Source organism: Microbacterium esteraromaticum (assembly GCF_900163815.1).
GTDB lineage: Bacteria > Actinomycetota > Actinomycetes > Actinomycetales > Microbacteriaceae > Microbacterium > Microbacterium esteraromaticum_B.
Genome location: NZ_FUKO01000017.1, coordinates 1 through 54,275 on the forward strand (window position 1 = coordinate 1; position 54,275 = coordinate 54,275).

At 66.1% G+C, this 54,275-nt stretch carries 66 protein-coding genes (1 of these 66 running past the window's edge); 55 read left to right on the plus strand and 11 right to left on the minus strand.

What is annotated here, in order from left to right; translation table 11 throughout:
- Positions 1 to 70: 70 nt before the first annotated feature.
- From FM104_RS05000 to FM104_RS05010, 3 genes are read right to left on the minus strand one after another with little or no spacing between them, the layout of a single operon-like run.
- Complete coding sequence (locus FM104_RS05000) at positions 71 to 1,138, minus strand: threonine aldolase family protein (RefSeq protein WP_087130368.1); 1,068 nt, start codon at positions 1,136 to 1,138, stop codon at positions 71 to 73.
- Positions 1,135 to 1,794, minus strand: coding sequence for an SDR family NAD(P)-dependent oxidoreductase (locus tag FM104_RS05005; RefSeq protein ID WP_087130369.1), 660 nt, complete (start codon positions 1,792 to 1,794; stop codon positions 1,135 to 1,137). The genes FM104_RS05000 and FM104_RS05005 overlap by 4 nt, the downstream gene beginning before the upstream one ends.
- Before the next feature lie 43 nt (positions 1,795 to 1,837).
- Positions 1,838 to 3,268 carry a DUF6421 family protein gene (locus FM104_RS05010; protein ID WP_087130370.1) on the minus strand — a complete coding sequence of 477 codons (1,431 nt, stop codon included), beginning with the start codon at positions 3,266 to 3,268 and terminating at the stop codon, positions 1,838 to 1,840.
- A 72-nt stretch (positions 3,269 to 3,340) separates the two neighbouring features.
- Here FM104_RS05010 and FM104_RS05015 point away from each other — a divergent pair, with 72 nt between their 5' ends.
- On the plus strand, positions 3,341 to 3,781 hold the full coding sequence (locus tag FM104_RS05015; protein ID WP_087130371.1) for an Lrp/AsnC family transcriptional regulator: 441 nt from the start codon (positions 3,341 to 3,343) through the stop codon (positions 3,779 to 3,781).
- Positions 3,782 to 3,796: 15 nt separating this feature from the next.
- Here FM104_RS05015 and FM104_RS05020 read toward each other — a convergent pair whose 3' ends face one another.
- Together FM104_RS05020 and FM104_RS05025 are read right to left on the minus strand one after the other, a co-directional pair.
- Positions 3,797 to 4,600: a PfkB family carbohydrate kinase gene (locus tag FM104_RS05020; protein ID WP_087130372.1), complete on the minus strand. Its 804-nt coding sequence runs from the start codon at positions 4,598 to 4,600 to the stop codon at positions 3,797 to 3,799.
- The gene (locus tag FM104_RS05025) at positions 4,597 to 5,364 is read right to left on the minus strand and encodes a YggS family pyridoxal phosphate-dependent enzyme (protein WP_256971527.1); all 768 of its coding nucleotides are present in this window, start codon (positions 5,362 to 5,364) and stop codon (positions 4,597 to 4,599) included. The genes FM104_RS05020 and FM104_RS05025 overlap by 4 nt, the downstream gene beginning before the upstream one ends.
- Positions 5,365 to 5,507: 143 nt before the next feature.
- Between FM104_RS05025 and FM104_RS05030 the strand changes: the two genes are divergently transcribed.
- Complete coding sequence (locus FM104_RS05030; RefSeq protein ID WP_373407835.1) at positions 5,508 to 6,452, plus strand: 1,4-dihydroxy-2-naphthoate polyprenyltransferase; 945 nt, start codon at positions 5,508 to 5,510, stop codon at positions 6,450 to 6,452.
- A 16-nt stretch (positions 6,453 to 6,468) separates the two neighbouring features.
- Here FM104_RS05030 and FM104_RS05035 read toward each other — a convergent pair whose 3' ends face one another.
- Complete coding sequence (locus FM104_RS05035) at positions 6,469 to 6,738, minus strand: DUF4229 domain-containing protein (RefSeq protein WP_087130374.1); 270 nt, start codon at positions 6,736 to 6,738, stop codon at positions 6,469 to 6,471.
- A gap of 98 nt (positions 6,739 to 6,836) precedes the next feature.
- On the opposite strand from FM104_RS05035, the gene FM104_RS05040 reads away from it, so the two are divergent.
- Together FM104_RS05040 and menD are read left to right on the plus strand one after the other, a co-directional pair.
- Entirely contained in the window at positions 6,837 to 7,178 is a 342-nt protein-coding gene (locus FM104_RS05040) for a PLD nuclease N-terminal domain-containing protein (protein ID WP_087130375.1), read from the plus strand.
- Complete coding sequence (menD, locus tag FM104_RS05045; RefSeq protein WP_087130376.1) at positions 7,175 to 8,863, plus strand: 2-succinyl-5-enolpyruvyl-6-hydroxy-3-cyclohexene-1-carboxylic-acid synthase; 1,689 nt, start codon at positions 7,175 to 7,177, stop codon at positions 8,861 to 8,863. The genes FM104_RS05040 and menD overlap by 4 nt, the downstream gene beginning before the upstream one ends.
- A 42-nt stretch (positions 8,864 to 8,905) precedes the next feature.
- Here menD and rmuC read toward each other — a convergent pair whose 3' ends face one another.
- Positions 8,906 to 10,456: a DNA recombination protein RmuC gene (gene rmuC / locus FM104_RS05050; protein WP_087130377.1), complete on the minus strand. Its 1,551-nt coding sequence runs from the start codon at positions 10,454 to 10,456 to the stop codon at positions 8,906 to 8,908.
- Between the two features lie 56 nt (positions 10,457 to 10,512).
- On the opposite strand from rmuC, the gene FM104_RS05055 reads away from it, so the two are divergent.
- Complete coding sequence (locus tag FM104_RS05055) at positions 10,513 to 11,367, plus strand: PPK2 family polyphosphate kinase (RefSeq protein WP_087130443.1); 855 nt, start codon at positions 10,513 to 10,515, stop codon at positions 11,365 to 11,367.
- A 3-nt stretch (positions 11,368 to 11,370) separates the two neighbouring features.
- On the opposite strand, the gene ubiE is transcribed toward FM104_RS05055, so the two are convergent.
- Positions 11,371 to 12,090 carry a bifunctional demethylmenaquinone methyltransferase/2-methoxy-6-polyprenyl-1,4-benzoquinol methylase UbiE gene (gene ubiE, locus FM104_RS05060; RefSeq protein WP_087130378.1) on the minus strand — a complete coding sequence of 240 codons (720 nt, stop codon included), beginning with the start codon at positions 12,088 to 12,090 and terminating at the stop codon, positions 11,371 to 11,373.
- A 79-nt stretch (positions 12,091 to 12,169) separates the two neighbouring features.
- Between ubiE and FM104_RS05065 the strand changes: the two genes are divergently transcribed.
- The 4 genes from FM104_RS05065 to FM104_RS05080 all read left to right on the plus strand — a co-directional run bounded on the left by FM104_RS05065 (position 12,170) and on the right by FM104_RS05080 (position 16,994).
- Complete coding sequence (locus FM104_RS05065) at positions 12,170 to 13,435, plus strand: isochorismate synthase (protein ID WP_087130379.1); 1,266 nt, start codon at positions 12,170 to 12,172, stop codon at positions 13,433 to 13,435.
- A 90-nt stretch (positions 13,436 to 13,525) separates the two neighbouring features.
- Positions 13,526 to 14,587 (plus strand): polyprenyl synthetase family protein, encoded by a 1,062-nt coding sequence (locus FM104_RS05070; RefSeq protein ID WP_087130380.1) that lies wholly within the window; start codon positions 13,526 to 13,528, stop codon positions 14,585 to 14,587.
- A 13-nt stretch (positions 14,588 to 14,600) separates the two neighbouring features.
- Positions 14,601 to 15,974: an FAD-dependent oxidoreductase gene (locus tag FM104_RS05075; RefSeq protein ID WP_087130381.1), complete on the plus strand. Its 1,374-nt coding sequence runs from the start codon at positions 14,601 to 14,603 to the stop codon at positions 15,972 to 15,974.
- Positions 15,975 to 16,007: 33 nt separating this feature from the next.
- The gene (locus FM104_RS05080) at positions 16,008 to 16,994 is read left to right on the plus strand and encodes an alpha/beta hydrolase (RefSeq protein ID WP_087130382.1); all 987 of its coding nucleotides are present in this window, start codon (positions 16,008 to 16,010) and stop codon (positions 16,992 to 16,994) included.
- 15 nt (positions 16,995 to 17,009) lie between these two features.
- Here the strand turns inward: FM104_RS05080 and FM104_RS05085 are convergent, their stop codons facing one another.
- Positions 17,010 to 17,783 (minus strand): alpha/beta fold hydrolase, encoded by a 774-nt coding sequence (locus FM104_RS05085; RefSeq protein WP_087130383.1) that lies wholly within the window; start codon positions 17,781 to 17,783, stop codon positions 17,010 to 17,012.
- Between the two features lie 102 nt (positions 17,784 to 17,885).
- Positions 17,886 to 18,374, minus strand: coding sequence for a YajQ family cyclic di-GMP-binding protein (locus FM104_RS05090; RefSeq protein ID WP_087130384.1), 489 nt, complete (start codon positions 18,372 to 18,374; stop codon positions 17,886 to 17,888).
- Positions 18,375 to 18,550: 176 nt separating this feature from the next.
- Between FM104_RS05090 and FM104_RS05095 the strand changes: the two genes are divergently transcribed.
- The 46 genes from FM104_RS05095 (at position 18,551) to rplQ (ending at position 54,115) form a co-directional block, all read left to right on the plus strand.
- The gene (locus FM104_RS05095) at positions 18,551 to 19,798 is read left to right on the plus strand and encodes a sugar ABC transporter substrate-binding protein (protein WP_087130385.1); all 1,248 of its coding nucleotides are present in this window, start codon (positions 18,551 to 18,553) and stop codon (positions 19,796 to 19,798) included.
- A 90-nt stretch (positions 19,799 to 19,888) separates the two neighbouring features.
- Positions 19,889 to 21,505, plus strand: coding sequence for an ABC transporter permease subunit (locus FM104_RS05100; protein ID WP_087130386.1), 1,617 nt, complete (start codon positions 19,889 to 19,891; stop codon positions 21,503 to 21,505).
- Between the two features lies 1 nt (position 21,506).
- Entirely contained in the window at positions 21,507 to 22,457 is a 951-nt protein-coding gene (locus FM104_RS05105; RefSeq protein WP_087130387.1) for a sugar ABC transporter permease, read from the plus strand.
- A gap of 40 nt (positions 22,458 to 22,497) precedes the next feature.
- Positions 22,498 to 24,387: a glycoside hydrolase family 13 protein gene (locus tag FM104_RS05110; protein WP_087130388.1), complete on the plus strand. Its 1,890-nt coding sequence runs from the start codon at positions 22,498 to 22,500 to the stop codon at positions 24,385 to 24,387.
- 187 nt (positions 24,388 to 24,574) lie between these two features.
- On the plus strand, positions 24,575 to 24,733 hold the full coding sequence (locus FM104_RS16465; protein ID WP_179206678.1) for a hypothetical protein: 159 nt from the start codon (positions 24,575 to 24,577) through the stop codon (positions 24,731 to 24,733).
- Between the two features lie 126 nt (positions 24,734 to 24,859).
- Positions 24,860 to 25,999, plus strand: a complete 1,140-nt coding sequence (locus tag FM104_RS05115; protein ID WP_087130389.1) for a hypothetical protein — start codon at positions 24,860 to 24,862, stop codon at positions 25,997 to 25,999.
- A gap of 4 nt (positions 26,000 to 26,003) precedes the next feature.
- Positions 26,004 to 26,495, plus strand: coding sequence for a hypothetical protein (locus FM104_RS05120; protein WP_143738259.1), 492 nt, complete (start codon positions 26,004 to 26,006; stop codon positions 26,493 to 26,495).
- Between the two features lie 56 nt (positions 26,496 to 26,551).
- Complete coding sequence (locus tag FM104_RS05125) at positions 26,552 to 27,199, plus strand: spermidine/putrescine ABC transporter substrate-binding protein (RefSeq protein WP_179206679.1); 648 nt, start codon at positions 26,552 to 26,554, stop codon at positions 27,197 to 27,199.
- A 132-nt stretch (positions 27,200 to 27,331) separates the two neighbouring features.
- Entirely contained in the window at positions 27,332 to 27,808 is a 477-nt protein-coding gene (locus FM104_RS05130) for a DUF2975 domain-containing protein (protein WP_087130391.1), read from the plus strand.
- On the plus strand, positions 27,808 to 28,023 hold the full coding sequence (locus tag FM104_RS05135; RefSeq protein WP_087130392.1) for a helix-turn-helix domain-containing protein: 216 nt from the start codon (positions 27,808 to 27,810) through the stop codon (positions 28,021 to 28,023). Before FM104_RS05130 ends, FM104_RS05135 begins: the two co-directional genes overlap by 1 nt.
- The gene (locus tag FM104_RS05140) at positions 28,020 to 31,877 is read left to right on the plus strand and encodes an SCO7613 C-terminal domain-containing membrane protein (RefSeq protein ID WP_087130393.1); all 3,858 of its coding nucleotides are present in this window, start codon (positions 28,020 to 28,022) and stop codon (positions 31,875 to 31,877) included. The genes FM104_RS05135 and FM104_RS05140 overlap by 4 nt, the downstream gene beginning before the upstream one ends.
- A gap of 208 nt (positions 31,878 to 32,085) precedes the next feature.
- Complete coding sequence (gene rpsL / locus FM104_RS05145) at positions 32,086 to 32,454, plus strand: 30S ribosomal protein S12 (RefSeq protein WP_087130394.1); 369 nt, start codon at positions 32,086 to 32,088, stop codon at positions 32,452 to 32,454.
- Positions 32,455 to 32,459: 5 nt separating this feature from the next.
- Positions 32,460 to 32,930 carry a 30S ribosomal protein S7 gene (rpsG, locus tag FM104_RS05150; RefSeq protein ID WP_017201608.1) on the plus strand — a complete coding sequence of 157 codons (471 nt, stop codon included), beginning with the start codon at positions 32,460 to 32,462 and terminating at the stop codon, positions 32,928 to 32,930.
- A gap of 98 nt (positions 32,931 to 33,028) precedes the next feature.
- Entirely contained in the window at positions 33,029 to 35,143 is a 2,115-nt protein-coding gene (fusA, locus tag FM104_RS05155; RefSeq protein WP_087130395.1) for an elongation factor G, read from the plus strand.
- Positions 35,144 to 35,324: 181 nt separating this feature from the next.
- Entirely contained in the window at positions 35,325 to 36,518 is a 1,194-nt protein-coding gene (tuf, locus tag FM104_RS05160) for an elongation factor Tu (RefSeq protein WP_087130396.1), read from the plus strand.
- Positions 36,519 to 36,712: 194 nt separating this feature from the next.
- A complete protein-coding gene (locus tag FM104_RS05165; protein ID WP_087130397.1) occupies positions 36,713 to 36,925 on the plus strand; it encodes a hypothetical protein in 213 nt (70 codons plus the stop codon).
- A 538-nt stretch (positions 36,926 to 37,463) separates the two neighbouring features.
- On the plus strand, positions 37,464 to 37,772 hold the full coding sequence (rpsJ, locus tag FM104_RS05170; protein WP_017201594.1) for a 30S ribosomal protein S10: 309 nt from the start codon (positions 37,464 to 37,466) through the stop codon (positions 37,770 to 37,772).
- 8 nt (positions 37,773 to 37,780) lie between these two features.
- Positions 37,781 to 38,440 (plus strand): 50S ribosomal protein L3, encoded by a 660-nt coding sequence (gene rplC / locus FM104_RS05175; protein WP_087130398.1) that lies wholly within the window; start codon positions 37,781 to 37,783, stop codon positions 38,438 to 38,440.
- Between the two features lie 4 nt (positions 38,441 to 38,444).
- Positions 38,445 to 39,107, plus strand: a complete 663-nt coding sequence (gene rplD / locus FM104_RS05180) for a 50S ribosomal protein L4 (protein WP_087130399.1) — start codon at positions 38,445 to 38,447, stop codon at positions 39,105 to 39,107.
- Entirely contained in the window at positions 39,104 to 39,424 is a 321-nt protein-coding gene (rplW, locus tag FM104_RS05185) for a 50S ribosomal protein L23 (protein WP_087130400.1), read from the plus strand. Before rplD ends, rplW begins: the two co-directional genes overlap by 4 nt.
- A gap of 20 nt (positions 39,425 to 39,444) precedes the next feature.
- Positions 39,445 to 40,284 (plus strand): 50S ribosomal protein L2, encoded by an 840-nt coding sequence (rplB, locus tag FM104_RS05190; protein ID WP_087130401.1) that lies wholly within the window; start codon positions 39,445 to 39,447, stop codon positions 40,282 to 40,284.
- 12 nt (positions 40,285 to 40,296) lie between these two features.
- Positions 40,297 to 40,578, plus strand: coding sequence for a 30S ribosomal protein S19 (rpsS, locus tag FM104_RS05195; RefSeq protein ID WP_087130402.1), 282 nt, complete (start codon positions 40,297 to 40,299; stop codon positions 40,576 to 40,578).
- A 25-nt stretch (positions 40,579 to 40,603) separates the two neighbouring features.
- A complete protein-coding gene (gene rplV, locus FM104_RS05200; RefSeq protein ID WP_087130403.1) occupies positions 40,604 to 41,005 on the plus strand; it encodes a 50S ribosomal protein L22 in 402 nt (133 codons plus the stop codon).
- Entirely contained in the window at positions 41,005 to 41,754 is a 750-nt protein-coding gene (gene rpsC / locus FM104_RS05205) for a 30S ribosomal protein S3 (RefSeq protein WP_087130404.1), read from the plus strand. The genes rplV and rpsC overlap by 1 nt, the downstream gene beginning before the upstream one ends.
- Positions 41,754 to 42,173 carry a 50S ribosomal protein L16 gene (gene rplP / locus FM104_RS05210; RefSeq protein ID WP_087130405.1) on the plus strand — a complete coding sequence of 140 codons (420 nt, stop codon included), beginning with the start codon at positions 41,754 to 41,756 and terminating at the stop codon, positions 42,171 to 42,173. Before rpsC ends, rplP begins: the two co-directional genes overlap by 1 nt.
- Complete coding sequence (gene rpmC, locus FM104_RS05215) at positions 42,173 to 42,487, plus strand: 50S ribosomal protein L29 (RefSeq protein WP_087130406.1); 315 nt, start codon at positions 42,173 to 42,175, stop codon at positions 42,485 to 42,487. The genes rplP and rpmC overlap by 1 nt, the downstream gene beginning before the upstream one ends.
- Positions 42,487 to 42,792: a 30S ribosomal protein S17 gene (rpsQ, locus tag FM104_RS05220; protein ID WP_087130407.1), complete on the plus strand. Its 306-nt coding sequence runs from the start codon at positions 42,487 to 42,489 to the stop codon at positions 42,790 to 42,792. The genes rpmC and rpsQ overlap by 1 nt, the downstream gene beginning before the upstream one ends.
- The gene (gene rplN, locus FM104_RS05225) at positions 42,789 to 43,157 is read left to right on the plus strand and encodes a 50S ribosomal protein L14 (RefSeq protein ID WP_087130408.1); all 369 of its coding nucleotides are present in this window, start codon (positions 42,789 to 42,791) and stop codon (positions 43,155 to 43,157) included. The genes rpsQ and rplN overlap by 4 nt, the downstream gene beginning before the upstream one ends.
- Positions 43,158 to 43,159: 2 nt before the next feature.
- A complete protein-coding gene (gene rplX / locus FM104_RS05230) occupies positions 43,160 to 43,519 on the plus strand; it encodes a 50S ribosomal protein L24 (protein ID WP_087130409.1) in 360 nt (119 codons plus the stop codon).
- Positions 43,519 to 44,109, plus strand: coding sequence for a 50S ribosomal protein L5 (gene rplE, locus FM104_RS05235; RefSeq protein ID WP_087130410.1), 591 nt, complete (start codon positions 43,519 to 43,521; stop codon positions 44,107 to 44,109). Before rplX ends, rplE begins: the two co-directional genes overlap by 1 nt.
- 135 nt (positions 44,110 to 44,244) lie before the next feature.
- A complete protein-coding gene (gene rpsH, locus FM104_RS05240) occupies positions 44,245 to 44,643 on the plus strand; it encodes a 30S ribosomal protein S8 (RefSeq protein ID WP_087130411.1) in 399 nt (132 codons plus the stop codon).
- A gap of 6 nt (positions 44,644 to 44,649) precedes the next feature.
- Positions 44,650 to 45,186 (plus strand): 50S ribosomal protein L6, encoded by a 537-nt coding sequence (rplF, locus tag FM104_RS05245; protein WP_087130412.1) that lies wholly within the window; start codon positions 44,650 to 44,652, stop codon positions 45,184 to 45,186.
- A 2-nt stretch (positions 45,187 to 45,188) separates the two neighbouring features.
- Positions 45,189 to 45,548, plus strand: a complete 360-nt coding sequence (rplR, locus tag FM104_RS05250) for a 50S ribosomal protein L18 (protein ID WP_087130413.1) — start codon at positions 45,189 to 45,191, stop codon at positions 45,546 to 45,548.
- Positions 45,545 to 46,240 (plus strand): 30S ribosomal protein S5, encoded by a 696-nt coding sequence (gene rpsE / locus FM104_RS05255; protein ID WP_087130414.1) that lies wholly within the window; start codon positions 45,545 to 45,547, stop codon positions 46,238 to 46,240. Before rplR ends, rpsE begins: the two co-directional genes overlap by 4 nt.
- Positions 46,240 to 46,425: a 50S ribosomal protein L30 gene (gene rpmD, locus FM104_RS05260; RefSeq protein WP_087130415.1), complete on the plus strand. Its 186-nt coding sequence runs from the start codon at positions 46,240 to 46,242 to the stop codon at positions 46,423 to 46,425. The genes rpsE and rpmD overlap by 1 nt, the downstream gene beginning before the upstream one ends.
- Complete coding sequence (gene rplO, locus FM104_RS05265; RefSeq protein WP_087130416.1) at positions 46,425 to 47,012, plus strand: 50S ribosomal protein L15; 588 nt, start codon at positions 46,425 to 46,427, stop codon at positions 47,010 to 47,012. Before rpmD ends, rplO begins: the two co-directional genes overlap by 1 nt.
- 114 nt (positions 47,013 to 47,126) lie before the next feature.
- Positions 47,127 to 48,449, plus strand: a complete 1,323-nt coding sequence (gene secY / locus FM104_RS05270) for a preprotein translocase subunit SecY (protein ID WP_087130417.1) — start codon at positions 47,127 to 47,129, stop codon at positions 48,447 to 48,449.
- A complete protein-coding gene (locus FM104_RS05275) occupies positions 48,446 to 49,063 on the plus strand; it encodes an adenylate kinase (RefSeq protein WP_087130418.1) in 618 nt (205 codons plus the stop codon). Before secY ends, FM104_RS05275 begins: the two co-directional genes overlap by 4 nt.
- An 8-nt stretch (positions 49,064 to 49,071) precedes the next feature.
- Entirely contained in the window at positions 49,072 to 49,920 is an 849-nt protein-coding gene (map, locus tag FM104_RS05280) for a type I methionyl aminopeptidase (protein ID WP_087130419.1), read from the plus strand.
- A 124-nt stretch (positions 49,921 to 50,044) separates the two neighbouring features.
- A complete protein-coding gene (locus FM104_RS05285) occupies positions 50,045 to 50,719 on the plus strand; it encodes a DsbA family protein (RefSeq protein ID WP_087130420.1) in 675 nt (224 codons plus the stop codon).
- A gap of 157 nt (positions 50,720 to 50,876) precedes the next feature.
- Positions 50,877 to 51,098 carry a translation initiation factor IF-1 gene (gene infA, locus FM104_RS05290; RefSeq protein WP_017201569.1) on the plus strand — a complete coding sequence of 74 codons (222 nt, stop codon included), beginning with the start codon at positions 50,877 to 50,879 and terminating at the stop codon, positions 51,096 to 51,098.
- Between the two features lie 92 nt (positions 51,099 to 51,190).
- Positions 51,191 to 51,307 (plus strand): 50S ribosomal protein L36, encoded by a 117-nt coding sequence (gene rpmJ, locus FM104_RS05295; protein WP_071644008.1) that lies wholly within the window; start codon positions 51,191 to 51,193, stop codon positions 51,305 to 51,307.
- Between the two features lie 182 nt (positions 51,308 to 51,489).
- The gene (rpsM, locus tag FM104_RS05300; protein ID WP_087130421.1) at positions 51,490 to 51,864 is read left to right on the plus strand and encodes a 30S ribosomal protein S13; all 375 of its coding nucleotides are present in this window, start codon (positions 51,490 to 51,492) and stop codon (positions 51,862 to 51,864) included.
- Positions 51,865 to 51,891: 27 nt separating this feature from the next.
- Complete coding sequence (gene rpsK, locus FM104_RS05305; protein ID WP_071644012.1) at positions 51,892 to 52,290, plus strand: 30S ribosomal protein S11; 399 nt, start codon at positions 51,892 to 51,894, stop codon at positions 52,288 to 52,290.
- Between the two features lie 131 nt (positions 52,291 to 52,421).
- A complete protein-coding gene (locus tag FM104_RS05310) occupies positions 52,422 to 53,411 on the plus strand; it encodes a DNA-directed RNA polymerase subunit alpha (RefSeq protein WP_087130422.1) in 990 nt (329 codons plus the stop codon).
- Between the two features lie 35 nt (positions 53,412 to 53,446).
- Entirely contained in the window at positions 53,447 to 54,115 is a 669-nt protein-coding gene (gene rplQ / locus FM104_RS05315) for a 50S ribosomal protein L17, sunset domain variant (RefSeq protein WP_087130423.1), read from the plus strand.
- An 83-nt stretch (positions 54,116 to 54,198) separates the two neighbouring features.
- Here rplQ and FM104_RS05320 read toward each other — a convergent pair whose 3' ends face one another.
- Positions 54,199 to 54,275: the 3' end of an AMP-binding protein gene (locus tag FM104_RS05320; protein WP_087130445.1), read on the minus strand. Its footprint extends 1,498 nt past the window's final position; the window shows 77 of its 1,575 coding nt (coding positions 1,499–1,575); its start codon lies beyond the right edge, outside the window; it ends in the stop codon at positions 54,199 to 54,201.

The window sequence follows — 54,275 nt, forward strand, 5'->3', positions numbered from 1 at the left end:
ATGACGACCTCCATTCACCTGGTAGGTACGTCGGTCAAACCCGACACGTCGACAACCCCGAGGCAACGGTTCAACTGGCGGTCAGGCGACCCAGCTCGGCCACGAAGGCGTCGACGTCGTCTTCGTGCGTGTCGAAACTGCACATCCAGCGCACCTCGTTGCGGGCGGCATCCCAGTCGTAGAAACGGAAGGATTCGCGCAGCTTGTCGGCCACACCGTCGGGCAGCGTCGCGAAGACGCCATTCGCCTGGGTCGGCTGGGTGAACTCGACACCGCTGACGGCCCCGTCTGCGATTCCCTGCTCGATAGCCGCGCGCAGCCGCTGGGCCATCGCATTGGAATGACGAGCGTTGCGCAGCCACAGGTCGCCCTCCAGCAGGGCAATCAGCTGCGCCGAGACGAAGCGCATCTTCGAGGAGAGCTGCATGTTCAGCTTGCGGCCGAACAGCAGTCCGTCGGCGGCCTCCGGGTTCAGCACGACGACGGCTTCTCCGAGCATCGCGCCGTTCTTCGTGCCGCCGAAGCTGAGCACGTCGACGCCGACGTCGCGGGTGAACGCGCGAAGCGGCAGGTCGAGTGCGGCAGCCGCATTCGAGAGCCGTGCACCATCGAGGTGCAGGCGCATGCCGCGCTCATGAGCGTGGTCGGCGAGCTCGCGGATCTCGGCGGCCGTGTACAGCGTGCCGAGCTCGGTCGACTGGGTGATCGAGACGACCAGCGGCTGCGCGCGGTGCTCGTCGCCCCAGCCCCATGCCTCGCGGTCCACGAGTTCGGGGGTCAGCTTGCCGTCTTCGGTGTCAACCGTCAGCAGCTTGATGCCGCCGACTCGCTCGGGCGCACCGCCTTCGTCGACGTTGATGTGGGCGGAGGATGCCGCGATCACCGCGCCCCAGCGCGGCAGCATCGACTGCAGGCCGACGACGTTCGCGCCCGTGCCGTTGAATACGGGGAAGGCTTCGACGCCCTCACCGAAGTGCTGCTGGAACACCTGCTGCAGATGCTCGGTGTAGACGTCTGCGCCGTAGGCGCTCTGGTGGCCGTCATTGGCGGCGGCGATCGCCGCGAGCACCTCGGGGTGGATGCCGGAATAGTTGTCAGATGCGAAGCCGCGAACGGCGCTGTCATGCAGAATGCTCACTGTGCAAGCCTAGGGCCGAGCACCCGCACCGTGTCGTTCAGAGTGGGCGCTTCCTCGTTCCACAGGTCGACGACGGCCGCGGCCAGCAGATCGGGATCGAGAGCGCCCGCGGCGCGGAAGATGACGGATGCTGCAGAAAGCGGCAGACCAGCATCCCGAGCAGCCTTCGCGAACCCGTGCGCAACGGACCGCGTCCAGGCCTCGCTCGCCGCCTTGACAGCCGCATAGTTCGCGCCTCCGGCCAGCGGTCGCTCGACCGCGGTGGCAGAGACGATCGCGAAGCGACCGGCACCCGATGTCTGCAAGGCGGAATCGAATGCCCGACTTGTCGCGCGCACCGCCTGAAGTGCCGGCAGGAGGGCTGCGAAGTCTTCGTCGCTCTGGCCGGCGAGCCCGCCGCCGCCGCGCCAGCCGCCGACCAGCGAGATCACGCCGTCGACGGCGCCGATGCGATCAGCCAGGACAATCATCTCGGCCAGCGACGTGGCATCCGCCACCTCGACCTGAGCGCCCGCATCAGCGAGCGGCTCCAGACGCTCGGGCGAGCGGCCGGTGGCGATCACTCGAGCACCCGCATCGCTGAGGGCGCGAGTGGTGGCGAGGCCGGCAGCGCTGGTGGCTCCGGCGAGAAGGACAGTGCGTCCGGATGCGGTCATCGAATGCTCCTCGTCATTGTGGAATCAAGCCGGCGCAGACGACTCAATCGTCGTCGCCGCGGATGCCGACCGTCGACTCGATGACCGGCCGCATCTTCTTGTTCAGAGTCTCGAAGAACATCGACAGCGGGAACTCATCGTCCATCACGGCATCCGTGTATCCCTTCGGCGCGCCCGCGAGAATCTCATCCGACAGACCGCGCGCCCACTGCGACGCGGGGTGCGGGGTGAGCGTGCCGCGGACCAGCTCGTACGCAGCGAGCCAGTGCGCCACCTTCGGGCGGTCGATGGAGTGCCAGTACAGGTCGTCGATCGCATCTCCCAGCGCCACCACGGCGTCGGGAACGCTGTCCCAATCGAAGGCGAGTGCGGTGTCGGTCCAGTGCAGCACGCCGCGCTGGTGCAGCCAGGCGAACAGCAGCTGACCGCCGACGGCGTCGTAGTTGCGCGTGCGGTTGCCGGTGATCGCGAAGCGGAAGATCCGGTCGAAGATAACCGCGTACTGCACGAGGTGCGCGTACTCGTGCATCTCCTGCTCGGTCTCGGTGAGCTGCTCGCCAGCGGCGATGCGCGCGTCGAATGCCCGCTCGATGTTCACCGACTCGCGGAACGCCGTCATATCGCAGCGCATCTCCTCGAGGGAGTACAGGAAGAACGGCATCCGCTGCTTGATCATGAACGGGTCGAACGGCAGGTCGCCGCGCATGTGGGTGCGATCGTGGATGATGTCCCACATCACGAAGGTCTTCTCGGTGACTTCCTGATCGTCGAGCATCTTCGCGGCGCGCTCGGGCAGTTCGAGGTTCGTGATCTCGGATGCCGCGCGCACGACGCGCCGGTAGCGGGCGGCTTCGCGATCCTGGAAGATCGCCCCCCACGTGAAGCTCGGGATCTCGCGCATCGCCACGGTCTCAGGGAAGAGCACGGCTGAGTTCGTGTCGTAGCCGGGCGTGAAGTCGACCAGGCGAAGCGAGACGAACAGCTTGTTGCCGTAGTCGCCGGCCTCGAGCTCGGCGATGAACTCCGGCCAGATCGCCTCGACGATCAGCGCCTCGACGAGACGCTCGCTGGATCCGTTCTGGGTGTACATCGGGAACACGACGAGGTGTCGGATGCCATCGACGCGGTGCTGCTGCGGCTGGAAAGCCATCAGCGAGTCGAGGAAGTCGGGCTCGGCGAAGCCACCGTGGGCCCAGCGCTGGAAGTCGACCACGAGTGCGTCGAGGTAGGCGGCGTCATGCGGGAAGGCGGGAGCGAGTGCCCGGATGCCGCCGATGATGGCGGCGGTGTGCCGAGCGGCATCCTCGTGGACGTCCGTATCCACGATCGAGCCGTCCTTGACCTGCAGCGCGCGGATCGCGATGGCGGCGTCCTTCAGCTGCTTCCACGCGGCGCTGGACTCGGCCATGCGAGCGTCCTCAACGACCTCGGGCTCGCCCATGATGGCCTGGGAGTGGGTGGTGATAAGGGGCATCGGAACCTCCGATCAGACAGAAAACAGGAAATATTCCGGCTGTACGCCGAAACTACCGTTATTATTCCATGTATGGATGATGCTGTCGACCACACGATCGTTGCTGCTGTGGCCCGGGATGGACGGGCGACGCTCTCGCAGTTGTCCGAGGCCGTCGGGCTGTCGACTTCGGCCGTGCAGTCGCGGCTGAAGCGGCTGGAGAGCCGCGGCGTGATCACCGGCTACCAGGCCGTGCTCGACCCGGAGGAGGTCGGTGTGCCGCTGTCGGCCTTCGTCGAGATCACACCGTTGGATCCTGCCCAGCCCGACAACGCACCCGAGCTGCTCGAGCACCTCAGCGCAATCGAGGCATGCCACTCGATCGCCGGCGACGCGGCCTACATGCTGTTCGTGCGGGTTGCATCGCCGCGTGCGCTGGAGCAGCTCGTCAACGACATCCGCCTGACCGCGAATGTCAGCACGCACACCACGGTCGTTCTGCAGACCTACTACGAGCGCCGGCCGATCGTCTGACAGTCCTGCGGGGCGTCAGGCGAGCAGGGAGCGGACGGCGACGGCGGCCGCATCGACGGCATCCGTCACTGCGGCGCCGCGGCGCAGCTCCGCCAGCACTGCACCGGCGAACGCATCGCCGGTGCCCTTGACCGTCGTCGGGATGAGCGGATGCTCCAGCCTCGTCGCGTCCTCGCGAGTCACGACGACGTCGACGAGCGTGGGGCCGCCGGTCGCTGCGCCGCCGCTGATCACGATCCACTCCGTGCGCGGGCCCAGCAGACCCCGGGCCGCGGCCTCGGCATCTGCAGAAGCGTCTGCGCCGCTCAGCAGGCCGAGCTCGAACCCGTTCGGCACGACGCCGGTGGCCAGCGGCAGCATCCGCTCGCGCAGCGCCGGGGCGACGGCGGGGTCGGTGTACATCCCCACGTCAGAATCGCCGAGTGTCGGGTCGACCAGTACGCGCAGGTCAGGTCGACGCGCGAGCAGCGGTTCGAGGGCATCGGCCACGGCATGCACCTGCTCGGGTGATGCGAAGTAGCCGGTGCACACGCTGTCGATCTCATCGAGTGCGCCGAGCGCCTCAAGATCGCGGATGCTGCCGGCCAGCCACTCCGCAGGCAGCGGCGTCGCGTGCACACTCGGGTAGTGCGGCAGGTTGCTCAACACGATGGTGGGCAGCGGCACGACGCGCACCCCCGAAAGCATCGGCAGCACTCCGTTCATGCCGACCGACCCGAAAGCGACTTGGGAGCCGATCAGCAGCACCTCCGCCGGGCGGCGATCCAGCTCCCAGCGGGCGCGGCCGTGCGCCCAATCCGGCTTGCTCGCGGTGCTCACTTCGCGAAGCCCGGCCAGTACTCAGAATCCGGTGTCTGGCGTGCGCCGAAGATCGCCTGTCCGACGCGCACGACCGTCGCGCCCTCTTCGATGGCGGCCTGATAGTCGCCGGACATGCCCATCGACAGCTCACCCGGGCCGACCAGATCGCGCTCACGAGCTTGATCGCGCAGGTCGCGCAGAATGCGGAAGCACTCCCGCACGCGGTCGGTGTCGCTGGTGAACAGGGCGAGGGTCATCAGGCCTTGCACACGCAGACTGTCGTGGTGCTGCAGTGCTTCGAGAAAAGCGAGCGCCTCGCCGGGCTCAAGGCCGAACTTCGACTCCTCGGCGGAGGTGTTCACCTGCACGAAGACATCGAGAGAGCGGCCAGCGGCCTGCAGTCGCCGGTCGAGAGCATCGGCGAGGCGGATGCTGTCCAGCGCCTGGAACTCGTCGGCGAACGCGACGACGTCCTTCGCCTTATTGGTCTGGAGGTGTCCGATGACCGACCAGCGCACGTCTTGGTCGGCGAGGTTCTCGGCCTTGCGCTTGGCTTCCTGCACCTTGTTCTCGCCCAGGTCTACAGCCCCCGCCTCGATCGCCAGCAGCAGTCGCTCCTCGGGGACGGTCTTGCTCACCGACAGCAGACGGATGCCCGCAGCATCCCGACCCGATCTCTCTGCCGCGGCAGCGATGTTCGCTCGCACATCGGCGAGATTCTGAGCGAATTCCTCGACGGAATTCGCCTGGGGATACAGGGCGCGGGCGGGCTGATCGGTCACGCTTCGAGAGTACTCGGCCGACGCCCGCAGCATCCTTTCACCGAGAAAGCACTTCCCGCACGAGAAACCACGTGCGAGGTGGTTTCTCGCGCCGGAAGTGGTTTCTCACGGGGAGGATCGGCCGAGCCAGTAGGCTTCCGACCGTGGCATCCCGAACCAAGAAGAAGCGCACGAGCGGCAACCCGGCCAAGCGACCCGTGATCGAAGCAGGTCCGGTGACGGCCGGCGATTGGATCGGCGCCGCGCGGCTGCGAACCCTGCCGCTGGCGGTCGCCCCCGTGATTCTCGGCACCGGCGCTGCGCAGGTCACCGATCGCAGCCTGCACTGGGTGATCGCCCTCGCCTGCCTGGCGGTCGCGGTGCTGCTGCAGATCGGGGTGAACTTCGCCAACGATTACAGCGACGGCATCCGCGGCACCGACGCCCACCGCGTCGGACCCGCCCGCCTGACGGCATCCGGCAGGGTCCCGGCCAAGCAGGTGCTGATCACCGCGCTGGTCTTCTTCGCGCTCGCCGCGCTCGCCGGCCTCACGATCGTCATCCGCACTCAGCAGTGGTGGATGCTGGCCGTCGGCGCCATCAGCATCGTCGCCGCCTGGTTCTACACCGGCGGCAAGCGCCCCTACGGCTACAACGCGATGGGCGAACTGTTCGTCTTCGTCTTCTTCGGACTGGTCGCAGTGCTCGGCACCACCTGGGTGCAGTCGTTCGCGCTGCCGCTCGAGGCTTGGCTCGCCGCCATCGCCGCGGGACTGTTCGCCTGCGCCGTGCTGCTGGCGAACAACCTGCGCGACATCGACCAGGACCGCGAAGTCGGCAAGCGCACGCTGACTGTCCTCATCGGCAAGCGCGCCACGCAGGTGCTGTTCACGCTGTTCGCGCTCGTGCCGTTCGGCATCGCGGCTTTCTTCGCACTGCTGCTCTATCCGATCGCCTGGCTGTCGCTGCTGGTGCTGCTGGCTGTGATTCCCGCAATCGCCATCGTGTGGTCGTACCGTCAGCCGCGCGAACTGGTGATCGCGCTGAGCCTCACGTCGCTGTCGTCGCTCGCGTACGCCGGATTGATCTACTGGGCGCTGGTCGGCTGAAGACGTCGCGGAGCGATCAGACCTCGGGGTCGGCCCGGTCTTCGATGTCTTCGTCGCTTGCGGCCGCGGTGCGCTGGGCGCGTCGCTCGTACAGTTCCCGCGACGTCTTCGACAACGGGGAGCGCAGGAACAGCAGCGAGATGCTCATGCCGATGAGTGCGGCGAACAGCGCGGCCAGCCACCAGTACTCGCGGAAGATCGGAAAGAAGAACCACATGATCGCGAGGGGCACGAAGAACGCCAGCAACCGCAGCACGGTGTAGACGACAAACGGTGGAAACTTCACCCTCTCAGTGTACGAGCGGGTTCTAGGCGGATGCTGTGGATCGCGCGCGTTCACAGCCGAGCAGTCCGGGCGATGCTGGAGCGATCTAGACTGAGAGCATGGCGCGTTTCCTCATCGTCGGCGCGTTCCTCGCCGCCGTGTTCTGGATCTACAGCGTCGTCGACTGCGCCGCGCAGCCGACGACGCGGCACCGCGGTGTCTCGAAGACGGTGTGGGTGCTCATCGTTGTGCTGCTGCCGGTGATCGGCGGCATCCTCTGGTTCCTGCTCGGACGTCGCCGCGCTGGCGAGTCGAACTCGCAGTACGTGTCTGGCCCCGACGACCGGCCCGACGTGCTGCGAGGCATGGACAAGGCCGAGCAGGATGCTCGGATCCGTCAGCTGGAAGAAGAGCTAGCGCGTCTCGACGACGAAGCTGACGGCGCGGACCCGCGGTCGTGACGTCATCGCCGGCGAGTGACGCGGCGGCCGGGCTCCTCGGCGAGCTCATCGAACACGGGGTTCGTGATCTGGTGCTCTCGCCGGGATCACGCTCACAGGCACTGACGCTCGCCGCGATGGCGCTTGCTCGCGCGGAGGCGCTGCGCGTGCACGTGCGCATCGACGAGCGCGTCGCCGGATTCCTCGCTCTCGGCATCGCTCGCGAGACGGGCCGTCCCGTGCCGGTGATCTGCACATCGGGCACCGCGGCCGGCAATCTGCTGCCAGCGACCATGGAGGCGTTTCACTCCGGCATCCCATTGCTGCTGCTCACCGCCGACCGCCCACCGGAACTGCGCGGGGTCGGCGCCAACCAGGCGAGTATTCAGCCGGGCATTTTCAGCGCATTCGTGCGCATGCAGGTCGACGCGCCGGTGCCCGGTACCGCCGCTGACGGGGATGGCCCGAACACTGCAGCCGGCTGGGCCGGGCTCGGCGCTTCGGCGGTGCGCGCGGCGCTCGGCCTGGACGGCGAGGGCATCTCGGGTGTGCGAGGTCCCGTGCATCTCAATCTTCCGGCCAGGGAGCCGCTGTCGGCAGCTGGCGACGTCACCGCGACCGCCGGTGATCTGCCGGTGCGCGAAGCACCGACGCCCGTCGTCCTCGAGAGAGGTCCCCGAACGGTGGTCATCGCGGGGGCGGATGCGGGAGCGGATGCTGAAGAGCTGGCGCATTCCGGCGGCTGGCCGCTCATCGCAGAGATCGTCAGCGGCGCACGTTTCGGACGCCTGGTGGTGCACGGCTATCGCGAGCTGCTGCGCGCTGACGCACTCGGCGGACGGGTCGAACGCGCGGTGGTCTTCGGGCACCCGACGCTGAGCCGTGAGGTGACGGCGCTGCTGTCGCGCGGCGACGTCGAGGTCGTGGCGGTGCGATCGGGCGGCGAGGCGCTGAATCTCAATCGACGCACGACCCCGGCGGACGCGGTGACCGTTGCTGCAGGTGCAGGCGATCGCGTGTGGCTGGGGGAGTGGATGACCGCTTCCAACGCGCTGGTGATCGACCTGAGTGCGCCTGCTCCCGACCAGGATGGGCTGTATTCGCTCGACAAGGGTGCTCGATTGGGCGCCGTGCGTGCGGAGCTCGATGCGGTGCGCAAGCGCGTCGACCGGGAGATCCTGGTGGATGCCGTGTGGCGTGCCACCTGGCCGCACGACCGGCTCGTGTTCGGATCATCGCGGCTCGTACGCGTGGCCGACCAGGTGCTCGGCGGCAAGAAGGTTCCGGTGCACGCCAACCGCGGACTCGCCGGGATCGACGGCACGATCGCGACCGCCATCGGAATCGCCGCGGCGAGCCAGGCAGAGGGGGCGCCGGGGGCGACCCGAGTACTGCTGGGCGATCTTGCCTTCCTGCACGATGTGGGAGCGCTGATGCTGCCTGCTGATGAGCCTGCGCCGAGGATTCAGGTGATCGTCGGCAATGATGGCGGAGGCACGATCTTCGACGGTCTGGAAGTCGCAGCCTCTGCTCCTGCCGAAGACCTGGATCGTGGGTTCTTCACGCCGCATACTGCGAGTCTGCGTGAGATCGCGGCTGCGTACGGGTGGGAGTTCGCGCATGTCTCGACGAGATCCGTGCTGGATCAGGCGCTGACCTCGCCGATCGTCGGGCCGCAGATCATCGAGGTGCCGCTCGATCGCTGAGCTGCGGGCGAACAGCGGGAGTGCAGCAAGGGAACAGCCGGCTCAGGTCAGCCGATCCGCGATCGTCTCGACATCAGCACTCGCGTAGCGCTCCTCGTCGTCTTCATACAGATCGGTCTTCTGCGGGGCGATCGCCAGCGCCTCCACCGGCGCCGTGTCGGCGAGCACCTCGTCGAGACCCTGCAGTGCGCTGAAGCGCCGAGCCTGGGTGACGACGTTGCGATCGAGCGAACCGGCGAACTTGTTGTAGGCGTCGACGGTGGAGTTCAGGCTCTTGCCGAGTTTGCTGAGGTGCTGGCCGAGCGTGCCCAGTCGCTTGTGCAGCTCCTTGCCGACGGTGAAGATCTGCTGCGCCTCCTGTGCCAGCTGATCCTGCCGCCAGGCGTGGCCGACTGTGCGCAGCAGTGCGATCAGCGTCGACGGCGTCGCGATCACGACATTGCGCTCGAACGCGTACTCGTACAGGGTCGAATCCTCATCGAGCGCGGCCGCGAGGAAGGGCTCCGCAGGCACGAACATCACCACGAACTCGGGTGAGCCGGCAACCACATCCCAGTACTGCTTCGTGCCGAGGTCATCGATGTGTGCGCGCAGATGCCGTGCATGCGCCTTCAGCCGCTGCGCGCGAACGATGTCATCGGTGGCCTCCATCGCCTCGAGGTAGCCGTTGAAGGCCACCTTCGAGTCGACCACGACATGTTTGTCGCCAGCCAGGTGCACCACCATGTCTGGCCGCATCGCACCCTCATCGGTGACGTGGTGCATCTGCTCGACGAAATCCACGTGGTTGACCATCCCCGATGCCTCGACCACGCGCCGCAGCTGCAGTTCGCCCCATCGCCCCCGCACCTGCGGCGCGCGCAGCGCATTGACCAGGTTGCGGGTCTCCGAACCCAGCGTCTCCGAGGTCTGACGCATGAACTGCAGCTGCTCGGCCAGCGCGGCGTTCGCCTCGAGCCGCGACTTCTCGGCCGTCGTCATCTCGGTCTTGACCGTATCGAGGGTCTTCTGGATCGGCTCGATGAGCTGCTGCACGGCATCCTGGCGCTTCTGCAGTTCGGCCGCGCCTTCGCTCTGACTGCGCTTGAGGCGTTCTTCGGCCTGATCGAGAAACGCCTTCGCGTTCTCTTGCAGCGCCTTCTTGCTGAGCGCGTCGAATTCATCGGCCAGGCGCTTCTGATCGGTGCGCAGCTCGTCCAGCCGCTCCACCGCGCGCCGACGTTCCAGGGCGAGGTCAGCCGCGGCCTCATCCCGCACCTCGGCCAACCGCTGCACGTGCTCGGCGCGTGCGTGCTCCAGCCGGGCCTGGGCCTCGCTCTTCGCCGTCTCGACCGCGGCGTCGCCCTGCCTGCGCGCCTCGGCCACCCGGCCGTCGCCGAGTGCGCGCTCTTCGTGCACCCTCGCGGTGATGTCGGCGCGCAGCGCCGCGGCATCCCGTTCCAGCGATTCGACCCGCAAGCGCGCGGTGCTGAGCTCAGCACGCTGACCTGCATCCGCCGACCGGCCGCGCTGGGCGCCCAGCAGGAAGCCGAGCCCTCCAGCCAGCGCCGCGGCCAGCACTGCGACGACGATGACCAGAAGCGAGGTGTCCATGGCTCCGATTGTGCCGGATGCTGCAGACAATGCCGCGAACCCGGCATGATGTCTGCATGAGCAAGCACGATTGGCATGCCACTCCAGACGACCTCCTCAGAGTCGCGCGCGGCTTCGAACTCGCCGCCGTCGACCCCGACGCCACGCCCGGTTTCCGAGGCGACAAGCACGACGGGGTGAAGCTTCTCGCCGCCCGCAGCGACGAGCTCAGCGACCTGCAGGAGCGGCTCTTCGCCGCCAGTCGGGCGGGAACCGCCACAGATGGCGTGCTGCTCGTACTGCAGGCGATGGACTCCGCCGGAAAGGGTGGCATCGTGCGACACGTCGTCGGCGGCGTCGACCCGCAGGGCGTCGAGCTGGCCGCTTTCAAAGCACCGACCCCAGAAGAACTCGCGCACGACTTCCTCTGGCGCATCGAGAAGCGCCTTCCGAAACCGGGGTTCATCGGCGTCTTCGATCGTTCGCACTACGAGGACGTCCTGATCGGAAAGGTCCGCGGTCTCGCCGACGATGCCGAGATCGAGCGCCGCTACGATGCGATCGTCGAATTCGAGAAGCAGGTCGCGGCATCCGGCATCCGCATCATCAAGGTCATGCTGCACATCTCTCGGGACGAGCAGAAGGACCGGTTGATGGAACGACTCGACCGGCCCGACAAGCACTGGAAGTACAACCCCGGCGACGTCGACGAGCGGATGCTGTGGAGCGACTACATGGCCGCGTACCAGACGGTGTTCGACCGCACATCGACCGACTCCGCGCCCTGGTACGTCGTGCCAGCCAATCACAAGTGGTATGCGCGCCTCGCAGTGCAGGAACTGCTGATCAGCGCGCTGGAAGAGATCGATCCGCAGTGGCCGAAGGCTGATTTCGACGTCGAGGTGGAGAAGAAGCGGCTGGCCGCGAGCTGACGCTCAGAGCGGCTTGCGCGCCCGGTGCAGCGCGACGATGCCGAAGGTGAGGTTGCGGTAGGCGACCTCGCTCCAGCCCGCTTCGCGGATCCACGATGCGAGCGTCTGCTGGTCGGGCCAATCGCGGATCGACTCATTGAGGTAGTCGTACGCATCACCGTTCGTGCCGGCGAGACGCGCGACCCTCGGCAGCACCTGCGCGTTGTAGAACCGGTACAGCCCGCGGAAGAGCTTTCCCGGCGGCGTCGAGAACTCGTTGATCACCAGGCGACCGCCGGGCTTCGTCACGCGGTACAGTTCCGCGATCGCCTGCTTCGGCTGCTGCACGTTGCGCAGTCCGTACGACATCGTCACGGCGTCGAACTCGTCGTCGCCGAAGGGCAGCGCCGTCGCATCCGCCTCGACGAAGGTCAGGTTGTGCAGGTGACCGTGTCGGCGGCGGCCTTCGGCCAGCATCCCGGGCGAGAAGTCGGCGGCGACGACCTGCGCCCCGCTCGCCGCGAGCGACGCGGAGGAGGATGCCGTGCCCGCGGCCAGATCGAGAATGCGCTCGCCGCGCTTCGGGGCCACTGCCCGGGTGGCAGCCGCGCGCCACAGCGCGTCATTGCCGAATGTCATCACGGTGTTCGTGCGGTCATAGCCGGCGGCGACCTGATCGAACATGCCGCTCACATGCGAGGGATCTTTGCCAAGGTCGGCGCGGTTCGGCTCAGACGCAGTCATGTGTCGATCCTAGGCGGCGGATGCTGGACGCTTGGCTCGAACAGATCGCCGGGCCAGGACCGAACAGTAAGCTGGAGGGGTGAGCAGCATCCGCCTGGTCGCGCAGACACGCGAGATCCCACCCGTCGAAGATCTGCTGGCCCACACCTCCCCCGTGCGGCCGCTTGCCTGGCTGCGCCGCGGCGATGGTTTCGTAGCCGCAGGCGAGGGGATGGCAGCATCCATCCGCGTCCCCGCCGGGCGCGGCGCCGTCCGCTCAGCGATCATCGCCGACGCGTGGCGCGAACTCGTCGCGAATGCAGAGATCGACGATCTGATCGGGATGCCGGGCACCGGCCTCGTCGCTCTCGGCGCGCTCACCTTCGATGAGGACTCCGCGGCCGACAGCCTGCTGATCATCCCGCAGACGATCATCGGACGCCGCGATGGCCGCAGCTGGATCACACGCATCCGCGACTCGGATGCCGAGTTCGCGCCGGTCGCCGATGCCTCTGCCTATGCGCCGCACTGGGCCGGACGTGTGGGGCCCGGCGCGCAGACGCCGCAGGGGTATCAGGAGTCCGTCCAGCTGGCGCTCGATGAGATCGCCGCAGATGCCTACAGCAAGGTGGTGCTGGCGCGCGACCTGACCGGAACCGTCCCCGGCGACGCGGATCTGCGTCGGCTCGTGCGGGCGCTGTCGAGCGGCTATCCCGACACGTGGACGTTCGCGGTCGACGGGCTCATCGGCGCCAGCCCCGAGACTCTGGTCACCGTGCACGAGCGCACCGTGACCGCGCGGGTGCTTGCCGGCACCACCGCTCGCGGTGCCGATCCGGATGCCGACAATGCCGCATCCGCAGCCCTTGCCAGCAGCGGGAAAGACCTCGACGAACACGAATACGCCGTGCAGAGCGTGCTCGCCTCGCTCAGGCCGCACACGCGCACCCTCGCGGCCAGCGAGCAGCCCTTCACCCTCAAGCTGCCGAACCTCTTCCACCTCGCCACCGATGTCGAAGGCGAGCTCGACGACGGCGCCTCCGCCCTCGATCTGGTCGGAGCGATGCATCCCACCGCCGCCGTCGCCGGTACACCGACCGCCACCGCCGTTGCCGCGATCCGGCGCATCGAACCCTTCGATCGCGGGCGCTATGCGGGCCCCGTGGGTTGGATCGACGCGGCCGGGAACGGCGAATGGGCGATCGCCCTGCGCTGTGCCCAGTTCGCCGAGACCCCCGATTCAGCCTCCGGCGCTCGCCGCGTCACCGCCTACGCGGGGGCGGGGATCGTCGCCGGCAGCGACCCCGAATCGGAGCTGCTCGAGACCCGGGTGAAGTTCCGTCCGCTGGTCGATGCGCTGGCGTGATCGTCTGCCGGGCACCCCTGCAGGGCGCGCGCTTCGGATGCGCTCGGCGATGCGACGGCAGTGCCGCTGGTCGCGGGTAGGCTGGAACACGTGACTTCGAGCCCCGCTTCCCCGGGCACGCGACTTGCGAGCCGTCTCGGCTTCAGCGACCGCGTCTTCCTCGGTCCCGCCGCCCGCCGTGTCGCGTCTCGCATCGAAGACGGACTGGAGCTGGTCGAGGCGGGGTTGGCTGAAGACCTCAAAGTCGCCGATGCCGTTGCGGATGCTGCGGCCCGCTACCTCTACGAGGCGGGCGGCAAACGCATCCGCCCTGTGCTCGCGCTTCTCACAGCCCAGCTCGGCGACGGCAACATCGACGCGGTGATCGACATCGCCAAGGCGCTGGAGCTCACGCACCTCGGCTCGCTCTATCACGACGACGTCATGGATGGCGCTGACACCCGGCGCGGGGTGCCCGCCGCGCACGCGGTGTGGGGCAACAACGTCGCGATCCTCACCGGTGACATCCTGTTCTCCCGGGCCAGTCAGATCATGTCGCGCCACGGCGATCGTGCGATGCAGCTGCAGGCAGACACCTTCGAGCGGCTCGTCCTCGGCCAGATGCACGAAACCGTCGGGGTGCAGCCGGGCGATGACCCCATCGAGTTCTACATTCAGGTGCTCGCCGACAAGACCGGCTCTCTGATCGCCGCGGCCACCGAAGGCGGCGTGATCTTCTCGAACGCTCCGACCGAGTTCGAGGCGCCGATGCGGGCGTACGGCGAGAAGGTCGGGGTGGCGTTCCAGCTGCTCGATGACGTCATCGATCTGTCGGCCGATCCCGCTGAGACCGGCAAGGTGCCAGGCACCGACCTGCGTGCCGGCGTGCCGACCATGCCCTCGCTGCTGCTGAAGACCAGCATCCGCCCGGAAGACATCGAGCTCGCTCGTCGAATCGACGACGGCGTCGCGAGAATCGCAGACGGCGCCGACCCGGCGATCCTCGACGAGCCCCTCAACGAACTGCGAGACCATGCCGCCACCGAGCGCACCATGGAACTCGCCCGCACCTGGACGACCGATGCGATCGCCGCCCTCGAACCACTGCCCAAGGGCACGGTTCGCGATGCGCTCACGCGGTTCGCCGAGAATCTCGCTGATCGCAGCAGCTGACGGAAGGAACCCCATGACGAAGCTCAAACTGGCCATCGTCGGGGCAGGACCGGCGGGCATCTACGCCGCCGACATCCTGCTCAAGGCCGAGCGGAAGTTCGACGTCTCGATCGACCTGTTCGAGCACCTCCCGGCGCCCTACGGTCTGGTGCGCTACGGCGTCGCCCCCGATCACCCGCGCATCAAGGGGATCATCAATGCGCTTCGCGACGTTCTCGACCGCGGTGATATCCGACTCTTCGGAAACGTGCACTTCGGCACCGACATCACGCTGGAAGACCTCAAGCGGCACTACAACGCGGTGATCTTCGCGACCGGTTCGGTGCGCGATTCCGGCCTCGACATCCCCGGGATCGACGCCGAATGCTCCTACGGCGCGGCGGAGTACGTCAGCTGGTTCGACGGTCACCCCGACGTGCCGCGCGAGTGGTCGCTGGATGCCGCATCCGTCGGCGTCATCGGCAACGGCAACGTCGCCCTCGATGTCTCGCGGATGCTGGCCAAGCACGCCGACGACCTGCTCGTCACCGAGGTGCCGGACAATGTCTACAACGGGCTCAAGGAGAGCGCGGTCACCGACGTGCACATCTTCGGCCGCCGTGGACCCGCGCAGGTGAAGTTCACGCCCCTCGAACTGCGCGAGCTCGGTGAGCTGCGCGATGTCGACATGGTCGTGTACGACGAGGACTTCGACTACGACGAGGCATCGGAGCAGGCGGTGGCCAGCAACAAGCAGGTCATGGTGATGAACCGCATCATGCAGTCGTGGCGCAAGCTCGACTCGGTGAACAACGCCGGCGGCACAGCATCCCGCCGTCTGCACATGCATTTCTGGGCGCGCCCCGTCGAGGTCAAGAAGGACGAGAACGGCCGTGTCGCCGCCCTCGTCTACGAGCGGACGAAATCGGATGGCGCCGGCGGCGCCGTCGGCACGGGCGAGTTGCGCGAGATTCCGATGCAGGCGCTGTACCGTGCAGTCGGATACTTCGGATCGCCGCTGCCCGGCGTGCCGTTCGACAAGAAGCACGGCGTCATCCCGAACCGTGAGGGGCAGGTGCTCGAGACGAAGTCGAACCAGCGTGTTCCCGGTATCTACGCCACGGGGTGGATCAAGCGTGGCCCCGTCGGCCTGATCGGCCACACGAAGTCGGATGCCATGGAGACCGTGAGTCACCTCATCAACGATCAGGGCTCGTGGTGGCAGCCGGAAGATCCGTCCGATGAGGCGATTCCTGCGCTTCTCGAAGCGCGTGGCGTGGAGTGGACCGATCTCGAAGGCTGGCACCGGCTCGACGCCCATGAGATCGAACTCGGCGGCCCGCAGGAGCGCGCGCGCGTGAAGCTGGTGCCGCGTGAAGAGATGGTCCGCATCTCTCGAACCGACTGATCGCGTGGCATGCACCCGGATAGGGTGAAGCGCATGGGGGAGTGGATTCCAGACGTCCTCGGTGACGGGTTCATGCAGCAGACCCTGCCGCTCGGGGAGGATTCCGAGGGCGAGATCGTCGCAACAGTCGTGCGCGCGCTGCCGGAGCCCGCACCGTGGTGGCGGTTCGGTGCGGATGCGCGCCCACTCGCTGGTGTCGACGTGCTGTATGTGCACGGCTGGTCCGATTACTTCTTCCAGAAGCGCCTTGCGCGGTTCTGGACGTCACGGGGAGCCCGTTTCTTCGCGCTCGATCTGCGCAAGTACGGGCGCAGCCTGCGCGCCGGGCAGACTCCCGGCTACATCACGGACCTCGCCGAGTACGACGATGACATCGCCGCGGCGCTCGACGCGCGGGGGGATGCCGTCGGCCGGCGACTGGTGCTCCTCGGCCACTCCACCGGTGGGTTGATCCTCAGTCTGTGGGCGGCACGGCATCCGCGTCAGGTCGACGCGCTCGTGCTGAATTCGCCGTGGCTGGAGTTCCAGCTCGGCGTCGCCCGCGCTGCGATCGCGCCGATGGTGGAGTTGAGGGCACGGTGGTCGCCGATGGATGCTGTGCCGCAGGTGGATCTCGGTTTCTATACGCGTGCGCAGCACGAGGTCGCCGACGACTCAGACCCCGTCGAGGTGAACCTCGAGTGGCGTCCGGAGCAGTCGATGGCGGTGCATGTGGCATGGCTGCACGCGGTGCTCGCCGGTCATGCAACGGTGTCGCGTGGACTGGCGATACCGGCGCCCACGTGCGTGCTGCTGTCCGCGCGCTCGGCTGTGCCCACCCGATGGTCGGAAGAGCTCACGCGTGCCGACAGCGTGCTCGTGGTCGACGACATTGCCAGGGCGGCATTGAAGCTCGGCCATTCGGTCACCGTCGAGCGCATCGACGGCGCGCTCCACGACGTGTTCCTCTCCGCGCACGATGCCCGCGAAGAGGCTTATGCCCGGCTTGGCCGCTGGGTCACCGGGTGGGCTGCCTCCTAGCCGCCGTCGACGGACTCAGACCCGATCCCGCACCACTCGCGCTGTCGCGCCGGGGTCGAGGCGGTGCATGACAGATTCCGGAACGATGACGAGGCGGGAGTCAGGCAGTTCGGCAGCCAGCCGGTCGGCGGCGGCGACCAGGACCGGGAAGGTCTGAGCGCCGCGCAGGATCGTGACCGGCGGGTGCACCGACAGCATCGCTGCGGTCGGCGTGGATACCCTTGCGGTCAGTTCGGCGTCATAGACGGTCGACTGCGCGAGCGGCACGAGTGATGCGAACTGCTCGCTCTGGCGGATGCTGTCCACCATCTGCCGCGGAAGCCCCACGGCCTCCAGCTGGAATGTGACGACCGCCTCGGCGCTGCGTCCTTCGTCGACGAGCTGCTGCAGCCGCTGTGGAAGGTCCGCGGCGGGCTCCTCGACCCCGAATCGGAAGGGAGGCTCAGAGAGAAAGAGCGCGCGAATCGGAACGCCCCGTGACGCGGCGAAGAGCGCGAGCACAGCGCCAGATGAGTGTCCGAGCACGATCGCGTCGCCGCCGACGGCCTCGATCACCGCCGCGAGATCATCGGCTTCGTCTTCGGGCTGAGATCCGCGCTTGTCACCGCTGGTACCTCGTCCGCGGCGGTCCATCGTGATCGCACGGAACCCGACATCGGCGAGGGCGCTCGCCAGAGCGTCGCCGTCTGCAGCCAGCGAGAATGCGCCGCCGACGATCACGACGGCGGGTCCGGTGCCCAGCTCGTTGAACGCTATCGCCGTTCCGTCGCCAGAGGTCACTGTGTCCATGCGTCTAAAAGACCACGGAGCGCCGAGACGCGCAAGAGCGATCGACGATGTATCGGAATAGCCGGCCGGGCTGGCTGGGTCTTCCGTCTGCCGCGGGTTCGGTCAGCGGTAGTTGATGAACTGCAGGTCGACGTCGAGGTCGCTGCCCTTGAGCAGGGCGATCACCGACTGCAGATCGTCACGGCTCTTCGACTGCACGCGCAGTTCATCGCCCTGAATCTGGCTCTTCACGCCCTTGGGGCCCTCATCACGGATCAGCTTGCTGATCTTCTTCGCGTTCTCGCTCGAGATGCCGTCCTTGAGGCTGGAGACGATGCGGTACTCCTTGCCGCTCGCGAAGGGCTCGCCGCTGTCGAGGCTCTTCAGCGAGATGCCGCGCTTGATCAGCTTCGACTGGAAGACGTCCAGCACCGCCTTCGCGCGCTCCTCGGAGTTCGCCTTGATCAGGATGTCATCGCCGCTCCACGCGACAGAGGCATCCGTGCCCTTGAAGTCGTAACGCTGCTCGACCTCCTTGCGGGCCTGGTTCAGGGCGTTTTCGGCCTCCTGATGATCCACCTTCGAAACGATGTCAAAAGAACTGTCAGCCATGGAGGCAGTCTATCGAGAATGGCCATCATGGAAGCGCTTCCACAACAAACGTCGCCCCGATTCTCTGTCACAGGTTGATATCAGTGGCACCACTCATTGCGATCCTGGCCTCCGGCCATGCATACTGTAAGCGCTTGCATACCCGCAGGTCCCCAGCATCGAGAGAGGCAACACCAATGAAGGTGACCATGAGAAACATCCTCGCGTTCGGCGCCATCGCAGCGACGTCGGCAATCGTCCTGGCCGGCTGCTCATCCAGCGAACCGGGCACAGAACCAGACAAGAAGCCCGACTTCGCGGGCCAGATCACCGTCTGGGTGGATGCTGACCGCGCTGGCGTCCTCGAGGATGCCGCCAAGGAGTTCACCAAGGACACCGGCGTGAAGGTCACGCTCGTGCAGAAGGAATTCGGCGAGATCCGCGATCAGTTCGTCCAGCAGGCACCCACGGGCAAGGGCCCTGATGTCGCCGTCGGCGCGCACGACTGGCTCGGCGTTCTCGTCGACAACGGCGTCGCCGCTCCGGTGGAGCTCGGCGACAAGGCCGGCGACTTCGAGAAGGTCGCCGTCGACGCATTCAGCTACGACGGACAGGTCTACGGCGTGCCGTACGCCATTGAGAACATCGGCTTGCTGCGCAACACCGACCTCGTCGACGAGGCTGCGACCGACTTCGACGACCTGATCGCCAAGGGCAAGGCCGCGGGCACCGACTACGCGTTCCTGGTCGGACTCGACCCGGAACAGGCCGACCCTTACCACCTGTACCCGTTCCAGACATCGTTCGGCGCTCCGGTCTTCGGCCAGAACGACGACGGCAGCTACAACGCTGACGACCTGCAGATCGGCAACGACGGCGGCACGCAGTTCGCCTCGTGGCTGGCCGAACAGGGCAAGGCCGGCGTATTCAACACCAACATCACCGGCGATCTCGCCAAAGAGAACTTCCTTGCCGGCAAGTCGCCGTTCTTCCTCACCGGTCCGTGGAATGCTCCCGCTGCGGTCGAGGCCGGCCTTAACATCGCCGTCGACCCGATCCCGTCCGCGGGCGGTCAGGACGCTCAGCCTTTCGCCGGCGTGCAGGGCTTCTTCCTCAGCGCCGAGAGCAAGAACAAGCTCGCCGCGAACGAGTTCCTGCTGAACTACATCGGCTCCGAGAAGGTGCAGACGGCTCTGTATGAGGTCGGTGGCCGTGCTCCGGCTCTGTCAACCGCTTTCGACGCCGCGGTCAAGGGCGACCCGATCACTGCCGGCTTCGGCGAGGTCGGCGCCAACGCCGTGCCTATGCCCAGCATCCCCGAGATGGGTGCTGTGTGGCAGTTCTGGGGCGTCACCGAGGCTGCGCTGATCAACGGTTCGGGCGGCGACCCGGCTGCTCTCTGGAGCAAGATGGCCGCCGACGTTCAGGACGCGATCAGCAAGTAGGCAGCGGCGCGGGGTGGTGGCCAGCGGCTGTCACTCCGCCCGTTCTGCTCTGTCTCACTTACAGATACCTGACAGCACCGAGGACAGCCGATGACGATCACCGACGATCACGATCCCTCCACCACCGCACCTCCCACGAAGCGAAGTCGTCGTGCTGCCCGCATCGCCGAGGCGGCGGGCGGCGGCTGGGGCCTGGTACTGACCAAGATCGTCGTGCTGGGGCTCATCGTCGCCCTTGCGCTGTACGCCGCTCTGGTGCTCATCCGCATGGATCAGGGGGTGCCGGCGATCATCGTGCTGGCGGTCGCCGCGCTGGCGGTGTGGATCTACTTCGGACGAGGCCGTCTGCCCGCCAAGTACCTCATGCCGGGGCTGATCTTCCTGTTCGTCTTCCAGGTTTTCGCCGCCTTCTACACCGGCTACGTCGCCTTCACGAACTATGGCACCGGGCACAACAGCACGAAAGAAAGCGCGGTCAACGCGCTCATGCTCTCGGCTCAGGAGCGCGTACCGGACTCCTCGTCATACGGACTGACCATCGTCGAACAGCTCGGTGAGTTCTCATTCCTGGTGACCGCGCCCGACGGCGACGTGCTCCTCGGCGGCGACGAACGACCGCTCGAAGAGGTCGACGGTGCGGATATGGACGGCGGCAAAGCCGTGGGGTTGAACGGCTACACGACGCTCGACTTCGGCGGCATCGTCGCCAACCAGGAGCAGCTGGCCGCGATGTCAGTGCCGATCAGCGACGACCCGAATGACGGTTTCCTGCGCACCCCTGATGGCTCCAGCGCGTACGTGTACACCTCCAAGCTCAGCTACGACGACGCCGCCGGCACCATGACCGACACCCGCAGCGGTGTCGTCTACTCCGATATCGGCACCGGCGCGTTCACGGCATCCGATGGCACCGAGCTCAAGCCCGGCTGGCAGATCGTCGTCGGGTTCGACAACTTCACCCGCGCGTTCTCCGAGGAGTCGATCCGCGGTCCCTTCCTGTCGGTGCTGGTGTGGACGTTCGTCTTCGCCTTCCTGTCGGTCTTCACCTGCTTCGCGCTCGGGCTGTTCCTGGCGATCGTCTTCAACGACCCGCGGATGAAATCGAAGAAGTACTACCGGGTGGTGATGATCCTCCCGTACGCGTTCCCCGGGTTCCTCTCCGCGCTGGTCTGGGCTGGAATGATGAACCAGGAGTTCGGATTCCTGAACGTGGCGGTGTTCGGGGGAGCAGACATCCCCTGGCTGACCAATGAATGGCTCGCGAAGGCCAGCATCATCCTGGTGAATCTGTGGCTCGGGTTCCCCTACATGTTCCTCATCTGCACCGGCGCCCTGCAATCGATCCCCGAAGACGTGCAGGAAGCCGCGCGCGTCGACGGAGCGAACGCCTGGCAGGTGTTCCGCTCGATCAAGCTGCCGCTGCTGTTCGTCGCGGTCGCTCCGCTGCTGATCTCGTCGTTCGCCTTCAACTTCAACAACTTCAGCCTGATCTACATGCTCACCGGCGGCGGTCCGCGCGATGTCACCGCCGGCGTCAATGTCGGTGCCACAGACATCCTCATCACCATGGTCTACAAGGTCGCCTTCGTCGGATCGAGCTCCGACTACGGTCTGGCGAGCGCCTTCTCGATCATCATCTTCATCCTCGTCGCGACCATCTCGGTCATCGCGTTCCGGCGCACCAAGGCCCTGGAGGATCTGAACTGATATGAGCACTTCGCAGACCACAGCATCCGCAACCTCCGCGATCGTCACCGCGGGAGCCGGCACCTCGGGCGTGCCCGGCGAGGGCAGGGAGCCGCGGCGACCGTTCCGGAAGTACTTCCGCGAGACCGGTTGGCGACACCTCGTCGGCCTGGTGGCATCGGCTTTCGCCCTGTTCCCGCTGCTGTACGTGCTCAGCGCGTCGCTGAATCCCGGCGGCACGCTGCTGACGGCGAACTCGCTGTTCAGCAACGTCAGCATCGAGAGCTACATCGCGCTGTTCCAGAGCGAACGGCACCCCTACGGCTCATGGTTCATGAACACGCTCATCATCGGGCTGATCACCGCGGTGTTCACCGTGCTGCTCGGCGCGCTCGCCGCGTACTGCTTCTCGCGGATGCGGTTCACCGGGCGTCGCTTCAGCCTCACCGCGCTGCTGGTGGTGCAGATGTTCCCGCAGATGCTGGCGATGGTGGCGATCTTCCTGCTGATGGTGACCATCAGCGACGTCTTTCCGGCGATCGGTCTGAACTCGCAGATCGGGCTGATCATGGTCTACCTCGGCGGTGCACTCGGGGCGAACACCTACCTCATGTACGGATTCTTCAACACCGTGCCCGCTTCCATCGACGAGGCCGCGAAGATCGACGGCGCCGGGCATGCGCGCATCTTCTTCACGATCATCCTGCGTCTGGTCGCACCGATTCTCGCGGTGGTGGGACTGCTGAGCTTCATCGGCACCTCCAGCGAGTTCGTGCTGGCGAGCGTGATCCTGATCGACCCCGACAAGCAGACCCTCGCGGTCGGTCTGTACAAGTTCGTCTCCGACGAGTTCTCCAAGAACTGGAGCGTCTTCGCCGCCGGTGCCGTGCTCGCCGCGATCCTGCCGGTCGCGCTGTTCCTCGCGCTGCAGAAGTACATCGTCGGCGGGTTGACCGCCGGCAGCGTGAAGTAGCGGATGCTGGTTACGCCCGTCCATCTGAAAGGCCACTGACATGACTGCGCTGCTTCCTCACCACGACGGCTCGCCGCTCTACGTCTCGCACGACGCGCCCGCACTCGGCGACGTCGTCATGGTGCGGCTGCGCGTGCCCACCGGATACGGGCCGCTGCGCGCGGTGCGGACGCGCTCGAACCCCGACCACGAGCCGGAGTGGACGGATGCTGTCGCGATCGGCACGACGGATGGATGGGACTGGTGGCAGGCGCCCATCACGGTCCGCAACCCGCGCCACGGCTACCGATTCGTGCTGATCCACGATGACGGCACAGTCGTTTGGCTCAATCAGACCGGCCTGCATCGCGGCGAGACCCTCGATGCCGAGGATTTCGCACTGGTCGCGAACCCTGCTCCGCCGGCATGGCTGTACGAGTCGGTGATGTACCAGGTGTTCCCCGACCGGTTCGCGCGCTCCGCGCAGGCCGATCAGCATCCGACTCCCGAGTGGGCGATCGCCGCTGAATGGACCGACCCGGTCGACCCGGTCATGCCCGGACGCTCGCAGCAGTTCTACGGCGGTGACCTGCCCGGCGTCATCGAGCACCTCGACCACCTCGTCTCGCTCGGCGTGAATCTGCTGTACCTCACCCCGGTGTTCCCTGCCGCGTCCAATCACCGTTACGACGCCGCCAGCTTCGATTCCGTCGATCCGCTCCTCGGTGGCGACGACGCGTACGTGCGGCTGATCGAAGAGGCGCACGCCCGTGGCATCCGCGTCATCGGCGATCTCACCAGCAACCACTCCGGCGATCGGCACGAATGGTTTCAGGCGGCCTTCGGCCATCCGGGGGCTGCGACCGAGAGCTTCTACTACTTCACCGATGATGGCAATACCGAATACGAGACCTGGCTCGGAGCCTCGACGCTGCCGAAGTTCGACTGGTCGTCGCCCGAACTGCGCGAGCGCTTCGTCTCCGGTGAGAATTCGATCGTCGAGAAGTGGCTGCGGCCGCCCTATTCGATCGACGGCTGGCGCATCGACGTCGCGAACATGACCGGGCGTCTCGGCGACGTCGATCTGAACGCCGAGGTGCGGCAGCTGTTCCGCGAGACGATGCTGCGCATCAACCCGGATGCGATTCTGCTCGGCGAATCCACCAATGACGCCGCCACCGACCTGCAGGGCGATGGCTGGCATGGCGCGATGACCTATCCCTCGTTCACGCGCCCCGCGTGGGGCTGGCTCAGTGAACCCACGGATCGGCCGTATCTCACGGCCGAGGGAGAGGAGCGCACCGAACCGTGGTTCTTCGGGCAGCCGATCGGTGGCATCCCGCGGTACACGGCACGCGACTTCGCCGACGCGGTGGTGCGGTTCACCGCCGGCATCCCGTGGCGGGTGCGCCTGGGCAACATGCAGCCGCTCGACACCCACGACACCGGACGGTTCGCGACGAACGCGGCGCCCGGGGCGGTGCCGGTCGCGGTCGGACTGTCGATGACGCTGCCGGGATTGCCGGTCGTGTTCGCCGGCGATGAGTTCGGGCTCACCGGTGCCGACGGCGAGGCGAGTCGCACGCCGATGCCGTGGGGAACGGAGTCGGATGCCGGGGTCGCCGAGCGATTGGAGCTGTACCGCGGTCTGGTGGGACTGCGCCGACGGCATCCGGTGCTCGGCACGGGCGGCATGCGCTGGCTGCACGTGGATGACGCGACGGTGGTCTTCGTCCGCGAGAGCGCAGATGAGTCGGTTCTGGTGCTCGCGACACGGGGGGATGCTGATCTCGAGCTGCCCGCCGGAGCGCTCGCCGGGCCGGCTGAGGCCGAGTCGCTGGTGGGCGACGCGACGCTTGCCGTGGCATCCGACGGTGCGGTGATGCTCGCGGCCGACGGCCCGGCCTTCGCCGCGTGGAGCCTGCCCGGCGTCCCCGCCCCCGCCGCCTGACGCACCGCGTCGCCCCGCCGCCGATTCCCGGCACCCCCGCCCGCCGCCGCGCAGTACCCGCGAGAAACCACTTCCCGCACGAGAAACCACGTGCGCGGTGGTTTCTCGCACAGAAAGTGGTTTCTCGACTGCGGGGCAACGCGCGTGCCTGCGAGAGCGGCCGCTGTCGCGGGCTTACGGTGAGGGCATGGCAGCACGGGTGGGAGGACGCAATCTGGCACTGAGCTGGATCGTGGGCATCCTGTGCGCGGGCATCGTCGGCGCACTGGTGTGGCTTTCGCTGCCGGCCGGGCCCGGACTGTTCGACGTGGTCACGCACCTTCTCGACAGCACGATCCCCGGCTGATGGACGGCTTTCCGCCCGTTCCGGTCACAAATCAGTACCAGGCGGGCAACACTTCGGCACGCCTGCGGCCCGTGCCGCCGCGCGGGAGTTAGCCTCGCACTGCATCTATCCAGGAGAGGCGACCCCATGAGCGACCCAGAGGTTCCCGACAACGAACAGCCCGCAGGCGTCGACGACGTCGTCGGCAGCGCCAATGAGGGACTCGACGCCGCCGCGGCGGCTCGTGCCGACGTAGCTGGCACGGACAGCGTGACGAACGCCGTCGACCCCGATCTCGCAGCCTTCGAAGCAGCCGAGCAGGATTACCCCGGCACGTTCGGTGGGTCCCGTGACGCCGCTGCGGATGCCGCGCAGGTCGCCCCTGGTGAGCCCGCCGACGCCAGCGCCGTGTCCGAGCCGGCCTGGTCCCCCGCGGCGGCGCCCGCTGACGAGCCGGTAGCGGCCGAACCAGACTGGGCGACGGCCCCGGAAACGGCTGCCGAGCCTGCCGCCGAATGGCCCGCTCCCACCCCCGATGAGCGCACCGCGCAGTGGCCCGTCGCAGACGACGCCTACGCCGACCGGTCAGCGCCGGCCGCATCCGAAGAGCCGCTGACCACTCCCACCGTCGCAGACACCGCGTATGCGAGCGAAGGTGCCGCGGCCGCATCCGCTGCTCAGACACAGGTCGTCCCCTCCGAGCCCTACGGTGCGGCTGCGCCGCAGCCGATCTTCGTGCAGGCTCCCGAGGCACCCCGTGAACTCGGCAACCGCGGAGCCGCGGGTGCGATCGGCCTCATCGCCACCGTCTGCTTCGCCGTGCTCTCCCTCGGTGCGATCATTGGTCTCGGCGCGCTGAACGGCGACGTCACCGGTGCGAACATCGGCACCGCAGCACTCGCGCCGCTGACCACCTGGTCGTTCTGGGTTCCGGTGGTCGTCTTCTTCCTCGCGTTCTGGCTTCTGGGCGCGTTCGTGAACCGCGCGCGCTGGGGCAAGTGGGTCATCTTCGGCCTGCTCGTCGCTGCGGCGACCTATGGTGGCCACCTGCTCGGCCAGCTTTTCCAGGCGCCGTTCTGGCGGCTCACCGCGACGGAGTCGGTCGACCTGGTCAGTGAGCAGCTGCTTGCACCGCTCGCCATCGCTGCTTTCCTGTTTGCGCGTGAGCTCACCATCTGGTTCGGTGCGTGGGTCGCGAAGAGCGGCGCGCGCAAGAAGGTGCTGAATGCCGAAGCCCAGGCAGAATACGAGCGCACCCTCGAAGCGGGGCCCGCTGCGCTACGGTGACAACATGACCATCAGAGACCCCCACGGCCCCGCGCCGGAGGGGGTCTCTGCCGTTCTGGCGCTGGTGATCGGCTTCGCATCATTCGCAGCCCTCGCCATTCTCGGGCTCGGGATGCTGACGTTCTTCGCCGACATCGACATCATCGCCGTGCCGGGGCTCGACATCTGGCCCGGCATCGTCGGCATGGTCATCGCGATCGCCGTGTTCAGCGGGATGCTGTGGCCGGTGCTGGTGCGCGAGCGGCCGCATTTCCCGTCGGTGATCCTCGTCGCGATCATCACGGTCATCGCGCACGTGGCAACGGTGTGGGTGAGCGCACTGCTGAGCGGGGCGACTGCCGTGCAGGCATCGGATGCTGCCGCGCAGCTGGTGACGCGCGGTTCGAGTGCGGTCGTGCTCGCCGCAGCCCTCGTCGCGGCGTGGATCGCCGTCGCGCTGCGGCGCACGCAGGCGAATCCGCCGCGCTGGCCCTGGGAGCGCAACGAAGAGGAGTAGCGGCGCTTCGGCCCTGATTCCGCGCCCTTTTGCGCACCGCGCCGTACTCTGGAGCGGTGGAGAGATCACTGGAGACCCAGGTGGGCCTGGCCGTCGAGGCCTGGTTGCGCTGGGTGCCCCGCTGGGAGCCCTCCACACACCGCGGCCGCGCGGCCCCGTGCCGGCGATGCCTCGGATCGCCGATTCTGTCCGCAGCGGGCATCGGCGCGAACGTCCCGCACGGCGTGCAGCACGGACTCTCCACCCGCATCAAATCGATCGTCGATCACGCTGTCGCCGAGTACACCGCGCGCAACCTGCCGATGCTCCAGGCCGAACTCGATCAGCAGGCCGAGCGCAATCGCGCCCGCGCCTATCGCCCGGCAGAGGGGCTCGACCCGGAATACGAGGGGATGCCGCTCGATCCTGATCCGATGCCGGGGGCGCCTTTCCTCTTCACGATCGCTGGCATGGCTGACGATGCCGCCGCTGAGCTGCCCGCACTGCCGCCGCTGACAGACGAGGCGAAGGCCGCGCTGCGCCAGGAGGTCGCGCTCGCCGATGACTACGCGAACATGGTCGGGCGTGAGATCTGCTCGCTGATGCTGCGTCACCGCCTTGCCGTGCAGTCGGCGATCTCGCAGTACGTCGAACCGCAGATCGAGGCGATGCTGTCTGAGCTGAGCGAAGCGCTGGACTCGCCCTTCGATCCGGACACGCCCTAGCGCCCGCGCGAAGCGCGCCGCACGTCGTGGCTGAGCAGTCACGCTGGGAATCGCCTGCATCGGCTTGAATCTCACACGACCGCATGGCTATCGTTTATCGATAGATAAGTATTGTCTCTCGATAGGAGCACCATGCAGCCCCTCGCCACAGTCCTGCTCCGCGGATTGATCGCGGTTCTGATCGCGCTGCTTCTGTTCGTGCAGCTGATCATGATCCCCGCGGTCGCGGCAGAGACCTCCCGCCGCAATCCCGACCTCGCATATCTCGAGGTACCGGGGATCATCGGCGCAGTGCTCTTCCTGGTGCTGGTCGAGGTCGTGCTGGTGTGCGTGTTCGTGCTGCTCTCGCTGGTTCGAGCCGATCGGATCTTCAGCTCGCAGGCGTTTCGGTACGTCGACGTCATCATCGGCACGATGCTGGCATCCGCCGTGCTGCTGGTCGCGTCGTTCATCGTGCTCGCCACGGGGCGCGCGGTGAACCCGGGAATCCTCGTGCTCGCCGTGTTCGGTGTGGTCGTGAGCCTCTCGCTGGCGCTGCTGGTCGGCGTCATGCGCGGGCTGCTGCGCAAGGCGCTGGAACTCGAGCAGGACCTCTCCGAGGTGGTCTGATGCCCATCGTGATCGATATCGACGTGATGCTGGCTCGCCGCAAGATGAGTGTGCAGGAGTTCGCCGATGCCATCGGCATCACCCCCGCCAACGTCGCGGTGCTCAAGAACGGCCGCGCGAAGGCCGTGCGCTTCACCACGCTGGACGCGATCTGCCGGGTGCTGGATTGCCAGCCCGGCGACATCCTGCGTCGCGTTCCGGAGGACGAAGGATGAACGCGGGGTGGATGCCGGATGCCATCGCCCGCCTGAGCGATGCGCGCACCTGCCCGGTGTGCGAGGCCGCGGAGCTGGTCGACTGGCGCTGTCCGCACTGCGGCGCCGATGTCACAGGGCACGCGGGGACGGAGCTGTGGCGCGCGTCGGCATCTGCCGCCGAGTCGCTGCGCACCCGTGCCGTTCTGCTGGCCCGAGTTCCGCGCGCGGTCCCTGCTCTTGCGGGTCCTGTCGCTGCGGGCCCTGCCCCGACTCTCTCCACCGCCGCAAGCGCAGCCATCCCGGGCCGCTCGATGCGGTCCGATTCTGCGGCCGTCACCACCACAGCCGCGGCGCGCCCTGCGACAGACGGCGCCAGTCTGCAGTCCGTCCTCGCGACCGCCGGGGCCGCACTGTTCGCCGTCGCGGCGATCGTGTTCACCTTCTTCAACCCCGATCTGGCAGACCGCGGGGTGCGCAACTGGATCATCGGAGCTGTGACGCTGGCATTCCTCGGCGGAGCGTGGCTGCTCGCTCGGCGTCGCCTGCAGTTCTCCGCCGAAGCCGTCGGCGGCCTTGCCCTGGTGTTCGTGGGGCTGGATGTGCACGCGGTAGCCAGTTCGGTCACCGGCATCGACGCAGGCTGGGCTTCCGCCTCCGTAGCCACCGCCGTCGCCGGTGCGCTGATGCTCGCCGCGGCGCTGCGCGCCCGCATCCGGATCTGGCTGTGGACCTCTCTCCTCGCGCTCGCCGTGGCACCCGCGATGCTCGGCTTCGCATCCTCGAACGATACGGCCGCTGCACTGGGGGCCGCGGCATCCGCGTTCGCCGCAACCGGACTGATGGCGCTGCTGCCACGGTTCGCCGCCCGGTTCCCGGCCCGCATCGCAGGCGGTCACGAGGCGGTGGCCGCCCCGCGCACCGCGGGCCCCGTGCCGACGGCGGATGCTGTGGACCGCGCCATCTCGACGCGCCGCGCTCTGGCAGGCGAGGCCGCGGCCCTCACCGTGCTGCAGATCGTCGTCACGATGCTCTCGGCCCTGCGGGTGGTGTTCACCGGAGCGGAGCCGCTCGCCATCGCGACCGTGCTCGCAGTGCTGGCGGTGCACGCCGTGCTCGCGGCCGTGCGCACGATTCCTCGGGTGTGGGCGTTCCTGGGCGGCGTGCTCGTCGTGTCGGCAGGCGCGTTCTTCGCATCCGCCCTGCCGGCTGCAGGCGCAGTGGAACCGGAGTGGGCCATCGCCGTGGTGCCCGCCGGTGCCGTTCTGGCACTGCTGGTCTGCGCGATCGTGCCGCTGCCGCGGCGGACCCCGCGCATCCCGATGTCGGTCGGCGCGGGCCTCGTCGCCGGCATGACCAGTGCGCCCGCGGTCCTCTACGGGGCGCTCGTCGGAAGCGACCTGCTGCGCGTCGTGGGAGCGCGAGCGGAGACCGGCGCGCTCTCGGCCGACCACGGGCCAGTGTTCGGCTCCACCACCTGGCCGCTGATCCTTGGTCTTGCGGTGATATCGACGGGTTTCGGAGTCTTCGCGCTGCTGGCTCGGCGCCGCGTCGGCATCCGTCCGCTGCGTCTCGCGGCTCTCATCGTCGCCGCACTGTATGCGATCGCGTCCACGCTGACTCTCGCGGCGTCCCATGTGCTGCCGCTGCAGATGAGCATCGCTGTGCTGCTGGTGATCGCGTCGACGATCGCGGCGGTACTCGCCCGCGGGCGGACCGGTGGCGCCACGATCATCCGCGTGCTGCTGGTCATCGGCTGCCACCTCGCACTGCTGGTTGCGGTGGCTCTGGCCTGGCAGGATCGCACGTTCGTTCCAGCAGCGGGCATCGCCACGCTGCTCGCGCTCGCCGTGATCGCGCGGGCGATTCCCACGTCGTCGCGATTCGTCCATGTCGGAGTCGGATACGGCTACGCGCTGGTGCTGGTGGGCACCGCGCTCTCCATGGCTGGTGTCGGCGGCATCGCCCTGCTGTGCCTGACCACCTCGGCGGGACTGCTCGGCGCTGTCGTCGCGACGTTCGTGCCGCGAGTCGGGGCGCGGAACTGGCAGGCCATGCTCGTCGTCGCCTCCGTGCCGTTGGCGATCGGCATCGTTCAGGTCATGTTCGAACGCAGCGGCTGGACGGCGCTGTCGACCGGGCTGATGTTCGTGCTGGCGCTGGTGCTGCTGCTCACCCGGCGCAAGGGGCTGACGATCGTCATCCGCACCCTCGCCGCAGGAGCTCTCATCCCGGCGCTGGCCGTCGTTATCCTCAGCCTGGGTGCTCAGCTGCTGGTGCAGAGCGGCTCTCCCGTGGTGCTGCCGGTGATCGCCGCGCTGATCGCACTCGTGCTGCCGTCGAGCCGGATGATCCGCGATGGACTGGTCGCACGCGGATTCCTCATGCCGACGGCCGAGGCTGCTCGCGCGGCAATCGAGATCTCGGCGCTGCTGACGGGCACGATCGCCGTCGTCCTGTGCCTGACGCGGGAGGCGGCTGGCTTCGGCACCGCATGTCTCGTACTGATCCTGCTCGGGACGGGTGCAGGCCTGACGTCGCTCGTCGCCCGACGTCGGTACGGCTGGTGGGCGGCTGCCGTCGCGTTCACCGGTGCACTGTGGTCGCTGTGGGCGCTGAACGACGTGGGGCTGCCCGAGGCATACCTGCTGCCGCCCGCGCTCGGCGCGGCAGTGGTCGCCGTGCTGCTCACCCTGCGAGGTGCGAGGGCGGTGCCGCTGTTCGCTGCGGGGCTGGCCGGCGCCGTCGGCCCCGTGCTGGCTCTGATCATCGCCGCCGATGCCGGAAGGGTCCCGGCCGCGGTGCCATGGCGGGCCTATGGACTGCTCGCCGGCGGATGGATGCTGGTCGGGTTGGCGGCGATCGTCGGACGAGCCGCGCGACCGCACCTGCGGCGGCTGCGCCCGCTGCGCCTGACGGCTCTGCTCATCGCATCCCTCGCCGCGCTCGGCGCTACCGCGCAGGCGGTGCGCTGGGGGAGTGGGCTCGATATCTCTCCAGTGCGGGGCGGCGACGCAGGACTGTTCCTGATGTGCATCGGACTGAGCGCCCTGTCCGCACTCGTGCTGTTCACCGCCGCACGGATGCTGCACGCTGCGGCGGCGAGCGCCTCGCCCGAAGGGCGTCCAGGCATCTGGTGGATCCCTGCCCGATGGATGGCGGTTCCGGCTGCGCTCGCCTTTTCGGCCGGGGTCTGGCCGGCGATCGCGAGCGACTGGTTCGTGATCTGGGGAATGTGGCTGCTCATGCTCGGCTGGCTCGCGGTCATGGTCTGGGCGGCGTTCCGCGCGATGCAGCGTCCTTCGTCGCTGCTCCCGCCGGTAGGGGTGCTTTTCACCATCGCATTCATCACCGCGGTGGTGGCCTGGTCCCCGCGCGAGCTGCGCGTGGAGATGTTCTCCCTGCCGCTCGGGCTGTTCCTGCTGGTCGCTGGTGCCCTCGGGCTGCGCGGCGGGTCAGGCGAGGATGAGGATGCTGGCGCACGCGCATGGCGCTTGGCCGATTGGCCGCGAGGATGGCATGGCTCCTGGCCGCTGCTGGCACCGGGGTTGATCGTGATGACCTCCGCATCCGTGGTCTCCACCTTCACCGATCCGCTGACCTGGCGGGCCATCCTCGTGATGGGGCTGGCGCTCGCCGCCACCCTGATCGGGGCTGCACGGCGCCTGGCAGCGCCGTTCGTCATCGGTCTGATCGTGCTGCCGATCGAGAACGTATTCGTGTTCTCCGTGCAGATCGGTCGCGGAATCGAGTCCATGCCGTGGTGGATCACGCTGGCCACCGTGGGAGCCGTGCTGCTGATCATCGCCGTCACCTCGGAGCGGCGCACGGGCGCAACCGGGACGGTTGCGGTGCGAGTGCGAGATCTGCGGTGAGTCGGGCATCCGCGTTTGACCGGTGTGCTACGCAGCATTACACTTGATCAGGTGTGTGCACGTCTTGACGTGCGCACTGGGCGCCGGCACCGTCGGTTCGCCCCCACGGCATACCCATCACACCAAAAGCACGGCGGTTCCGTCGAGCCGGTGGGTCATGATGTGAAACCCATCACGCTGTCACCGTGCAGCATTATGAGGAGAGAACGTGCCAACTATTCAGCAGTTGGTTCGCAAGGGTCGCTCGCCCAAGGTCTCGAAGACCAAGGCACCGGCACTGAAGTCGAACCCGCAGCAGGCAGGCGTGTGCACCCGCGTGTACACCACCACCCCGAAGAAGCCGAACTCGGCGATGCGCAAGGTCGCTCGTGTGAAGCTCCGCAACGGCGCCGAAGTGACCGCCTATATCCCCGGTGAGGGACACAACCTGCAGGAGCACTCGCTGGTGCTCGTGCGCGGCGGTCGTGTCAAGGACCTTCCCGGTGTTCGCTACAAGATCGTCCGCGGTGCGCTCGACACCCAGGCTGTCAAGAACCGTAAGCAGGCTCGTTCCCGCTACGGCGCAAAGAAGGGTTGAGTTAGATGCCTCGTAAGGGACCAGCACCCAAGCGCCCCGTCGTCAACGACCCGGTATACGGCGCCCCGATCGTCACCTCGCTGGTGAACAAGATCCTCGTCGACGGCAAGAAGTCGCTCGCCGAGTCCATCGTCTACGGCGCCCTCCGCGGTGTCGAGGCGAAGAACGGCCAGGACGCCGTGGCCACGCTCAAGAAGGCGCTCGACAACGTGCGCCCCACCCTTGAGGTCCGCAGCCGTCGCGTCGGTGGCTCCACCTACCAGGTGCCCGTCGAGGTCAAGCCGCACCGCGCGAACACTCTCGCGCTGCGCTGGCTCGTCAGCTACGCGAAGGGTCGTCGTGAGAAGACGATGACCGAGCGTCTGCAGAACGAGATCCTCGACGCGTCGAACGGCCTGGGTGCCGCGGTCAAGCGCCGCGAAGACACTCACAAGATGGCCGAGTCGAACCGCGCCTTCGCGCACTACCGCTGGTAAACAGCGGGGCTGGCCCCGAGTTCTCGTGACTCGGGGCCAGCACCCCCACACTTCGCACAGCGGCGCACAGCGACCGTCGAGCAGATAAGGAAACACCCGTGGCTCAAGAGGAGCTCGCCGACCTGAACATGGTCCGCAACATCGGCATCATGGCTCACATCGATGCTGGAAAGACCACCACCACCGAGCGCATCCTGTTCTACACAGGTGTGAACCACAAGCTCGGCGAGACCCACGACGGTGGCGCGACGACCGACTGGATGGAGCAGGAGAAGGAGCGCGGCATCACGATCACGTCTGCCGCCGTGACCTGCTTCTGGAACAACAACCAGATCAACATCATCGACACCCCCGGTCACGTGGACTTCACCGTCGAGGTGGAGCGCTCGCTGCGCGTGCTCGATGGCGCCGTCGCCGTCTTCGATGGCAAGGAAGGCGTCGAGCCGCAGTCCGAGACCGTCTGGCGTCAGGCTGACAAGTACAACGTTCCGCGCATCTGCTTCGTCAACAAGATGGACAAGCTCGGTGCGGACTTCTACTTCACCGTCGACACCATCGTCAACCGCCTCGGCGCGCGTCCGCTCGTGCTGCAGCTGCCCATCGGTGCCGAGAACGACTTCGTCGGCGTTGTCGACCTGGTCGAGATGCGCGCACTGTACTGGGAGGGCGACTCCAAGGGTGATGTCACCATGGGCGCCAAGTACGAGGTCAAGGAGATCCCCGCCGATCTCGTCGAGAAGGCCGCAGAATACCGCCAGGCCCTGCTCGAGACCGTCGCCGAGACCGACGACGCGCTGCTCGAGAAGTTCTTCGGTGGCGAAGACCTCACGGTCGCCGAGATCAAGGGCGCCATCCGCAAGATGGTCGTCAACAGCGAGATCTACCCGGTGCTGTGCGGCTCCGCATTCAAGAACCGCGGCGTGCAGCCGATGCTGGATGCTGTCGTCGACTACCTGCCGAACCCTCTCGACGTCGGTGCCATCGAGGCGCACGACCCGAAGGACTACGACACGATCATCGAGCGTCGCCCCGACGCCAACGATCCGTTCTCGGCACTCGCGTTCAAGGTCGCCGTGCACCCGTTCTTCGGTCGCCTGACCTACATCCGCGTGTACTCGGGTCACCTCGACTCCGGCTCGCAGGTCATCAACTCGACCAAGGGCAAGAAGGAGCGCATCGGGAAGATCTTCCAGATGCACGCCAACAAGGAGAACCCGGTCGACGCCGTCTCCGCCGGAAACATCTACGCCGTCATCGGCCTGAAGGACACCACCACCGGTGACACCCTGGCAGACCTGGCAGCGCCCGTCGTCCTCGAGTCGATGACGTTCCCGGAGCCGGTCATCGAGGTCGCCATCGAGCCGAAGACCAAGGCTGACCAGGAGAAGCTGGGCACCGCGATCCAGAAGCTCGCCGAGGAAGACCCGACGTTCCGCACGGAGCTGAACCCCGAGACCGGTCAGACGACCATCAAGGGCATGGGCGAGCTGCACCTGGACATCCTGGTCGACCGCATGAAGCGCGAGTTCAAGGTCGAGGCGAACGTGGGCAAGCCCCAGGTCGCCTACCGCGAGACGATCAAGAAGACCGTCGAGAAGCACGACTACACGCACAAGAAGCAGACCGGTGGATCGGGTCAGTTCGCAAAGATCCAGTTCAACATCGAGCCGCTTCCGCTCGACAACGAGAAGACCTACGAATTCGTGAACTCTGTGACCGGTGGTCGCATTCCTCGCGAATACATCGGGTCGATCGATGCCGGTTTCCAGGATGCGATGAACGTCGGCGTGCTCGCCGGCTTCCCGATCGTGGGCGTGAAGGCGACCATCGTCGATGGTGCCGCGCACGACGTCGACTCCTCGGAGATGGCGTTCAAGATCGCTGGCTCGATGGGCTTCAAGGAAGCCCTTCGTCGCGCCAACCCCGTGCTGCTCGAGCCGCTGATGGCTGTTGAAGTCCGTACTCCCGAGGAGTACATGGGCGATGTCATCGGCGACCTGAACTCGCGTCGTGGCCAGATCCAGTCGATGGAAGACGCCGCAGGCGTCAAGGTCATCCGCGCGTCGGTTCCGCTGTCGGAGATGTTCGGCTACATTGGCGATCTGCGGTCGAAGACTTCGGGGCGTGCTGTTTACTCGATGGAGTTCGACAGCTACGCCGAGGTCCCCAAGGCAGTTGCCGAGGAGATCGTCCAGAAGACCAAGGGCGAATAAGCCCTTCATCCGGCACTTCGGTGGGCTCAATGTTCCAGACTGGTTCTTGAGCCCGTCGGAGGGCCGGATACCCGACAACTTCACATTCACTCTCTACTAAACTGAGAAAAGCTAATCAGTAGGGACCCGGTCACAATCCAGTGCCCGGCAATTCCTACACGAACGTCCTGAGGAGGACCCAGTGGCCAAGGCCAAGTTCGAGCGGACCAAGCCGCACGTCAACATCGGAACGATCGGTCACGTCGACCACGGCAAGACCACCTTGTCTGCCGCGATCTCGAAGGTGCTGGCTGACAAGTACCCGTCTGACACGAATGTCCAGCGTGACTTCACGACGATCGACTCGGCTCCCGAGGAGCGTCAGCGCGGTATCACCATCAACATCTCGCACATCGAGTACGAGACCCCGAAGCGCCACTACGCGCACGTTGACGCACCCGGCCACGCCGACTACGTCAAGAACATGATCACCGGTGCCGCACAGATGGACGGCGCGATCCTCGTGGTCGCCGCCACCGACGGCCCGATGGCTCAGACCCGCGAGCACGTGCTGCTCGCCAAGCAGGTCGGCGTGCCGTACCTGATGGTCGCGCTGAACAAGAGCGACATGGTCGACGACGAGGAGATCCTGGAGCTCGTCGAGCTCGAGGTCCGCGAGCTGCTTTCGGCTCAGGGCTTCCCCGGCGACGACGCCCCGGTCATCAAGGTCTCCGCTCTCGGCGCGCTCAACGGCGAAGAGAAGTGGGTCGACTCGATCCTCGAGCTCATGCAGGCCGCGGATGACAACATCCCCGACCCGGAGCGCGACCGTGACAAGCCGTTCCTGATGCCCGTTGAGGACGTCTTCACGATCACCGGTCGTGGCACCGTCGTCACCGGTCGCGCCGAGCGCGGCACGCTGGCCATCAACTCCGAGATCGAGATCGTGGGTCTGCGGCCGACGCAGAAGACCACCGTCACCGGTATCGAGATGTTCCACAAGCAGCTCGACGAGGCATGGGCCGGCGAGAACTGTGGCCTCCTGCTCCGCGGCACCAAGCGCGAGGACGTCGAGCGCGGCCAGGTCATCGTGAAGCCCGGTTCGATCACCCCGCACACGAACTTCGAGGGCACCGCGTACATCCTCTCGAAGGACGAGGGTGGCCGTCACAACCCGTTCTACACGAACTACCGCCCGCAGTTCTATTTCCGCACCACCGACGTCACCGGCGTCATTTCGCTGCCCGAGGGCACCGAGATGGTCATGCCCGGCGACACCACCGACATGAAGGTCGAGCTGATCCAGCCGATCGCCATGGAGGACGGTCTTGGCTTCGCGATCCGTGAGGGTGGCCGCACCGTCGGCGCCGGCACGGTGACCAAGGTCATCTCCTAAGCATCTGCTTTCCCTGAAGAGGGGTCGGACCACACGGTCCGGCCCCTCTTCTGCATTCGGAAGCACTCTGCAACCAGGCGACGCCCCGGCTGAATCGGACACGCGGATGCTCGACCTGTTGTATCGGGACGGAATCGCGTAGAAATGCGTCAAGAGCAGACAGGCTGCTCAGCCGAAACGGCGGGAGGAAACCCATGGGCATTGAAGACATGGTCAACAAGGGCAAGGACCTGTTCGAACAGAACAAGGACAAGATCGATGACGCCCTCAAGAGTGACCAGGCTGAGCAGATCAGCGATAAGGTCCTCGACGGTGTCGCGGGCTTCGCCAAGAAGGTGGCGCCGGGCTCCGCCGATCAGATCGATGACGTTCGAGACAATGTCGACAAGTCGGTGGGCAACGAATAGCGAACGCTCCAGAGCCGAAGAAGGCGATGCACCTTCGGGTGCGTCGCCTTCTGGCTTTCCGTCGAGATGACACAAAGCGAATCCATCCCCTAGGGGATGCTCCACCCAGCGTCTTGGAAGAGCTGAGAAACGGCGCGACACGCCCGGGTTTGCGGTAGACGAATCCGCCATGGCAGAATAGACAGGTTCCACATTCCTGCCGTCTTCGTGATGTGCGGGATCACTGTCTTGAAAGTGCATAGGCGGCGCAGTCCCTCCGGGGTGAGCGCAGGGTTCTAGGCCACGGGCAGCAGAACACACAATCCGACACCTCCATTTTTGGGGGTCTCGCCGTGCCTGCACGGCGGGAGTCGGCATCCGCATGCTCCGGCACGCGGGCTGACAGCAGAACAGTGGTGCACGTGAAGGATGCAGGAACCGCTTGCGGATCCGAATTCCAGGAGCAGAGTGCCGAGGCGTGAACAGCGCCGTCGTGCGTCCAATGCCCCAGGGCCACCCGGTCCCGGTCGGTATGACGCGTAAAGAGAGAGAGCAGACAATGGCGGGACAGAAGATCCGCATTCGCCTGAAGTCGTATGACCACGAGGTCATCGACACGTCGGCACGCAAAATCGTCGACACCGTGACCCGTGCGGGCGCGACAGTCGTCGGCCCCGTGCCGCTGCCGACCGAGAAGAACGTCGTGTGCGTCATCCGGTCGCCGCACAAGTACAAGGACAGCCGTGAGCACTTCGAGATGCGCACGCACAAGCGTCTGATCGACATCGTCGACCCGACGCCGAAGGCAGTCGACTCGCTGATGCGTCTCGACCTCCCGGCTGACGTCAACATCGAGATCAAGCTGTAAGGGTCGCCATGGTTGACATCAACGCAAAGATTTCCAAGGGAATGCTCGGCACCAAGCTCGGCATGACCCAGGTCTGGAACGAGAACGGCAAGCTCGTTCCCGTCACCGTCATCGAGCTGGCTTCGAACGTGGTCACCCAGGTTCGCACCCCCGAGAAGGACGGCTACAACGCCGTTCAGATCGCCTACGGCCAGATCGACCCCCGCAAGGTGAACAAGCCGCTGACCGCTCACTTCGAGGCTGCTGGCGTCACCCCGCGTCGTCACGTCACAGAGATCCGCACCGCGGATGCTGCTGACTACGCGCTGGGCCAGGAGCTCACCGTCGACGGCGTGTTCGAGTCCGGACAGCTGGTCGACGTCGTCGGCACCAGCAAGGGCAAGGGCACCGCCGGTGTCATGAAGCGTCACAACTTCAAGGGCGCGTCCGCATCTCACGGTGCGCACCGCAACCACCGCAAGCCCGGCTCCATCGGCGCATCGTCGACTCCGAGCCGCGTCTTCAAGGGCATGCGCATGGCCGGCCGAATGGGTGGCGAGCGCGTGACCGTCCTCAACCTCACGGTGCACGCCATCGACGTCGAGAAGGGACTCATGCTCGTCAAGGGCGCGGTCCCCGGCGCTCGCGGTCGCATCGTCTACGTCCGCAACGCAGTGAAGGGAGCCTGATCACATGGCTGACTCGACTCTCGCGCTCGACGTCTACTCGGTCGATGGCAAGAAGGCTGGCTCTGTGGAGCTGCCCGCCGCGATCTTCAACGTCGAGACCAATGTCCCGCTGATCCACCAGGTCGTCGTCGCGCAGCGCGCTGCCGCACGACAGGGCACCCACGCCACGAAGACTCGTGGCGCGGTATCCGGTTCTGGTCGCAAGCCTTTCAAGCAGAAGGGCACCGGTAACGCGCGTCAGGGCTCGGTTCGCATGCCGCAGCACCGCGGCGGTGGCACCGTCCACGGCCCGCAGCCGCGCGACTACTCGCAGCGCACCCCCAAGAAGATGATCGCTGCCGCCCTGCTGGGTGCGCTGAGCGACCGCTTCCGCGGTGAGCGCCTGCACGCCGTTGAGGCTTTCGTCGCCGACAGCGCTCCTTCGACCAAGACCGCCGCTGGCCTCATCGCCAACGTCGCACCGTCGAAGAACGTGCTGATCGTCATCGAGCGGTCGGACGAAGTGACCGTGAAGAGCGTTCGCAACCTGCCGAACATTCACGTGCTCAGCTTCGACCAGCTCAACGCCTACGACGTGATCGTCTCCGACGACATCGTCTTCACCAAGGCCGCGCTCGAGTCGTTCATCGCCTCGAAGACCGGCGCAACCGAGGAGGTCTCGGCATGACCGAGCAGAACGTCCTCGCGACGGCTCTGAACAAGGACCCGCGCGACATCATCCTGGGACCGGTCGTCTCCGAGAAGAGCTACGGCCTGATCGATGAGGGCAAGTACACCTTCCTCGTGGACCCGCGTGCCTCGAAGACGGAGATCAAGCTCGCCATCGAGAAGATCTTCGGCGTCAAGGTGGCATCGGTGAACACGATCAACCGCGTCGGCAAGGCCCGCCGCACCCGTTTCGGCACCGGCAAGCGCAAGGACACCAAGCGCGCCATCGTCGCGCTGAAGTCGGGAACAATCGACATCTTCACGGCAGTCGGCTGACCGGGGGATAAGGACAGAATATGGCTATTCGCAAGTACAAGCCCACGACCCCGGGTCGCCGCGGCTCGTCGGTGGCTGACTTCGCCGAGATCACACGATCGACGCCGGAGAAGTCGCTGCTGCGTCCGCTCTCGAAGACCGGTGGTCGCAACAACCAGGGCCGCATCACGACCCGCCACATCGGTGGTGGACACAAGCGTCAGTACCGCGTCATCGACTTCCGTCGCAACGACAAGGACGGCGTCAACGCCAAGGTCGCGCACATCGAGTACGACCCCAACCGCACCGCTCGCATCGCGCTGCTGCACTACTTCGACGGCGAGAAGCGCTACATACTCGCGCCGACGAAGCTGAAGCAGGGCGACGTCGTCGAGTCGGGTGCGGGAGCGGACATCAAGCCGGGAAACAACCTCCCGCTGAAGAACATCCCCACCGGTACCGTGATCCACGCGATCGAGCTGCGTCCCGGTGGCGGAGCGAAGATGGCACGTTCGGCCGGCGCCTCGGTGCGCCTGGTCGCGAAGGACGGCCCCTACGCTCAGCTGCGTCTGCCCTCGGGCGAGATCCGCAACGTCGATGCGCGCTGCCGCGCGACCATCGGCGAGGTCGGCAACGCCGAGCAGTCGAACATCAACTGGGGCAAGGCTGGCCGCAACCGTTGGAAGGGCATCCGCCCGACCGTCCGCGGTGTCGCAATGAACCCGGTCGACCACCCGCACGGTGGTGGCGAGGGCAAGACGTCCGGTGGTCGTCACCCGGTCTCCCCGTGGGGCCAGGCAGAGGGTCGCACCCGCAACCCCAACAAGGCCAGTGACAAGTACATCGTCCGTCGCCGCACCGCTGGCAAGAAGCGCAAGTAGGAGTAGAGGAAGATGCCACGCAGTCTCAAGAAGGGCCCCTTCGTCGACGAGCACCTGCTTCACAAGGTGGTCGGTCAGAACGAAGCCGGTTCCAAGAACGTCATCAAGACCTGGTCACGCCGATCGATGATCATCCCGGCGATGCTGGGTCACACGATCGCCGTCCACGATGGTCGCAAGCACATCCCCGTGTTTGTCACCGAGACCATGGTCGGACACAAACTGGGCGAGTTCGCGCCCACCCGCACCTTCCGCGGCCACGTGAAGGACGACAAGAAGGGCCGTCGCCGCTGACGCGGGGACGATAGAGGAGAGAGAAATGGTGGAGTCCATCGCACGCGTGCGACACATCCGCGTGACCCCTCAGAAGGCTCGTCGCGTCGTCGCACTCATCAAGGGCAAGCAGGCGCAGGAAGCGCTCGCCATCCTGAAGTTCGCACCGCAGGGTGCCAGCGAGCCGATCTACAAGCTCGTGCACTCTGCAATGGCGAACGCATCGGTGAAGGCAGACCGCGACGGCGAGTTCCTCGACGAGCAGGACCTGTACGTGAAGAACGCGTACGTCGACGAGGGCACGACGCTCAAGCGTTTCCAGCCCCGTGCTCAGGGTCGCGCATTCCAGATCAAGAAGCGCACGAGCCACATCACGGTCGTGCTGGCTACTCCGGAGGTCGCTGACGCGGCAGCCGCAGAGGCCACGACGAAGAAGGCGAGCAAGTAATGGGCCAGAAGGTAAACCCGTACGGCTTCCGCCTCGGAATCACCACGGACCACGTGTCGCGTTGGTTCTCGGACTCGACGAAGCCGGGCCAGCGTTACGCCGACTACGTGGCCGAGGACATCAAGATCCGTCAGCTGCTCGAGAAGCAGCTCGATCGTGCCGGCGTCTCGAACATCGAGATCGAGCGCACCCGCGACCGCGTGCGTGTGGACATCCACACCGCACGTCCTGGCATCGTCATCGGTCGCCGTGGCGCCGAAGCCGAGCGCATCCGCGGTGACCTCGAGAAGCTCTCGGGCAAGCAGATCCAGCTGAACATCCTTGAGGTCAAGAACCCCGAGGCTGACGCTCAGCTCGTCGCGCAGGGCATCGCCGAGCAGCTCTCTGCTCGTGTGGCGTTCCGTCGCGCGATGCGCAAGGGTCTGCAGGGCGCTCAGCGCGCCGGCGCCAAGGGCATCCGCATCCAGGTCTCCGGCCGCCTCGGTGGCGCGGAGATGAGCCGTTCCGAGTTCTACCGCGAAGGCCGTGTGCCGCTGCACACCCTCCGCGCGAACATCGACTACGGCTTCTACGAGGCAAAGACCACCTTCGGCCGCATCGGCGTGAAGGTCTGGATCTACAAGGGCGACCTCACCAACAAGGAACTCGCTCGCGAGCAGGCGAACCAGAAACCGTCACGTGACCGTGGTGGCGACCGTCGTCGCGCTCCGCGGAACGAGGCTCCGGTCGCAGAAGGAGCGTCGGCATAATGCTCATCCCGCGCAAGGTCAAATTCCGCAAGCAGCATCACCCGAAGCGCTCGGGCCAGGCATCCGGCGGCACGAAGGTCTCCTTCGGCGAGTTCGGCATCCAGGCTCTCACCCCCGCTTATGTGACCAACCGTCAGATCGAGTCCGCTCGTATCGCGATGACCCGTCACATCAAGCGTGGTGGAAAGGTGTGGATCAACATCTACCCCGACCGCCCCCTCACCAAGAAGCCTGCGGAAACCCGCATGGGTTCCGGTAAGGGCTCGCCGGAGTGGTGGGTCGCGAACATCAAGCCGGGTCGCGTCCTCTTCGAGGTCGCTGGCGTGAGCGAAGAACTCGCTCGCGAGGCACTCACCCGTGCCATTCACAAGCTGCCTCTCAAGGCACGCATCATCAAGCGCGAGGAGGGCGACGCGTAATGGCGATCGGCACCAAGGAGCTCGCACCTGTCGAGCTCGATACGTTCGAAGACCAGCGCCTCGTCGAGGAGCTGCGTAAGGCCAAGGAGGAGCTGTTCAACCTCCGTTTCCAGTCGGCCACCGGCCAGCTGGAGAGCCACGGCCGCATCCGCGCCGTCAAGCGCGACATCGCGCGCCTTTACACCGTGATCCGCGAGCGTGAGCTGGGCATTCGTGCCACGCCAGCGCCCGTCGAGGCTCCGGCCAAGAAGGCGTCCAAGGCGAAGGCGAAGAAGGAAGCTTCGGCTGACGCGCCCAAGGAGGAGGCCGAGTAATGGCTGAGAAGAAAGCAGCTGCGCACGGCGAGCACGATGTGCGCGACGCAAGCGCACGCGGTTACCGCAAGGCTCGCCGTGGATACGTCGTCAGCGACAAGATGGACAAGACCATCGTCGTCGAGGTCGAAGACCGCGTGAAGCACGCGCTCTACGGCAAGGTCATTCGCGTGACCTCAAAGGTCAAGGCGCATGACGAGGACAACACCGCCGGCATCGGCGATCTCGTTCTCATCAACGAGACTCGGCCGCTGAGCGCCACCAAGCGCTGGCGTCTGGTGGAGATTCTGGAGAAGGCCAAGTGATTCAGCAGGAGTCCCGCCTCAAGGTCGCCGACAACACCGGCGCGAAGGAACTGCTCACGATCCGTGTTCTCGGTGGTTCGCGCCGCCGCTACGCGGGATTGGGTGACACCATCGTCGCGACTGTCAAGGACGCGATCCCCGGCGGCAACGTCAAGAAGGGCGATGTGGTCAAGGCTGTCATCGTCCGCACCAAAAAGTCCACGCGCCGTTCCGACGGCTCGTACATCAAGTTCGACGAGAACGCCGCCGTGCTACTGAAGAACGATGGGGAGCCCCGTGGCACCCGCATCTTCGGACCGGTCGGTCGCGAGCTTCGTGACAAGAAGTTCATGAAGATCGTCTCGCTGGCGCCGGAGGTTATCTGATCATGGCGAACATCAAAAAGGGTGACCTGGTTCAGGTCATGACCGGCCGCAAGCAGGATAAGGGCGGCGACCGCGGCAAGCAGGGCAAGGTCCTCGATATCCTTGGCGAGCAGAACCGCGTCGTCGTGGAGGGCGTGAACTACGTCACCCGCCACACTCGTGTGGGCCAGACCCAGCGCGGCACCAAGACCGGTGGAATCGAGACCGTCGAGGCCCCGATCCACATTTCCAACGTCGCCGTCGTCGACCCCTCGACCAAGAAGCCGACCCGTGTCGGCCACCGTGTCGAGGAGCAGGTCAAGGACGGCGTGAAGCGCACGGTTCGCGTGCGCTATGCAAAGCAGTCAGGTAAGGACCTCTGATGGCAGCGACTGACGCCGCGGTGGCTGGCAAGACCCAGCCCCGCCTCAAGGCGAAGTACAACAACGAGATCAAGAAGACTCTGCAGGAGGAGTTCGGCTACCCGAACGTCATGCAGATCCCCGGTCTTGTGAAGGTCGTCGTCAACACCGGTGTCGGCGAGGCGGCTCGCGACAGCAAGGTGATCGATGGCGCGGTCGAAGACCTCGTCAAGATCACCGGCCAGAAGCCGATCGTCACGAAGGCTCGCAAGTCCATCGCGCAGTTCAAGCTGCGTGAAGGACAGGCCATCGGTGCGCACGTCACCCTCCGCGGCGACCGCGCATGGGAGTTCGTCGACCGCCTGGTCAACCTCGCACTGCCCCGCATCCGCGACTTCCGCGGTCTGTCGGGTGACCAGTTCGATGGCAACGGCAACTACACCTTCGGTCTCCAGGAGCAGAGCGTGTTCCACGAGATCGATCAGGACAAGATCGACCGCGTTCGCGGTTTCGACATCACGGTCGTCACGACGGCGAAGACGGATGACGAGGGACGTGCACTCCTGCGCGCGCTCGGCTTCCCGTTCAAGGCCGCCGACGCCCCGGCATGACCCTTCGACAGGCTCAGCAACCGGCAACGGTTACTGAGCCTGTCGGACTGCACGTACAATTGAACTTTGCGTGCTCATCGCAGGCCGTCTGTCGTGTAACGGCAGCCGGAACCTCATGATCGAAGGAAACTCACTATGACAATGACAGACCCGGTCGCAGATATGCTGACCCGTCTGCGCAACGCGAACTCGGCGCACCACGACTCTGTGTCGATGCCGTCGAGCAAGCTCAAGACGAACATCGCCGAGATCCTCCAGCAGGAGGGCTACATCGCCGGCTTCGAGATCACCGACGCTCGCGTCGGCAGCAACCTCACCCTGTCGCTCAAGTACGGTCCCAACCGTGAGCGCTCCATCGCGGGCATCAAGCGCGTGTCCAAGCCCGGCCTCCGCGTCTACGCGAAGTCGACCGAGCTGCCCAGCGTCCTCGGCGGCCTGGGCGTTGCCATCCTGTCCACATCCTCCGGTCTTCTCACCGACCGCCAGGCAGAGCAGAAGGGCGTGGGCGGAGAAGTAGTCGCCTACGTGTGGTGATCTGATATGTCGCGCATTGGACGGCTTCCCATTGAAATCCCCGCGGGTGTGACCATCTCGGTCAGCGGTCGCGAGGTTGCGGTGAAGGGCCCCAAGGGTGAACTGACCCTCGAGCTCGCCAGCCCCATCGAGATCTCGGTCGAGGAGAGCCAGGTTCTGGTTACTCGCCCCGACGACGAGCGCGAGTCGCGGTCGCTTCACGGCCTGACCCGCACGCTCATCAACAACAACATCATCGGCGTCACCCAGGGTTACACCAAGGGCCTCGAGGTCGTCGGCACCGGTTACCGCGTGCAGCAGAAGGGCAACTCCATCGAGTTCGCTCTCGGCTTCTCGCACCCCGTGCTGGTCGACGCGCCGGCAGGGATCACCCTGACCGTCGAGGGCAACAACAAGGTGACCGTGAGCGGCATCGACAAGCAGGCTGTCGGCGAGGCAGCTGCGAACATCCGTAAGATTCGCAAGCCCGAGCCCTACAAGGGCAAGGGTGTGCGGTACGCCGGCGAGGTCGTGCGTCGCAAGGCCGGAAAGGCTGGTAAGTAACCATGGCTATCAAGTCAAAGTCCGCCGCCCGCGCACGTCGGCATGCCCGTCTTCGCAAGAAGATCTCCGGCACCGAACTGCGTCCGCGCCTTGTCGTCAATCGCTCGGCGCGCCACGTGTTCGTGCAGCTGGTCGACGACAGCAAGGGCCACACCGTGGCATCCGCTTCCACGCTCGAGACCGACCTGCGCTCCTTCGACGGTGACAAGACCGCCAAGGCGCGCAAGGTGGGCGAGCTCGTCGCCGAGCGTGCGAAGGCAGCCGGCGTTTCCGAGGCAGTGTTCGACCGTGGCGGCAACCGCTATGCAGGTCGTGTCGCAGCCATCGCCGATGGCGCCCGTGAAGGGGGGCTGGCACTGTGAGTGACACCAAGGAGAACGAAGTGACCGTAGAGGCTCCGGCCGAAGCTCCCGCAGCGACTCAGGCTGAGCCGCAGCGCGAGCAGCGTGACAACCGCCGCGGCGGCCGTGACCGCAATCAGGGTGGACGCGACCGCAACTCGCGCGACCGTGGCGACAACCAGTTCCTGGAGCGCGTCGTCACCATCAACCGCGTCTCGAAGGTCGTGAAGGGTGGTCGTCGCTTCAGCTTCACCGCTCTCGTGGTCGTCGGTGACGGCAACGGTCTGGTGGGCGTCGGCTACGGCAAGGCTCGCGAGGTGCCTCTGGCGATCTCGAAGGGTGTCGAAGAGGCCAAGCGCAACTTCTTCCGCGTTCCGCGCGTCGGCTCGACCATCCCGCACCCGGTGCAGGGTGAAGCCGCTGCCGGTGTGGTGCTGCTGCGTCCGGCTGCGGCCGGTACCGGTGTCATCGCCGGTGGTCCGGTTCGCGCCGTGCTCGAGTGCGCTGGCATCCACGACGTCCTGTCGAAGTCGCTGGGTTCCTCGAACACGATCAACATCGTGCACGCGACCGTCGAGGCTCTCCAGAGCCTTGAGGAGCCGCGCGCTGTCGCAGCCCGTCGTGGCCTCGACTACGACGCCGTCGTGCCGGAGATCATCATCCGCAACGAGGCGAAGGCCGCTGCCGCCGCCGCGCAGAAGGTAGGTGCCTGATGGCTGAGCGCCTCAAGGTCACGCAGGTCAAGTCCAAGGTGAGTGAGAAGCAGAACCAGCGCGACACGCTGCGTTCGCTCGGTCTCAAGAAGATCGGCGACTCGGTCGTTCGCCCGGATGACGCGCAGACGCGCGGATACGTCCGGACCGTCGCTCACCTCGTCAAGGTTGAGGAGATCGACTAATGGCTGAGAACGAAGCCGTCGAGGCCGGGAAGGCCCCGAAGAAGACCGCAGCGAAGAAGCCCGCTGCGACCGCCACCAAGAAGGCTCCGGCCAAGGCCGCTGCCAAGAAGGCTCCGGCGAACAAGGACGCGGATGCTCCGGCAGCCCGTCCCGCCGTCCTGAAGGTGCACCACCTGCGTCCGGTCCCCGGATCCAACACCGCCAAGACCCGTGTGGGTCGCGGTGAGGGCTCCAAGGGCAAGACTGCCGGTCGTGGTACCAAGGGCACCAAGGCACGCAACACCGTTCGCGTGGGCTTTGAGGGTGGGCAGATGCCGCTGCACATGCGCACCCCGAAGCTGCGCGGGTTCAAGAACCCGTTCCGCGTCGAGTACCAGGTCGTGAACCTGGCCAAGCTCGCCGAGCTCTACCCCAAGGGTGGAGACGTCACCATCAGCGACCTGGTCGCGAAGGGTGCCGTGCGCAAGAACGAAAAGGTCAAGGTCCTGGGCGACGGAGACATCTCCGTGAAGCTCTCGGTCTCGGTCGACAAGGTGTCCAACAGCGCCGAACAGAAGATCGTCGCCGCTGGCGGTTCAGTCAACTGAGCACCCAGGTGATCAACGCGGGGAGGGGTCGGATATTCTCCGGCCCCTCTCGTGCGTTACCCTGGACTTTCGGCCGTCCTTCGACGTTCGGCAATCCCTTCAGGAGGAACGCCCTTGTTTAGCGCCATCGCGCGAATCTTCCGCACGCCTGACCTGCGGCAGAAGATCCTATTCACCATCGGCATCATCGCTCTGTACCGTCTCGGTTCGAACGTGCCGGCTCCTTTCGTGCACTTCCCGAACGTCGAGCAGTGCCTCGCGACGACCGCAGGCACCGACGGACTGCTGGGGCTGGTGAACCTGTTCTCAGGCGGCGCCCTGCTGCAGCTGTCGATCTTCGCGCTGGGCGTCATGCCCTACATCACCGCGACGATCATCACGCAGCTGCTGCGTGTGGTCATTCCGCACTTCGAGACTCTCCACAAGGAGGGTCAGGCCGGTCAGAGCAAGCTCACGCAGTACACGCGCTACCTGACGATCGCGCTCGCACTGCTGCAGTCGAGCACCCTGGTCACGGTCGCACGCAGCGGACAGCTCTTCGGCACCACCGATGTCGCCGCCTGCCAGAACCTGCTCACGAACGACGTGTGGTGGGCGCAGCTGCTCATCATCATCGCGATGACCGCCGGCACCGGCCTCATCATGTGGTTCGCCGAGCTCGTCACCGAGCGCGGCATCGGCAACGGAATGTCGCTGCTGATCTTCACGTCGATCTCCGCCACCTTCCCCTCCGCGATGTGGGGCATCTGGGAGGCACGTGGCTTCGAGACGTTCCTGCTCGTGCTCGTCATCGGCATCGTGGTGATGACCATGGTCGTGTACGTCGAGCAGTCGCAGCGACGCGTTCCCGTGCAGTACGCCAAGCGGATGGTCGGACGACGCACCTACGGCGGCACCAACACCTACATCCCGATCAAGGTGAACATGGCGGGCGTGATCCCGATCATCTTCGCTTCATCGCTGCTGTATCTGCCGATGCTCCTCGCGCAGTTCAACACTCCTACCGATGGCAGCGAGCCGCCCGCATGGGTGGCCTGGATCTCGACGTACCTCGTCTCCGGCGACCAGCCGCTGTACATGGCCGTCTACTTCCTGCTCATCATCGGCTTCACCTACTTCTACGTCGCGATCACCTTCAACCCGGTTGAGGTCGCAGACAACATGAAGAAGTACGGCGGGTTCATCCCCGGCATCCGTGCGGGACGTCCGACGGCCGAGTATCTCGACTACGTGATCACCCGCATCACGTTCCCCGGCTCGCTCTACCTCGGCATCGTCGCACTGATCCCTCTCGTCGCACTCGCAACGGTCCAGGCGAACCAGAACTTCCCGTTCGGTGGAGCCTCGATCCTCATCATCGTGGGTGTGGGACTCGAGACCGTGAAGCAGATCGATGCGCAGCTGCAGCAGCGCCACTACGAAGGGCTCCTCCGATGACCGCTGACCGACAGGACCAGCACCCCACCGCACGTCTGCTGATCGTCGGCCCGCAGGGCTCCGGCAAGGGCACCCAGGGGGTCCGCGTGGCAGAGGCGCTGGGCATTCCTGTCGTCTCCACCGGTGACATCTTCCGCGCGAACATCAAAGACGGCACGGATCTCGGCAAGAAGGTCACCGCGATCCTCGATGCCGGCGACCTGGTGCCGGATGAGCTGACCAGCGAAATCGTGCGCGATCGGCTGTCGCAGGATGACGCCGCCACGGGCTTTCTGCTCGACGGCTACCCCCGCAACACCGCTCAGGTCAGTCACCTCGACGATTTCCTCAGCGCGCAGAGCGCTGCGCTGGATGCCGTGATCCTGCTCGACGTGCCCCGGGAGGAGAGCATGGCGCGGCTTGGTCTGCGCGCGGTGGAGCAGGGCCGCTCGGACGACACCGAGGCGGCTATCGCCCACCGGCTGGACATCTACGAGAACGAGACCGCTCCGATCATCTCGGAGTACCAGGAGCGGGGCATCGTCGATCGCATCGACGGCGTCGGTTCACTCGACGAGATCACGGCGCGCATCTCCGCTGCGCTCGGCGCACGTGGGATCGGTCAGCTCGTCTGAGCTCTTCGATGTTCCGCAGATCGATCTATAAGACCCCGGCGCAGTTGCGCTCGATGGTAGAGCCCGGGCTCATCACGGCGGCGGCGCTGGACGCGATCCGTCCGCTGGTGCGCGCTGGCGTCACGACCGCTGACCTGGATGCAGCTGCCGAGCGTACGATCCTCGCCCGCGGGGCGGAATCGAACTTCCAGCTCGTGCGGGGCTACCGTCACACGACCTGCATCTCGGTGAACGAGCAGGTCGTGCACGGCATCCCCGGTGAGCGGGTGCTGCAGGCGGGCGACATCGTCTCGATCGACTGCGGTGCGCAGTACCAGGGCTGGAACGGCGACAGCGCCGTCACCTTCGTGGTGCCGGACCCGCTGCGTCCTGAGGTGGTCGAGCAGCGCACAGAACTGTCTCGTGTCACCGAGGGGTCGATGTGGGCTGGCATCGCCGCCCTTGCTGCGGCAACGCACATCGGAGACCTGGGCGCCGCTATCGAAGGCTATATCGAGGCGCAGGGGCCGTCATCGGTCTCGGGGGAGGGCTACGGCATCCTCCGCGAATACGTCGGCCATGGCATCGGGCGCAAGATGCACGAGTCTCCGAGCGTCTTCAACTACCGCACACCGGATGCCGGCGCCGAGGTCCGCCCCGGACTTGTGCTGGCGATCGAGCCGATGGTCACCGCGGGTGGCGAAGCGACTCTCGTCGAGGACGACGACTGGACCGTCTCGACAGTGGATGGCACCGATGGCGCGCACTGGGAGCACAGCGTCGCACGCCATGACGGCGGCATCTGGGTGCTCACGGCATCCGACGGCGGGGCGGCCGGACTCGCGTCGTTCGGCGTCACGCCCGTGCCCATCCCCTGACAGCGACAGTTTGGGGTCTTCACCGCCGCTCACATGGCAGACATAGCGAGCTCGGGGCAGAATACTTGCAGTAGGCAGGCAGGACTCGCCGTGTCGCGGCGGGCCGTACACAGATCGGAAAGCTATGGCACGCGCTCAGGCGAAGACCAACTGGTTCGCCATCGGAATATCCATCGCCGTCGTGGTGGTGCTGGTGGCTCTCGGCGGTGTCGTCGTGTGGTTGAACAACGAGGCCAGCTCGCCCGGCACCGCGCCCAAGAGCGCGATCATCGACACCGAGAGCGGAGCGATCACCTTCGGCTCTGGCGACCGTTCCATCGACACGTACGTCGACTTCATCTGCCCAGCGTGCAATTCGTTCGAGCAGACCTTCGGCGCAGACCTGCAGAAGGCCGCGGCCGATGACAAGATCACGCTGAACGTCCACCCGATCGCTATTCTCGATCACCTCTCGCAGGGCACCGATTACTCGTCGCGCTCGGCTGCGGCGATGTACTGCGTCGCCGAGTCCGCACCGGACAAGGCCATGGACTACTTCAACGCGCTGTTCGCGAACCAGCCCGCCGAGAACAGCCCAGGGCTGACAGACGAGCAGCTCACCGAGATCGCGACCCAGGTCGGCGCCGACAAGGCTGCATCGTGCATCGCCGATGGCACCTACAAGAAGTTCGGCGCGGCTCAGGCCAAGGCGCATGAGATCACGGGCACGCCGACGGTGGACATCGATGGCAAGCGCCTGACGGGAACCATGCAGGAGACGTACACGGCTGTCGACGCCTTCATCAAGGAAGTCGGCTGACATCTTCCGCGGCGGCTCCATTTGCCGCTTAGCAGAATAAGGGTCTAATATAGATCTTTGGTGCCTTATGCCCGTTCTGGCGTGTCCGAACGGTCGGCACCGCAATCATCACCCAACCACCGCAGATCGACCGATCTGCAGAAGCGTCAGCGAGGCTATGGCTAAGAAAGACGGTGTCATCGAGATCGAGGGCGTCATATCCGAAGCGCTGCCCAACGCGATGTTCCGCGTTGAGCTCAGCAACGGACATAAGGTCCTGGCAACGATCTCTGGCAAGATGCGGCAGAACTACATTCGCATCATCCCCGAGGACCGCGTCGTCGTGGAGCTCAGCCCCTACGACCTCACGCGCGGTCGCATCGTCTACCGCTACCGCTGATCGGTCGAGAAGTAACGACCGCGTCGTGACGGGCTCCCGAGTTCATCGAGGGTCCACAGCGTGCGGTACGAAGACAGCGAACAGGAAACATCATGAAGGTCAACCCCAGCGTTAAGCCCATCTGCGACCACTGCCGCGTCATCCGACGCCACGGTCGCGTCATGGTGATCTGCAAGAGCAACCCGCGCCACAAGCAGCGTCAGGGCTGATCGGGAGGGCAAAGCAGGCCGAGAGGTCGTGCTTCGCTCACTCGAAGACAACTCAATATCTGAAGTCAGGCAGCATCGGATGCTAAGACGGGGTCAGCGACCTCGACGAAGCGGACACCTCGGGGCGGAGGCCCGGGACCGGATGCTGCTCCACACCTCCAGCACACTCCAGGAGAAACCGCATGGCACGTCTTGCCGGCGTTGACATCCCGCGCGACAAGCGCGTGGTGATCGCCCTCACGTACATCTACGGCATCGGCCGTACCCGCTCCGTCGAGATCCTCACGGCTACGGGGATCGACGAGTCGATCCGCGTCAAGGATCTGACCGACGAGCAGCTCATCGCACTTCGCGACCACATCGAAGGCACCTACAAGGTAGAGGGTGACCTCCGCCGTGAGGTCGCCGCCGACATCCGCCGCAAGGTCGAGATCGGCTCCTACGAGGGCATCCGCCACCGTCGCGGCCTTCCGGTGCGCGGCCAGCGCACCAAGACCAACGCCCGTACCCGCAAGGGTCCGAAGCGCACGGTTGCCGGTAAGAAGAAGGCCCGCTAAGCGGCCAGGGATTAGGAGAAAATCATCATGGCTGCACCCAAGGCCGCCGCGCGCAAGCCGCGCCGCAAGGAAAAGAAGAACATCGCGCTGGGCCAGGCCCACATCAAGTCGACGTTCAACAACACGATCGTTTCGATCACCGACCCGTCCGGCGCTGTCATCAGCTGGGCATCGTCCGGTGGCGTGGGCTTCAAGGGCTCGCGCAAGTCGACTCCGTACGCCGCAGGCATGGCAGCGGAGTCCGCTGCTCGCCAGGCCGCAGAGCACGGTGTGAAGAAGGTCGACGTCTTCGTCAAGGGGCCGGGTTCCGGCCGCGAGACCGCGATCCGCTCGCTTCAGGCCGCTGGCCTCGAGGTCGGCTCGATTCAGGACGTCACGCCGCAGGCGCACAACGGCTGCCGCCCGCCGAAGCGCCGCCGCGTCTGATCCGGTTGCTTAGCCGCTCGGCCCCTCTGGGGCTCGAGCGGCTTACAGCCCGTTCTGGGCACGACTTCACAAAACTCAAAACCTCATCCACACATGTCATATAGCGGACATGTGATCGAAAGGAACACATAGTGCTCATTGCACAGCGTCCCACTCTCACCGAGGAAAAGCTCGCCGAGAACCGCAGCCGGTTCATCATCGAGCCGCTCGAGCCCGGTTTCGGATACACGATCGGCAACGCGCTGCGTCGCAGCCTGCTCTCGTCTATCCCCGGCGCCTCGGTCACCACCATTCGCATCGATGGCGTGCTGCACGAGTTCAGCACGATCCCCGGTGTGAAGGAGGACGTCACCGAGATCATCCTCAACATCAAGCAGCTGGTCGTGGCCAGCGAGCGCGATGAGCCCATCACCGCGTACCTGCGCAAGACGGGTGCCGGCGAGGTCACCGCCGCTGACATCTCCGCTCCGGCGGGTGTCGAGGTGCAGAACCCCGAGCTGGTCATCGCCACGCTGAACGACACCGCCCGCTTCGAGCTCGAGCTCACCATCGAGCGCGGCCGCGGCTACGTGTCGGCTTCGCAGAACCGCAACGAGTACGCCGAGGCCGGTCAGATCCCGGTCGACTCGATCTACTCGCCGGTCCTCAAGGTCAGCTACCGCGTCGACGCGACTCGCGCTGGTGAGCGCACCGACTTCGACAAGCTCGTCCTCGACGTCGAGACCAAGTCGTCGATCAGCCCGCGCGACGCCGTCGCCTCGGCAGCCAAGACTCTCACGGAGCTGTTCGGACTCGCCCGCGAGCTGAACGTCGAAGCCGAGGGCATCGAGATCGGCCCCGCGCCGGTCGAGGCCGTGCTTTCCAGCGAGCTCTCCATGCCGATCGAGGATCTCGATCTGTCGGTGCGCTCGTACAACTGCCTCAAGCGCGAGGGGATCAACACCGTTTCGGAGCTGGTCGCCCTTTCCGAGACGCAGCTCATGAACATCCGCAATTTCGGACAGAAGTCGGTCGACGAGGTGCGCGATAAGCTCGTCTCGCTCGGTCTGTCGCTGAAGGATTCGGTGCCCGGTTTCGACGGCGCTCACTTCTACAGCGGCAACGAAGACGATTCCTTCTGAAACCCGACCTCTTCCTGATCAGGAGTTAGACGATTATGCCCAAGCCCACGAAGGGTCCCCGCCTCGGAGGCGGTCCCGCACACGAGCGGTTGATGCTGGCGAACCTCGCTGCAGCGCTCTACACCCACAAGTCGATCAAGACGACGGAGACCAAGGCCAAGCGTCTGCGTCCCCTCGCTGAGCGCCTGATCACGTTCGCGAAGCGCGGCGATCTGCACGCTCGCCGTCGCGTGGCATCGATCATCGGTGACAAGGATGTCGTGCACGTGCTGTTCACCGAGATCGCGCCGCTGGTCGCTGACCGTGAGGGCGGCTACACCCGCATCACGAAGGTCGGCAACCGCAAGGGTGACAACGCGCCCATGGCCGTGATCGAGCTCGTTCTCGAGCCCGTCACCCCGAAGAAGAAGGCTGCCAAGCCTGCCGCGAAGGCTGCTGCCCCCAAGGCAGAGAAGAAGGCCGAAGAGGCTCCTGCTGAAGAGACCGCCGCACCGGCCGCTCTCGTCGACGGTGGCTTCGGAGAAGACTCAGCCGCTCCGCTCGAGGACGGCTCGGCTCCCGAGGGCTTCGACATCAAGGGCAACAAGGACTCGATGAAGTTCCACCGCCCCGATGGCCAGTGGTACGACGCGACCATCGCAGAGGTGTGGTTCCGCACCGCTGAGGCCGCTGAGGCCGCTGGCTTCGTCGAGGCCGGCAAGTAAGTCACAGTATTTCAAAGAAGCCCGCCACCGTGATCGGTGGCGGGTTTCTTCGCTGCTCGGGCCCCGTGCGCGCCAACAGTCGGTCAGATGCGCGCGCGCAGATCCTTGCGCAGGATCTTGCCGGAACTCGACTTCGGGATGACGTCGATGAACTCCACCT

Excerpts from the sequence above, each read along its gene's own strand:
- FM104_RS05005 (WP_087130369.1), bottom strand. The coding sequence starts at position 1,794 with ATGACCGCATCCGGACGCACTGTCCTTCTCGCCGGAGCCACCAGCGCT.
- FM104_RS05010 (WP_087130370.1), bottom strand. The coding sequence starts at position 3,268 with ATGCCCCTTATCACCACCCACTCCCAGGCCATCATGGGCGAGCCCGAG.
- FM104_RS05015 (WP_087130371.1), top strand. The coding sequence starts at position 3,341 with ATGGATGATGCTGTCGACCACACGATCGTTGCTGCTGTGGCCCGGGAT.
- FM104_RS05040 (WP_087130375.1), top strand. The coding sequence starts at position 6,837 with ATGGCGCGTTTCCTCATCGTCGGCGCGTTCCTCGCCGCCGTGTTCTGG.
- rmuC (WP_087130377.1), bottom strand. The coding sequence starts at position 10,456 with ATGGACACCTCGCTTCTGGTCATCGTCGTCGCAGTGCTGGCCGCGGCG.
- FM104_RS05055 (WP_087130443.1), top strand. The coding sequence starts at position 10,513 with ATGAGCAAGCACGATTGGCATGCCACTCCAGACGACCTCCTCAGAGTC.
- ubiE (WP_087130378.1), bottom strand. The coding sequence starts at position 12,090 with ATGACTGCGTCTGAGCCGAACCGCGCCGACCTTGGCAAAGATCCCTCG.
- FM104_RS05075 (WP_087130381.1), top strand. The coding sequence starts at position 14,601 with ATGACGAAGCTCAAACTGGCCATCGTCGGGGCAGGACCGGCGGGCATC.
- FM104_RS05080 (WP_087130382.1), top strand. The coding sequence starts at position 16,008 with ATGGGGGAGTGGATTCCAGACGTCCTCGGTGACGGGTTCATGCAGCAG.
- FM104_RS05085 (WP_087130383.1), bottom strand. The coding sequence starts at position 17,783 with ATGGACACAGTGACCTCTGGCGACGGAACGGCGATAGCGTTCAACGAG.
- FM104_RS05090 (WP_087130384.1), bottom strand. The coding sequence starts at position 18,374 with ATGGCTGACAGTTCTTTTGACATCGTTTCGAAGGTGGATCATCAGGAG.
- FM104_RS05095 (WP_087130385.1), top strand. The coding sequence starts at position 18,551 with ATGAAGGTGACCATGAGAAACATCCTCGCGTTCGGCGCCATCGCAGCG.
- FM104_RS05100 (WP_087130386.1), top strand. The coding sequence starts at position 19,889 with ATGACGATCACCGACGATCACGATCCCTCCACCACCGCACCTCCCACG.
- FM104_RS05105 (WP_087130387.1), top strand. The coding sequence starts at position 21,507 with ATGAGCACTTCGCAGACCACAGCATCCGCAACCTCCGCGATCGTCACC.
- FM104_RS05110 (WP_087130388.1), top strand. The coding sequence starts at position 22,498 with ATGACTGCGCTGCTTCCTCACCACGACGGCTCGCCGCTCTACGTCTCG.
- FM104_RS16465 (WP_179206678.1), top strand. The coding sequence starts at position 24,575 with ATGGCAGCACGGGTGGGAGGACGCAATCTGGCACTGAGCTGGATCGTG.
- FM104_RS05115 (WP_087130389.1), top strand. The coding sequence starts at position 24,860 with ATGAGCGACCCAGAGGTTCCCGACAACGAACAGCCCGCAGGCGTCGAC.
- FM104_RS05120 (WP_143738259.1), top strand. The coding sequence starts at position 26,004 with ATGACCATCAGAGACCCCCACGGCCCCGCGCCGGAGGGGGTCTCTGCC.
- FM104_RS05130 (WP_087130391.1), top strand. The coding sequence starts at position 27,332 with ATGCAGCCCCTCGCCACAGTCCTGCTCCGCGGATTGATCGCGGTTCTG.
- FM104_RS05135 (WP_087130392.1), top strand. The coding sequence starts at position 27,808 with ATGCCCATCGTGATCGATATCGACGTGATGCTGGCTCGCCGCAAGATG.
- FM104_RS05140 (WP_087130393.1), top strand. The coding sequence starts at position 28,020 with ATGAACGCGGGGTGGATGCCGGATGCCATCGCCCGCCTGAGCGATGCG.
- rpsG (WP_017201608.1), top strand. The coding sequence starts at position 32,460 with ATGCCTCGTAAGGGACCAGCACCCAAGCGCCCCGTCGTCAACGACCCG.
- FM104_RS05165 (WP_087130397.1), top strand. The coding sequence starts at position 36,713 with ATGGGCATTGAAGACATGGTCAACAAGGGCAAGGACCTGTTCGAACAG.
- rpsJ (WP_017201594.1), top strand. The coding sequence starts at position 37,464 with ATGGCGGGACAGAAGATCCGCATTCGCCTGAAGTCGTATGACCACGAG.
- rplC (WP_087130398.1), top strand. The coding sequence starts at position 37,781 with ATGGTTGACATCAACGCAAAGATTTCCAAGGGAATGCTCGGCACCAAG.
- rplD (WP_087130399.1), top strand. The coding sequence starts at position 38,445 with ATGGCTGACTCGACTCTCGCGCTCGACGTCTACTCGGTCGATGGCAAG.
- rplW (WP_087130400.1), top strand. The coding sequence starts at position 39,104 with ATGACCGAGCAGAACGTCCTCGCGACGGCTCTGAACAAGGACCCGCGC.
- rplB (WP_087130401.1), top strand. The coding sequence starts at position 39,445 with ATGGCTATTCGCAAGTACAAGCCCACGACCCCGGGTCGCCGCGGCTCG.
- rpsS (WP_087130402.1), top strand. The coding sequence starts at position 40,297 with ATGCCACGCAGTCTCAAGAAGGGCCCCTTCGTCGACGAGCACCTGCTT.
- rplV (WP_087130403.1), top strand. The coding sequence starts at position 40,604 with ATGGTGGAGTCCATCGCACGCGTGCGACACATCCGCGTGACCCCTCAG.
- rpsC (WP_087130404.1), top strand. The coding sequence starts at position 41,005 with ATGGGCCAGAAGGTAAACCCGTACGGCTTCCGCCTCGGAATCACCACG.
- rplP (WP_087130405.1), top strand. The coding sequence starts at position 41,754 with ATGCTCATCCCGCGCAAGGTCAAATTCCGCAAGCAGCATCACCCGAAG.
- rpmC (WP_087130406.1), top strand. The coding sequence starts at position 42,173 with ATGGCGATCGGCACCAAGGAGCTCGCACCTGTCGAGCTCGATACGTTC.
- rpsQ (WP_087130407.1), top strand. The coding sequence starts at position 42,487 with ATGGCTGAGAAGAAAGCAGCTGCGCACGGCGAGCACGATGTGCGCGAC.
- rplX (WP_087130409.1), top strand. The coding sequence starts at position 43,160 with ATGGCGAACATCAAAAAGGGTGACCTGGTTCAGGTCATGACCGGCCGC.
- rplE (WP_087130410.1), top strand. The coding sequence starts at position 43,519 with ATGGCAGCGACTGACGCCGCGGTGGCTGGCAAGACCCAGCCCCGCCTC.
- rpsH (WP_087130411.1), top strand. The coding sequence starts at position 44,245 with ATGACAATGACAGACCCGGTCGCAGATATGCTGACCCGTCTGCGCAAC.
- rplF (WP_087130412.1), top strand. The coding sequence starts at position 44,650 with ATGTCGCGCATTGGACGGCTTCCCATTGAAATCCCCGCGGGTGTGACC.
- rplR (WP_087130413.1), top strand. The coding sequence starts at position 45,189 with ATGGCTATCAAGTCAAAGTCCGCCGCCCGCGCACGTCGGCATGCCCGT.
- rpmD (WP_087130415.1), top strand. The coding sequence starts at position 46,240 with ATGGCTGAGCGCCTCAAGGTCACGCAGGTCAAGTCCAAGGTGAGTGAG.
- rplO (WP_087130416.1), top strand. The coding sequence starts at position 46,425 with ATGGCTGAGAACGAAGCCGTCGAGGCCGGGAAGGCCCCGAAGAAGACC.
- FM104_RS05275 (WP_087130418.1), top strand. The coding sequence starts at position 48,446 with ATGACCGCTGACCGACAGGACCAGCACCCCACCGCACGTCTGCTGATC.
- map (WP_087130419.1), top strand. The coding sequence starts at position 49,072 with ATGTTCCGCAGATCGATCTATAAGACCCCGGCGCAGTTGCGCTCGATG.
- FM104_RS05285 (WP_087130420.1), top strand. The coding sequence starts at position 50,045 with ATGGCACGCGCTCAGGCGAAGACCAACTGGTTCGCCATCGGAATATCC.
- infA (WP_017201569.1), top strand. The coding sequence starts at position 50,877 with ATGGCTAAGAAAGACGGTGTCATCGAGATCGAGGGCGTCATATCCGAA.
- rpmJ (WP_071644008.1), top strand. The coding sequence starts at position 51,191 with ATGAAGGTCAACCCCAGCGTTAAGCCCATCTGCGACCACTGCCGCGTC.
- rpsM (WP_087130421.1), top strand. The coding sequence starts at position 51,490 with ATGGCACGTCTTGCCGGCGTTGACATCCCGCGCGACAAGCGCGTGGTG.
- rpsK (WP_071644012.1), top strand. The coding sequence starts at position 51,892 with ATGGCTGCACCCAAGGCCGCCGCGCGCAAGCCGCGCCGCAAGGAAAAG.
- rplQ (WP_087130423.1), top strand. The coding sequence starts at position 53,447 with ATGCCCAAGCCCACGAAGGGTCCCCGCCTCGGAGGCGGTCCCGCACAC.